Origin of the sequence: Janthinobacterium sp. DSP2-3-3, assembly GCF_049897325.1 — a bacterium.
Lineage (GTDB): Bacteria > Pseudomonadota > Gammaproteobacteria > Burkholderiales > Burkholderiaceae_D > Janthinobacterium.
In genome coordinates, this window is sequence record NZ_JAFCWA010000020.1 from 1 (window position 1) to 57,671 (window position 57,671).

The window sequence follows — 57,671 nt, forward strand, 5'->3', positions numbered from 1 at the left end:
TTCCGCACGACGGACGTGACTGGTTCGATCGAGTTGCCAGCAGACAAAGAAATGGTCATGCCAGGCGATAACGTGTCGATCACCGTCAAGCTGATCAACCCGATCGCGATGGAAGAAGGTCTGCGCTTCGCTATCCGTGAAGGCGGTCGTACCGTCGGCGCCGGCGTGGTTGCAAAAATCCTCGCATAAGGAAATGTTATGCTACCACTCGGGGCGTCCTGAGTGGTAGAATAGCACTCCTCGAAAGTTTTACGTAGGGACGTAGCTCAATTGGCAGAGCGTCGGTCTCCAAAACCGAAGGTTGGGGGTTCGATGCCCTCCGTCCCTGCCACCGTCAAGGTGCAGGGCACCGAAAGTAGAAAAATGTCAAATCAATCCGTGCAAACCGTTAGCACGTCGAGTGACAAGATAAAAGTCGCGCTGGCAATAGTAGCTGCGATTGCAGGAGTAGTCGGGTTTTATTACCTGGCAGGCCAACCAGCTCTGGTGCGTGCAAGCGCGCTTGTGGCTGGTTTGGTTATTGCTGTTGCGCTCTTGTATGTCTCGACGACCGGCCGTGAATTTCTCAATTTCGCCAAAGAAGCTGTGCGCGAAACCAAGAAAGTCGTTTGGCCTACCCGCAAAGAAGCCACGCAGATTACTGCGATCGTGTTTGCCTTTGTGCTGGTCATGGCGATTTTCCTGTGGGGCACGGATAAATTGCTCGAGTTTTTGTTGTATGACGTAATTCTGGGTTGGAAAAAATAATGAGCGAAAATGTGCATGATGAAGCGGCGGACGAGTCCGTTCCGGGCGACGCTCCGGTAGCGGATACTGGTGCAGCGCTGAGCGTGCCAGTGAGCAGCAAGCGCTGGTATGTCGTGCATGCTTATTCCGGCATGGAAAAAAGCGTCATGCGCGCACTGACCGAGCGCATCGAGCGCGCGGGCATGCAAGATCAGTTCGGCCAGATCCTGGTGCCGATTGAAGAAGTAGTCGAAGTCAAGAATGGTGTAAAGTCCGTCACCGAACGTCGTTTCTATCCTGGTTATGTGCTGGTTGAAATGGAAATGACGGACGAGAGCTGGCACTTGGTCAAAAACACCAGCAAGGTTACCGGTTTTATTGGTGGCAAGTCGAACAAGCCGACGCCGATCTCCGCGCGCGAAATCGACGGCATCATGAAGCAGATGCAAGAGGGTGTCGAGAAGCCCCGTCCAAAAACCTTGTACGAGGTGGGCGAGCAGGTGCGCATCAAAGACGGTCCGTTCACCGATTTCAACGGCAATGTCGAAGAAGTCAATTACGAGAAATCCAAAGTGCGCGTCTCGGTTACCATTTTTGGCCGCGCTACTCCGGTGGAACTCGAATTCGGCCAGGTCGAAAAAGTTTAAGTTGTATCAGCGCCACCAGGAGCGTCGCGGCAGTCTCAGCGAAATCCGGTCAGAGGAGCCCCGCCAGGGTAGGATCGGCGGGGCGCTACTACTCAATCCAAGATAGGAGCCATCATGGCAAAGAAAATCATTGGTTTTATCAAGCTGCAAGTACCAGCTGGTAAAGCAAACCCATCCCCACCAATCGGTCCAGCTCTGGGTCAACGTGGTCTGAACATCATGGAATTTTGCAAAGCCTTCAATGCACAGACCCAAGGTCTGGAGCCAGGCATGCCGATTCCAGTCGTGATCACCGCGTTTGCGGACAAGTCCTTCACGTTCGTGATGAAGACGCCTCCAGCAACCTACCTGATCAAAAAAGCTGCTGCGATCACCAAAGGTTCGCCGAAGCCACATACCGACAAAGTCGGTACGCTGACCCGCGCACAAGCTGAAGAAATCGCTAAATTGAAAACCCCTGATCTGACCGCTGCCGACATGGATGCTGCTGTACGCACCATCGCTGGTTCCGCTCGTTCGATTGGTATCACGGTGGAAGGTGTTGTATAATGGCTAAGTTATCCAAACGTATCAAGGCTTTGAAAGCCAAAGTCGACCGTACCAAAGTGTACGCTTTCGACAACGCTGTCGCTCTGATCAAAGAGTGCGCAACGGCCAAGTTCAATGAATCGATCGACGTATCGGTACAACTGGGTGTTGATCCTAAGAAATCTGACCAAGTGGTGCGCGGCTCCGTCGTGCTGCCAGCTGGTACCGGCAAAACCGTACGCGTGGCTGTCTTCGCGTCGGGCGAAAAAGCAGAAGCTGCTAAAGCAGCTGGCGCCGACATCGTTGGTATGGAAGACCTGGCTGAATCGATCAAAGCCGGTAACATGCCTTTCGATATCGTTATCGCTTCGCCAGATACCATGCGTATCGTTGGTACCCTGGGTCAGATCCTGGGCCCACGCGGCCTGATGCCTAACCCAAAAGTTGGCACTGTTACTGCTGACGTCGCTACCGCCGTGAAAAACGCGAAAGCCGGTCAAGTTCAGTACCGTACCGACAAATCCGGTATCATCCACGCTACCATCGGCCGTAAATCGTTCGCTGACGCAGATTTGAAATCGAATCTGGTCGCACTGATCGACGCACTGAACAAAGCCAAGCCAGCATCGAGCAAAGGCGTGTACCTGCGCAAAGTTTCGCTGTCGTCGACCATGGGCGCTGGCGTCCGTGTTGATCAGGCTAGCCTGGCAGCTTAAGTAAAGAATCAAGTCCCGTAGCGCCTTCGGGCGCTGCGGGCGCATCTTTGGGCTGTCTGCCCGGTGTTCGCACCAGGCAGGCAGACAATCAAAGACCGTTGGGCCGACTGTGATTGCACATGCAGAAGGTTAATAGGCTTGCCGGCAACGGCAAGTGCCCAACGCAGATGGTGTACCCGAACAAGTTTTGTAGTCCTCATGCTGCGTGAATTCATCCGCTCAGTTTAGTACTTCTTGACTTCGGACGCCGTGTTCGAACCGATGCAAGGCGCTCAACCACTCGGTTGTGATTGCCGAACATCATTTAAGGAGGTTGACCGTGAGTCTCAATCTGAATGACAAAAAGGCCGTCGTCGCCGAAGTTTCCGCACAAGTAGCAAATGCGCAAACGATCGTCGTGGCCGAATATCGTGGCATCCAGGTTGGTCACTTGACGCAACTGCGTGCTAAAGCGCGTGCCCAAGGCGTGTACCTGCGTGTGTTGAAAAACACTCTGGCTCGTCGCTCCGTTGAAGGTACCGCATTCGCCAGCCTGGCAGATGCCATGACCGGCCCGTTGATCTACTCGATCTCGGCCGATGCCGTTGCAGCAGCTAAAGTCATCGCTGACTTCGCTAAAACCAACGACAAACTGGTCATCAAAGCAGGTAACTACGCAGGCAAGCCGCTGGATACAGCTGCTGTCACCGCGTTGGCGAGCATTCCTAGCCGTGAAGTTCTCATTTCGCAGTTGTTGGGCGTTATGCTGGCTCCGGTTTCGGGCTTTGCACGTGGTCTGGCTGCCCTGGCAGCGAAAAAAGGCGAAGGCGCCGAAGCTCCTGCAGAAGCAGCAGCAGAAGAAGCCCCAGCAGCCGCTTAATTGCGCGCGCTTTTTTCTCTCAGTACCAATCTGATGTAACTAACGTAATAAATTTAGGAGTTTCAAAATGGCAATTAGCAAAGACGATATCCTGGAAGCAGTTAGCGCCATGTCCGTAATGGACCTGAACGACCTGGTTAAAGCATTCGAAGAAAAATTCGGCGTGTCCGCAGCAGCAATGGCTTCGGCCGGTCCTGCAGCAGGCCCAGCAGCAGCTGCTGAAGAACAAACCGAATTCAACGTCATCCTGGACAGCTTCGGCGCAAACAAAGTTGGCGTCATTAAAGCAGTTCGCGAAATCACCGGCCTGGGCTTGAAAGAAGCTAAAGACCTGGTCGATGGCGCACCAAAAACTGTGAAAGAAGCAGTGTCGAAAGCTGACGCTGAAGCAGCACAGAAGAAACTGGTAGAAGCCGGCGCAACCGCTTCGATCAAGTAATATCTGTACCGGCGGCAGTTAGCGCCCGAGTCAAAGTCTGAGGTTTCCCCTCGCAAGGGGGGAAATCCGACTTTGGCTCCTTTGTCGTCTGCATCGTATTTGTCATGTAGTTGTAGCAGCAGTTTTTATTCGATTCAAGCCGGAAAGCAGAGCCTTGAGGTTTCGTCTGTGTCACACGCAGCGGTGCAAACGAACACTTGCAAAACCTGAATTTTCTATCCTTTCTGTCACTCACGGAGTGTCCATGCACTACTCATTTACTGAGAAGAAACGCATTCGCAAATCATTCGCGAAGCGCGCCAACGTTCACCACGTTCCGTTCCTGCTGGCGACCCAGCTCGAGTCTTATCATAGCTTCTTGCAAGAGGACATAGCACCGTCCGGCCGCAAGAATGATGGCCTGCAGTCGGCTTTCACTTCGATTTTCCCTATCGTTTCGCACAATGGTTTTGCGCGTCTCGAATTCTTGTCGTACGTTCTGGGCGATCCTGCCTTTGACGTCAAAGAATGTCAACAACGTGGCCTGACGTTCGCGTCGCCGCTGCGCGCGAAAGTGCGCCTGGTGATCCTGGACAAGGAATCACCAACCAAGCCTGTCGTCAAGGAAATGAAAGAACAGGAAGTCTACATGGGCGAATTGCCGCTCATGACGACCACCGGTTCGTTCGTGATCAACGGCACGGAGCGGGTTATCGTTTCCCAGCTGCACCGTTCGCCTGGCGTGTTCTTCGAGCACGACCGCGGCAAGACTCACTCGTCCGGCAAACTGCTGTTCTCCGCGCGTATCATTCCTTACCGCGGTTCGTGGCTGGACTTCGAGTTCGACCCGAAAGACATCTTGTTCTTCCGCGTCGACCGCCGTCGCAAGATGCCAGTGACGATCCTGCTCAAAGCCATCGGCATGTCGCATGAGCAAATCCTGGCCAATTTCTTTGTCTTCGACAATTTCAACCTGCGCTCCGAAGGCGCGGAAATGGAATTCGTCGCCGAACGTCTGCGCGGCGAAGTGGCGCGCTTTGACATCGTCGACAAGTCGGGCAAGACCCTGGTGCTGAAAGACAAGCGTATCAACGCCAAGCACGTGCGTGATATCGAAGCTGCCGGCATCAAGCACATTTCCGTACCGGAAGACTACCTGCTGGGCCGCGTATTGGCGAAGAACATCGTCGATGGCGACACCGGTGAAGTCGTTGCCTCCGCGAACGATGAGCTGACGGAAGACTTGCTGGGCCGCTTGCGCGATGCCAGCATCAGCGAAATCCAGACCTTGTATACCAACGACCTGGATCAAGGCGCCTACATCTCGCAAACCCTGCGTATCGACGACACCGCCGACCAGATGGCTGCGAAAGTGGCGATCTACCGCATGATGCGTCCAGGCGAACCGCCAACGGAAGATTCCGTTGAAGCGCTGTTCAATGGCCTGTTCTACAACTCGGACCGCTACGACTTGTCGGCCGTGGGCCGCATGAAGTTCAATCGCCGCATTGGCCGCGATGAACTGACCGGCGCCATGACCCTGTCGAACGAAGACGTGCTGGCCGTGATCAAGATCCTGGTGGAACTGCGCAATGGTCGCGGCGAAGTCGACGATATCGATCACTTGGGTAACCGTCGCGTACGTTGCGTGGGCGAACTGGCCGAGAATCAATTCCGCGCCGGCCTGGTGCGTGTTGAGCGCGCTGTCAAGGAACGCCTCGGCCAAGCCGAAGCGGACAACCTGATGCCGCACGACCTGATCAACTCGAAGCCGATTTCGGCTGCGATTCGCGAGTTCTTCGGTTCGTCCCAGTTGTCGCAGTTTATGGACCAAACCAATCCTCTGTCGGAAATTACCCACAAGCGCCGCGTATCGGCTCTGGGACCCGGCGGTCTGACACGCGAACGTGCTGGCTTTGAAGTGCGCGACGTGCATCCGACCCACTACGGCCGCGTCTGCCCGATCGAGACACCGGAAGGTCCGAACATTGGTCTGATCAACTCGCTGGCTCTGTATGCCCGCCTGAATGAATACGGCTTCCTGGAAACCCCGTACCGCAAGGTCGAAGGCTCCAAGATCACCGACCAGATCGACTACCTGTCCGCCATCGAAGAAGGCCGCTACATCATCGCTCAGGCGAATGCGACCATCAGCGATGAAGGCACGCTGTCCGATGAACTGGTCTCGGCCCGTGAAGCCGGCGAAACCATTCTGGTCTCCCCGGAGCGCATCCAGTACATGGACGTGGCGCCGGGCCAGATCGTTTCCGTTGCTGCCTCGCTGATTCCGTTCCTCGAACACGATGATGCGAACCGTGCATTGATGGGCGCCAACATGCAACGCCAGGCTGTGCCTTGCTTGCGTCCTGAAAAAGCGCTGGTCGGTACCGGTATCGAACGCACCGTTGCGGTCGACTCGGGCACCACCGTGCAAGCCTTACGTGGCGGTATCGTCGATTACATCGATGCGGGCCGTGTCGTGATTCGCGTCAATGATGACGAAGCCACCGCTGGTGAAGTGGGCGTCGACATCTACAACCTGATCAAGTACACCCGTTCGAACCAGAACACCAACATCAACCAGCGTCCTATCGTGCAAGTGGGCGACCGTGTTGCCAAGCGCGACGTGATCGCCGATGGCGCATCGACCGACCTGGGTGAACTGGCGCTGGGCCAGAACATGACCGTGGCCTTCATGCCATGGAATGGTCTGAACTTCGAAGATTCGATCCTGATCTCGGAAAACGTCGTCAAGGACGACCGCTACACCTCGATTCACATCGAAGAATTGTCGGTCGTTGCGCGTGACACGAAACTGGGCGCGGAAGAAATTACACGCGACATCTCGAACCTGGCTGAAAATCAGCTGGCACGTCTGGATGAGTCCGGTATCGTCTACATCGGCGCTGAAGTACAAGCCGGCGACACCCTGGTCGGTAAAGTGACGCCTAAAGGCGAAACCCAGCTGACTCCGGAAGAGAAGCTGCTGCGCGCGATTTTCGGCGAAAAAGCTTCGGACGTAAAAGATACGTCGCTGCGCGTGCCTTCGGGCATGATCGGTACCGTGATCGACGTGCAAGTCTTCACCCGTGAAGGCATCGTGCGCGACAAGCGTGCCCAGCAAATTATCGATGACGAACTGAAACGCTTCCGTCTGGATTTGAATGACCAGATGCGTATCGTTGAAGGCGATGCCTTCCAGCGTCTGGAAAAAATGCTGATCGGCAAAGTTGTCAACGGCGGCCCTAAAAAGCTGGCCAAAGGCGCCAAGATCACCAAGGATTACCTGGCCGATCTGGACAAATACCACTGGTTCGACATCCGCCCTGCGGACGACGATGCAGCGGTAGCGCTGGAAGCGATCAAGGAATCGATCAACGAGAAGCGTCACCAGTTCGATCTGGCCTTCGAAGAGAAGCGCAAGAAACTGACGCAAGGCGATGAGCTGCAACCAGGCGTGCAAAAAATGGTCAAGGTGTACCTGGCCGTGAAACGCCGCCTGCAGTCGGGCGACAAGATGGCCGGTCGCCACGGTAACAAGGGTGTGGTTTCGCGTATTGTTCCTGTGGAAGACATGCCATACATGGCCGACGGCACGCCAGCCGACGTTGTGCTGAACCCGCTGGGCGTTCCTTCGCGGATGAACGTTGGTCAGATTCTCGAGACTCACTTGGGCTGGGCTGCCAAGGGTCTGGGTATCCGCATCGGCGAAATGCTGAAGGCGCAAACCAAGGTCGAACAAGTGCGCAAGTACCTGACGACGATCTACAACGACAATGGCCGCGCGGAAGATCTGGACAAGTTTGATGATGAAGAGATCATGAAACTGGCCGAAAACCTGAAAAAAGGTGTTCCATTCGCCACGCCAGTGTTTGACGGCGCGAACGAAGAAGAGATCCGCCGCATGCTGGACCTGGCGTATCCGGACGACATCGCCAAGAACCTGGGCATGACGGCTTCGAAAAACCAGGTGACCATGTATGACGGTCGCACCGGTGAAGCGTTCGAGCGCAAGGTCACTGTCGGCGTCATGCACATGCTGAAACTGCATCACTTGGTCGATGACAAGATGCATGCGCGTTCGACCGGTCCTTACTCGCTGGTAACGCAGCAGCCGCTGGGTGGTAAAGCCCAGTTCGGTGGTCAGCGTTTCGGTGAGATGGAAGTCTGGGCACTGGAAGCGTATGGCGCGTCGTATGTCTTGCAAGAGATGTTGACCGTCAAGTCCGATGACGTGAATGGCCGTACCAAAGTGTACGAAAACCTGGTCAAAGGTGACCACGTGATCGACGCCGGCATGCCTGAATCGTTCAACGTGCTGGTCAAGGAAATCCGTTCGCTGGGTATCGATATCGACCTCGAACGCAACTAAAAGACAGCCACCTGTCATTTGGTTTGGGAAACACAAAGCCCGGCTGGGAAACCATGCCGGGCAATGTAGTCTCAGGAATATAGAAATTTAATCACCTCTGGAGTGATACATGAAAGCACTGCTCGATCTATTCAAGCAAGTACAGACCAACGAGACCTTCGATGCAATCAAGATCGGTCTCGCTTCGCCTGAGAAAATCCGTTCGTGGTCCTACGGCGAAGTCAAGAAGCCGGAAACCATCAACTACCGTACCTTCAAGCCTGAGCGCGATGGCCTGTTCTGCGCCAAGATCTTTGGCCCGATCAAGGATTATGAATGCCTGTGCGGCAAGTACAAGCGCCTGAAACACCGCGGCGTGATCTGCGAAAAGTGCGGCGTCGAAGTCACCCTGGCCAAAGTGCGCCGTGAGCGCATGGGCCACATCGAGCTGGCTTCGCCGACCGCGCACATCTGGTTCCTGAAGTCCTTGCCGTCGCGTCTGGGCATGGTCCTGGACATGACCCTGCGGGACATCGAACGCGTGCTGTACTTTGAAGCATACGTCGTGACCGATCCAGGCATGACCCCGCTGAAGAAGTGCCAGATCATGTCGGAAGACGACTACGCCGCCAAGTACGAAGAGTACGGCGACGACTTCACCGCCTTCATGGGCGCCGAAGGTATCCGTGAACTGCTCCGCTCGATCGACATCCACCGCGATGCCGAAACCCTGCGCGTGGAACTGAAGGAATCGAAATCCGAAGCCAAGATCAAGAAATACGCCAAGCGCCTGAAAGTGCTGGAAGCGTTCCAACGTTCGGGCATCAAGCCTGACTGGATGATCATGGAAGTGCTGCCAGTGCTGCCGCCGGAACTGCGTCCGCTGGTACCGCTCGATGGCGGCCGTTTCGCGACCTCGGATCTGAACGATCTGTATCGCCGCGTCATCAACCGTAACAACCGTCTGAAACGCCTGATGGAGCTGCGCGCTCCAGAGATCATCACGCGCAACGAAAAGCGCATGCTGCAAGAAGCGGTCGATTCGCTGCTGGACAATGGCCGTCGCGGCAAAGCGATGACCGGCGCCAACAAGCGTCCGCTGAAGTCCTTGGCTGAAATGATCAAGGGCAAGGGCGGCCGTTTCCGTCAAAACTTGCTGGGCAAACGCGTCGATTACTCCGGTCGTTCGGTCATCGTCGTCGGCCCTCAGCTTAAGTTGCATCAGTGCGGCTTGCCGAAACTGATGGCGCTGGAATTGTTCAAACCCTTCATTTTCAATAAACTGGAACTGATGGGTCTGGCGACCACGATCAAGGCCGCTAAAAAGCTGGTCGAGATTCAAGAGCCGGTCGTGTGGGACATCCTGGAAGACGTGATTCGTGAACATCCGATCATGTTGAACCGCGCACCGACCTTGCACCGTCTGGGTATCCAGGCGTTCGAGCCAGTCCTGATTGAAGGCAAGGCCATCCAGTTGCATCCACTCGTCTGCGCGGCATTCAATGCCGACTTTGACGGTGACCAAATGGCGGTCCACGTTCCTCTGTCGATCGAAGCGCAGATGGAAGCACGCACCCTGATGCTGGCATCGAACAACATCCTGTTCCCATCGAACGGCGAACCGTCGATCGTGCCGTCGCAGGATATCGTGCTGGGTCTGTACTACGCGACCCGCGAAGCGATCAATGCGAAGAACGAAGGGATGATGTTCCCTGACGTCTCGGAAGTGATCCGCGCCTACGACAACAAGGAAGTCGAACTGACGACCCGCGTTACCGTGCGTATTACCGAATACCCGAAAAACGCCGAAACGGGCGAATTCGAGAAAACGGTCACGCGTTACGAAACGACGATCGGCCGTGCGATCCTGTCGGAGATTCTGCCTAAAGGCTTGCCGTTCTCCGTCCTGAACCGCGCTCTGAAAAAGAAAGAAATTTCCAAGCTGATCAACACGTCGTTCCGCAAGTGCGGCCTGCGCGCCACCGTGGTGTTCGCAGACAAACTGATGCAATCGGGTTTCCGCCTGGCGACACGCGCCGGTATCTCGATCTGCGTCGACGACATGCTGGTACCGCCGCAAAAAGTCACGCTGATCGCGGCCGCCGAATCGGAAGTCAAGCAGATCGAACAGCAATACGCCTCGGGTCTCGTGACCGCCGGCGAGCGTTACAACAAGGTAGTCGATATCTGGGGCAAAACCTCGGATGAAGTCGGCAAGGCCATGATGGACCAGCTCAAAGTCGAAGACGTGATCCGCCGCGACGGCACCAAGTCGACGCAAGAATCGTTCAACGCCATTTACATGATGGCCGACTCCGGCGCGCGCGGTTCCGCAGCCCAGATTCGTCAGTTGGCCGGTATGCGTGGTCTGATGGCGAAACCGGATGGCTCGATTATCGAAACGCCGATTACCGCGAACTTCCGCGAAGGTCTGAACGTTTTGCAGTACTTCATTTCGACCCACGGTGCGCGTAAAGGTCTGGCCGATACGGCGCTGAAAACGGCTAACTCCGGTTACCTGACGCGTCGTCTGGTCGACGTGACGCAAGATCTGGTCGTCATTGAGGACGATTGCGGCACCATGAACGGCGCGCTGATGAAGGCGCTGGTCGAAGGTGGTGAAGTCATCGAAGCGCTGCGCGACCGTATCCTGGGCCGCGTTACCGTGCACGATGTCGTCAATCCTGAAACCCAGGAAACGCTGTACGAAGCCGGTTCGTTGCTGGACGAAGACATGGTCGAAGAGATCGAACGTCTGTCCATCGATGAAGTCAAGGTGCGTACGCCACTGACTTGCGACACGCGCTTCGGCCTGTGCGCCAAGTGCTATGGCCGCGATCTGGGCCGCGGAATGCTGGTCAACGCCGGCGAAGCCGTCGGTGTGGTGGCAGCGCAGTCGATTGGTGAACCTGGTACCCAGCTGACCATGCGTACGTTCCACATTGGTGGTGCGGCATCGCGTGCGGCAGTGGCATCGTCGGTGGAAGCCAAGTCGAACGGTACCATCCGCTTCACGGCAACCATGCGTTACGTGACGAACGGCAAGGGCTCGCAGATTGTCATTTCCCGTTCCGGCGAAGTGCTGATCACCGACGACCATGGCCGTGAGCGTGAGCGTCATAAAGTGCCGTACGGCGCGACCCTGATCGTCAAGGACGGCATGGTAATCAAGGCCGGTACGGCCCTGGCAACGTGGGATCCGCTGACCCGTCCGATCATTACCGAATACGCCGGTCAAGTGCGTTTCGAGAACGTCGAAGAAGGCGTCACCGTAGCCCGCCAGGTCGACGAAGTGACTGGTCTGTCCACCCTGGTGGCGATCGATGCGAAACGTCGCGGTTCGCTGACCAAGACCCTGCGTCCGCAAGTCAAGCTGATCAACGACGCGAACGAAGAAGTCAAGATCGCCGGCACCGAACACTCGGTGGCGATCGGCTTCCAGGTCGGCGCGCTGATCATGGTGAAAGACGGTCAACAGGTATCGGTGGGTGAAGTGCTGGCACGTATTCCTACCGAATCGCAAAAAACGCGCGATATTACCGGTGGTCTGCCACGCGTTGCGGAACTGTTCGAAGCGCGCTCGCCGAAAGATGCCGGTATGCTGGCGGAAGTCACGGGTACGGTTGCGTTCGGTAAAGAAACCAAGGGCAAGCAGCGTCTGGAAATCACGGACATGGACGGCAACAAGCATGAGTTCTTGATTACCAAGGACAAACAAGTGCTGGTGCATGACGGCCAAGTCGTGAACAAGGGCGAGATGATCGTGGACGGCCCGGCCGATCCGCAAGACATCCTGCGCCTGCTGGGTATCGAAGCGCTGGCACGTTACATCGTTGACGAAGTGCAAGACGTGTACCGTCTGCAAGGCGTGAAGATCAATGACAAGCACATCGAAGTGATCGTGCGTCAGATGCTGCGCCGCGTACAGATCGTCAATGCCGGCGACACCAACTACATCGTTGGCGAGCAGGTAGAGCGTTCGGAACTGCTGGATCAGAACGACCTGATGGAAGCCGGAAACAAAATTCCTGCGACCTACGAAAACGTTCTGTTGGGTATTACCAAGGCTTCGTTGTCGACCGATTCGTTCATCTCGGCCGCATCGTTCCAGGAAACCACCCGCGTGCTGACCGAAGCGGCAATCATGGGCAAGCGCGATGGTCTGCGCGGCCTGAAAGAGAACGTCATCGTCGGCCGCCTGATTCCTGGCGGTACGGGTCTGGCCTTCCACCGCGCACGCAAAGAGAAAGAAGCGTGGGAAGTGGAAGAGCGTCAAGCACTGCTGCTGGCCGAGAAAGCCTCGATGGCTGGCGAAGCTGCCGAAGCGCTGCAAGATATCGAAACCCAGCAACACCACGGCGACGAAGCGTAATCTACGCTGCCAGCTGACAAGAACGGCACCTTCGGGTGCCGTTTTTTTATACCTGCACGATTAGATAAAACATGTGCAGGAATAGCGTGGTACGCGGCAAATCATGGTGGCTCATTTATAGTCGTTAAAGCGCTATTTATATGACGCATTAAAATATGGCTAGTATGGGTAAAGGGAAAGTGCCTGATGCAATGAAAGTCCTACTGTTATTAATAGCTGAGATTGTGAATAAAATCTATCTACCGGTAGTTATCCTGTTTGGCTTCTGAATAAATATGGCCGAGTTACTATTGCATCTGGCATGCCTGAATTGATGGACTAAACCCGCTGATGCGGTTGGCGCCAGACTGGCGCAGGCACGGCTTGGTATGTCGGGCCGCCATGCCCGCGTATCTGAAGTGAGCGCTCACAGAGCGATGTGGTTGCTGACCTTGTCACCCATTGCTGTGCCATCCCCACGTTGCTGCGCATGGGCCCACCCGATTGCCGGTGACGGCGCATCGCCGCGTTGTTGTGCTGTCACGCACTATTGCCGCCACCACGCCAGTTTCCAGTTTATTCATGCTAAGATTTGGCGCATGATTGCCCAAGCCCTGTTTACTCCAGCCCAGCAAAAACTGCTGGGCTTGCTCTTTGTCCGTGTGAATGAAGGTTTTCATTTGAACGAGATCATGCGTTTGACGGGGCTGGGCAGCGCTTCGGCGCAGCGGGAACTGCGGCGCCTGCATGAATCCGGCCTGATCACCTCGGAGCGGATCGGCAATGTACGGCGCTTCTGGCCCAACAAGGAAAGCCTCGTGTATCCCGAGTTGAGCGCACTGGTGCAGAAAACCTTCGGCATCGTCGGCGTGCTCAGCGCGACCCTGGCGCCCTTGCGTGCCCAACTGCACCTGGCATTCGTATCCGGTGCCACGGCGAAGGGACAGGATATGCCTGGCAGCGCCATCGATTTGCTGCTGGTGGGTGAGGAAGCCAATTATGGCGATCTGTTAACGGGATTGGCCCCGGCCGAGCGAACCTTGCGGCGTAAAATCAATCCCAACTTATATACGCTGGCCGATTATCGTCGGCGGCTGCGTGAAGGCCAGCCATTTCTGCTGCAGGTATTACAGCAGCCGAAGTTGTTTGTCATCGGCGATGAATCGCTATTGCATGCGCTGGCATTGCCAGATTCTTCCTTGCAAGTGAATGACACGCCATCTGTATTCTAAAGGCCGGGCCTGGCATTCAATTTCTGATGTATGAAGTGATTGGCTAGAAAAATATCTGAGGCGGATTGATCGTATGATGAATAAACTACAGGCTTTCGGTTTAATTGTTTCTCAGGCAGTGCGCGGAGAATTAATTTTCCCCACGAGTGTTAATTCTGCGCTGCAATTGCAATTGGCGTTGGCCGAACCTGACTGCCATATCGACCATGCGATCAAACTGGTATTGGCCGAACCCTTGCTGGCGGCGCGTACGGTCGCGCTGGCCAACTCGGCCGTGTACAGCCGCGGCGATGCGGCGCCCGTGACCAGTGTGCGCGCCGCCGTCATGCGCATGGGTTATCGCAATCTGTATGCGCTGGTGGCGGCCATGGTGGTGCGCCAGTTCGGCAGCAAGATCATCGATCCCGTCCTGCGCCAGAAGGCGACACAGCTGTGGGAGCATACGGCGCACGTGGCGGCGCTGGCGCATGTGCTTGCCCGCCGCGTGACGCATGTCGATGCCGATACGGCGCTGTTCGCCGGCATCGTGCATGAGGTGGGCGGTTTTTATTTGTTGTCGCGTGCCGATGAATTTCCTGGCCTGCTCGACGACGATGCGGATCACTGGATGGAGTCCGCCGAAGAAATCATTTCCCGCGAAGTCATGAAGAAGCTGCTGATCCCGCTGACCGTGAGTGTCGCCATCGAGGGCTTGCGCGATGGCTTGCTGTCGATCCCGCCCGACTCCCTGCTCGACACCTTATTGTTGGCCAAGCAACTATCGCCCGTGCCGTCGCCGTTGCAAGTGACGTACGTGGAAATGCTCACGCCCTCCGATTCCGTCATCGATTTCATTATCGATAACGAAACCCTGCAAAGCATCCTGGCCGAATCTGCCGAAGAAGTGCGGTCGATGAGTGCGGCGCTGCTGGTATAGCTGAAAACACTACCGGCGAAAAAAAACGGCAGCGCCATCGAGGTGCTGCCGTTTTGCCTTCAGGCGCTGCGTTTTACTGTTGCTGTGCGATCCACCGGTCGACCTTGGCTTCCAGCAGTTTCAGGGGCAGGGTACCGTCGCTGAGCACGACTTCATGGAATTTCGGCAGGCTGAACTTGTCACCCAGCGCCTGTTGCGCACGCTGGCGCAGTTCGACGATCTTCAGTGAACCGATCTTGTAGCCCAGCGCCTGGCCCGGCCAGGCCATGTAGCGTTCCGTTTCGCTTTTCGCCACGGCGTCATAGCCGAGGGTGTCGCGCATGTACTTGATCGTCTGCTCGCGCGTCCAGCCCTTGGTGTGCAGTCCCGTATCGACCACCAGGCGCACGGCGCGCAGCATCTCGTCGTTCAAGTGGCCGAAATACTGGGCCGTATCTTCGAACAGGCCCATTTCCGTGCCCAGCGTTTCCGCGTACAGGGCCCAACCTTCCGTGAAGGCATTATTGCCGCCGAAACGGCGGAAATTCGGCAAGTCCATCTCTTGCACCAGCGCCAGGTGGAAATGGTGGCCAGGCTTGCCTTCGTGCAGGAACAAGGTGGTCATGCCCGTGTCGCCATACAGTTTCGGATCGGTGACGACGGACCAGAATACACCCGGGCGCGAACCGTCCGCCGCCGGCGCCGTGTAGTGATCGGCGGCCGTGTCGCGGCTCAGTTCAGGCTCCAGGCGCAAGTCCAGCGGCGCCTTCGGCACCAGAGTGAACAGGGCAGGTAATTTACTGTCCAATAGCACGTTCAGCTTGCGGTAGACGTCGAGCACTTCCTGTTCCGTCTTGAACGGGCGGTATTTCGCCTGTTCCGAGACCCATACGGGCAAGCCGGCGGCCGGGCCGTTGTAGCCCATCTTCGGACCGACGATCGCGTATTGTTCCTGGATGCGCGCCACTTCCTTCAAGCCGATGGCGTGGATTTGCTCCGGCTTCAAGTCCGTGGTGGTGCTGCTGGCCACGCGCGCCTGGTACCAGGCAGCGCCATCGGGCAGGGCGCTCCAGCCGCTGCTGCTGCGGCCGGCCGGCAGGTAATCGTTTTCCAGGAAGGTGGCCAGGCGCTGCAGCGCGGGCATCAGCCTGGCCTGGATGGCGGCGGTGTACATTGCCGTCAGGCGCGCCTTGTCGGCCGCGGAAAAGCCTGCGGGCAAGTTCTTGATGGGTGTGTAATAAACGCTGTCTTGCGGCGTGGCGCTGACAAGTTTCTTGAATTGCGGCAGGGCCGACTCCGTCAGCGCTTTCGGCAACACAATGCCCTTTTGCATGCCGACTTTCATGTTGGCGATGGCTTGGTCTATCCAGCCCGGCAGCTGGCTGATACGGCTCAAGTAGGCGTCGTACTCCTTGACCGTGGTCAAAGGTTGCGATGCCTCGCCACCCGCATAATTGGCCAGGGTGACGGGCATGCTGTCCATCTGGTTCAGTGGCAGCAGGTAGTCGGGGAAGCGCTCGAAGCTCAGTGCCGTGCTCAGTTCATAGTCGAGAATATCGTAGTTGATCTGGTCCTGGCGCGACAGGTGTGCGCGGGCAATGCTGCGCAGGGTCTTTTGGTACTGGCGGTACAGGGCGAACTGTTTCGCGCGTGCGACCGGCACGATGGCTGAACCGAGCTGGTCGTCAAAACGGTTGTCGCCGCTCTCGGTGGCATTGATCGGCTCGAAACGGGCGAGCGCATCGTAGTATTGATCGGCCACGACCTGCAATCGCTGCTTGGCTTGCGGCGCGCTGACGGCCATGGTTTTGGCTGCGGGCTGGGCCGCTTGGGCCATAGGCGCATGGGCGAGTAACAGGGTGATAGCCAGGGTGATAGCCAGGGTGCCGAGGGTGCCGGCGGCAAAACGATGCTTCATGCGCGATGTCCTTTGTAAGGAGGGGAATGAACGGGGCCTAGCGAGGTCGGGGTGGCCGCTCGCGAAGGAACAGCCGGGGCGTAAGCATACGCCATTGCCCGGTGCGTTTGGATAAATTGTAGGGAGGAAATGTTGCTATTTCGCCGTAGGCGGCAGGGCCGCTTTCATCGTCTGCCAGTGCTTGCTGGCCAATGGGACGCAAGCGGGGCAAGGCGTGGTGGCGATCAGACTGCGGATTTTCTGGGCGCGCGCCGCCGTTTGCGGGTGCGAGGAGATCCAGCCCGGCGTCGCCCCTTTGTCCTTGTCATCAAGCTTCTGAAAAAAGCGCAGCATGCCGTCGGGACGGATGTGTGCGTGCTGCAAGGCAAGCAAACCGAGCCGGTCCGCTTCCTCTTCCATGTCGCGGCTGAAATACAGGGTGCCGGCCTGGTGCGCCAGCATGGCGGCCACGGCACTGATGTCGCCGATGGTCACGCCCACCAGGGCGCCCCAGCCCAGGCTGCTGATCATTTGCCGCAGCGAATGGCGCTGTTCCACATGCTGCACTTCATGCGCCAGCACGCCGGCCAGCTCGCCCGGGTCGCCCGCCTGGCGCAGCAAGCCCGTATGCACGACGATGATGCCGCCTGGCATGGCAAACGCGTTGACGGTGTCATCCTGCTTGACCAGCCAGCGGTACTGGTAGCGCGACCCGGCCGTCAGCCTGCGGCCGATCTCCTGCAGCGTCTGCTGCGCCACGCCGTGCTCGCTGATGCCGCCCTGCGCACGTACTTGCGACAGGGCCAGTTCACCCAGCTGCTTTTCGACGGACAAGGGAATGAAGCCCGCCAGTGCGCCGACGGCATTGCCGCCCTGCCACCACAGCAGGGCAGAGGCGACGACGGCCGCGCTCGTCAAACCGGCCAGCCAGCCCGACACTTGCCGCCGGTTGCGCTGGCGCTCACCCCACAGGTGCTGCAGTTGCGGCTGCAGCGCGGACGGCGCTTCCTTCAGGACGATGGCGATGTCGCCAGCTGTCAGCGGCTTGAGCGACGCTTGCCGGCCTTGTGCATCGAGCCAGTTCAGGAACAGTTCCGGTCCATCGATACCGCCCACGCTGACCACCAGTTGCGCCACATCGACGCTGGAAGCGGGCGCGTCGATGGCCAGCTGCGCGCCGAAGAAATGCGCGCTGACGGGCTTGCCGCCGGCGCCGCCCTCGGGGCCAGTCAGCAGTGCCTGGAATGGCGTCATGCGGCCGCCTCGGCAAAGCGGCTTTCATATAAGGCCGCCATCAGGTCGGACTGGCTGATGATGCCAGCCAGGCGCTCTTCATCGTCGAGGATGGGAATATGGTGATAGCCGGCGTCGGCCATCAGGGGCACGAGGTCGATGATGGGCGTGCCCAGGCGGGCCGTGTGTGGCGACGGCGTCATCAACTGGCCCACCACTTCCGGCTTGTCGCTGTGGCTGAAGCCGCTGCGCTGCAGCAGACCGCGCAGGCGCTGGCGCATGCCCTGGTAATCGTCGAGGCCGCCAAGGCGCAGGAAATCCGTCTGCGTGATGATGCCGATGACCCGGCGCGCCCGGTTGAGGACGGGCAGGGCGCCCACATCGTGCTCGCGCATGGTACGCCAGGCAACATCTAGCGGCGTGCCGAATTCCACGCTGAGCACATCCTTCGACATGATGTCGGCGCAAGTGACGACGCCGAAGCGGCGCTGGTAGGCGCGCATTTCCGTTTGCAGGAAGATCGCCTGCAAATCGTCACGGCTGATGTCGAGCACTTCGCTGTGCTGGCGCAAGACGGCATCGAGGTCATCCGGCGAAAATCCCAGGCGCGTGCTGGGGATGTCATCCTTCGTGGCGTGCGGATGCGGTGCGACCAGTTGCTGGGTGTGCGGGTAGCGGCGTCCCGTCAGGTTGTTGTACAGCACGGCGCAGGCGACCAGTACGGCTGAATTGAACAACACGGTGATGAAGACGAATTCAAAGCCGGCCGCATGCACGCTGGCGCCGCCGACCACGGTGGTCAAGGCGACGGCGCCGCCCGGCGGATGCAGACAGCGCAGGGCAAACATGGCGCCGATGGCCAGGCAGGCGGCCAGCGCCGCCACGCCCACGCTGGGGCCCAGCCATTTCACGCAAGCCATGCCCACCAGGCCGGAGACCACATTGCCGCCCACGACGGACCACGGTTGCGCCAGCGGGCTCGCTGGCAAGCAAAACAGCAGCACGGCCGAGGCGCCCATGGGCGCGATCAGGTAGACGCTGGCGCTATCGGGGGCCAGCAGGAAGTGGCAGATGAGACCCGTGAGCAGCAAACCGCAGATGGCGCCCGCACAGGCGCGCAATTGTTCGCGGCGGCTGCCATTGTTCGGTTGCGGCAGCCAGCGTGCCAGGAAAGAAGTCGTCATGGGGAGGGCGCGTTCGGGCCGCGTTGCTCAATGTGAGCCCGATATTATCCCATGCGTTCCATTTCGCTGCAGGCGGGCACTACGCGTCGTCTGTGCAGACGGCGCGCAAGCCATGCCATGCCGTGTCAGCAGCTTCTACTTGGTGATGCTTATACGTTTTCCGCATAAGCACAGTGCAATTAAATGGTGGATATTTCTCACAAGCAGGCATATTCTAGACAATCACGCCCGCTGGCAGTTGTTCAGCTGGCCTCACGATTTCTCTCAGGAGCCCCGCATGCGCCTTTCCCTTTGCGTTTCCCTTTTCTTTGCCAGCCTGCTGCTTGCCGGCACCGCCATTGCCGCCTCCCCGACGCCGGGCGCCCCTGTCGCCACGCCGCATTTGCCGTATAACGCGGCGGCCGACGCGAAGGCCGACGTGGCCCGCGCGCTGGCCGAGGCCAAGGCGGCGCACGTGCCCGTACTGCTGATCTTTGGTGCCAACTGGTGCGAGGATTGCCGCGCGCTCGACAAGGCTTTGAAGGAAGGCAAGAACGCCGAGCTGATGCAACAGCAGTTCAAGGTCGTCAAGGTCGACGTGGGCAACTTCGACCATAATTTGGACGTGGCGCAAGCCTATGGCAATCCGCTCAAGAAAGGCATCCCGGCTGCCGTGCTCGTATCGAGCGACAACAACCAGGTGCTGTATGCCACCAAGGGCGGCGAACTGGCGAATGCGCGCCGCATGAGCGAGAGTGGCATTTATGATTTCTTCAAGCAAGCAGCGAGCGTGAAAGCGCCGACGATTTAACTTCCTTCCAACGCCTCTTAAAACTCTTCCCACGCATCTCTGGCCAGTGCTTTCGGGCGGGATGGCGTGGGCAGCATGGGCTTGTGCGCCGCCGCATGAGCTGTTTCTTCCAGCTTGCTGCCCGCTTTTACCTTGCGGGCCGAGTCGCTGATCAAATCCCTGATTTCCTTGACAGCCGCCGCTGAGCGCTGCGCCGGCCTGTTGCTTGTCCAGCCTGAGGATCAGGCCCGCATCGCCCGGGTGGAAATGTTCAAGCAGGCAAGCCGTGCGCGATCAATTCCAGCGGTAATTCCGTGCTGCACTTGATTTGCTCCATGGAAAAGGCGGACGACACGCCTGTTAGTTGCACGGCCTTGATGAGCTTTTTATAGAAGGTATCGTAACCCTTGATGTCGGTGGTGACGACTTTCAACAGGTAGTCGACGTCGCCGCTCATACGGTGAAATTCCTGTACCTCGGGCAAGACAATGACGGCGGCGGCAAAGCGGCGCAGCCATTTTTCATCGTGCTGTCCCGTACGCACGCTGACAAAGACGGTCACGGGCAAGCCCACTTTTTGCCGGTTGACGATGGCCACGCGACTCTCAATATAGCCCTCCTCTTCCAGGCGCTTGACGCGCTTCCAGCAGGGCGTGCTGGACAAGCCGATCTTCTCGCTGAGGGCGGCGATCGACAGGGTGCCATCCTGCTGCAGGGCGGCGAGGATGGCACAGTCGAATTTGTCGAGCGATGTATTTGGTGAATTCATTTCGTTATTTTCTGTTTTGTGGCATAAATATGCTTCATATTAACGCGTTTGCAGTGTCTTTTGGTATATCTTTACGGCAGCGTGCCGCTAGACTATTCATATGTTCCAGCCGCCTGCGCTGCGTCCTTTTTAGCTGCGCCTTTTTATAGAATACTCAGACGGCCATCATGAAAGAAATCTACCTCGACAGCAATGCCACCACTTGCGTGCTGCCCGCCGCCGTTGGCGCCGCCCGGCAAGCGATGGAGCAGGGCTATGGCAATCCCAGCAGCACGCACGCCACGGGATTGCAGGCCAAGGCCATGATGGATGGCGTACGCCAGCGCGCCCGCCGCTTGCTGGGCGTGGGCGACGGCCGATTGATGTTCAATAGCGGCGCTACCGAAGGCATCCAGACGGCCGTGCTGTCGGCCTTGTGCGCGCTGCGCGAACGGCGCGCTGCAGGCAAGCGCATCGGCAGCCTGCTGCTGTATGGCGCGACCGAGCACAAGGCCGTGCCGGAAAGCCTGGCGCACTGGAACCGCCTGCTGGGCCTGAACCTGGAAGTGCGCAAGTTGCCCGTCGATGCGCAGGGGCGCCACGATCTGCAGGCACTCGACGCGCTGATCGGCGACACGGCCATGCTGTGCACGATGGCTGCCAACAATGAAACGGGCGTCATCAGCGACCTGTCCGCCATCGCGCAACTGCTGCAGGAACGCGGTGCAGACGCCTACTGGATGGTCGATTGCGTGCAGGCGCTGGGCAAGCTGAAACTGAACCTGGCCGCCACGCGCATCGATTACGCGCCGTTTTCCGGCCACAAGCTGTATGCGCCCAAGGGCATCGGCATGCTGTATGTGCGCGCCGGCGCCCCCTTTACGCCCTTGATGATGGGCGGCGGCCAGGAAGCGGGCCTGCGTTCCGGTACGGAGAACATGGCCGGCATCGCCGCCCTGGGCGCCGTGCTGGCCGCACTGGAGGATGGCAAGACCTTCCGCAGCGACGCCGACCTGGCCGCTTTCCGCGAACAGCTGGTGGCCAGCCTGGAGCGCGCTTTCCCCGGCATCGTTTTCAATATGCCGTTCGCGTTGTCGCTACCGACCACGCTCAATTTTTCCGTGCCCGGCCTGTCCTCGAAAGAGCTGCTGGACCTGTTCGATGCGGCGCGTGTGCGCGTCAGCTCGGGCAGCGCCTGTTCCGCCGCCAAGGCCCTGCCCAGCTATGTGCTGGAAGCCATGCACGTACCGCAATGGCGCGCCAGCTCGGCCATCCGTCTGTCGTTCGGTCCCCTGATTGACGCGGCGACGATAGCCGCCGCCTGCGCGCGCATCGAGCGTTGCGGCGAGGCCTTGCGCAGCAGCTGTTTGCTGCCGTCGGCGCTGGCGCCATCGCCGCAGGACGGCGCGCAGGACGGCATAATCCAGCTGAGCGTGGATGGCCAGTGCACCTGGCTGCTCAGCGACGCTGGCAGCGCCAGTTGTGTCGTCATCGATCCCGCCGCCGCGCTCGTGCCGCGCCTGGCCGCCTTCATCCGCTGCCAGCACCTGGCCTTGCGCGCCATCGTGCACACGACAGCGCCCGCCGATCATGGCGCGGCGCGCCTGGCGTTGCTGCAGGAACTCGCTATCGAACAGGTGGGTCGCGTCGATATCGACGGTGAGCTGGAGCTGGGCCAGCAGCGCTTGCGGCGGATCGAGTGCGGCCAAGATCATGCCACCCACGTGTACCTGCTGGGGCAGCATTTCGCCTTCACCGGTAGCCTGACGCCCGGGGCGCTGGCGCCCTTGCTGGATGCGGCGCTGGTGACGCCGGACACCGTGCTGTGCGCCGCATGCGACGACGGCAGCATCTGCAGCACGGTGCGCGCGGTGCAGGACGGCCTCGTGCCTGCCGCCGAACTGCAGCTCGATGCGGCCGGCCTGCCCGGCTTCCTGCGCCAGCATCCCGACGCCATCCTCGTCGACGTGCGCGAAGCGTATGAACACGCGGCTTGCGCCGGCACGGTGTTCGAGGGCTGCGCAGTGCACAGCGTACCGCTGAGCCGCCTGGCGGGACAGGTGGCCGCATGGCTGCAGCAGCCACAGCGCCCCCTGGTCTTTTTCTGCCGCAGCGGCAATCGCAGCGCGCGTGCCGCCGCCTGTCTGCGCCGCCTGGGCCATGCTGCTGCATGGCAACTCAATGGCGGCATGGCGATGGCGGAAGCGACGCGTCACCCGCTGGCCATCGCGGCTTGACGGGGCTGAAGTTTCTCCTCTGAAATACTGCATCGTGCCATCATTGGCACGGTGCTGGTCGTTGAGTTCCTCCTGTTCATTTCCCCCAAGCATTTTTCTTCCCTGCACGGGCTGATTTCTTTGCCTGCACGTCCCTAAAACCTCGGGTATGTACGCTAGCGCACGGTCTTGCGCGCAGGGCGCACCTACGATGAAGTTCAGAAAATCTCCCTACACCCTGAGATTCGTCGCAACGCTCCGGCGCTTCGCTTTCCGTCTTCGCCAGTGTCCGATCGTGTTCTTCCAGACTGGGCTGGCGTGACGGCGGCCGCTGGCTGCCTGCGCGCACCTAGCGAGGCCAAGTTGAAAGAGTACACCGCAGTAGTCACGCAGCAGATCAAGGAACAGATTTCCAAATTCAAGGAAATCTTCCGCGACCATCCCCTTGCACCGGACAGTTTCGACGCTGCGCGCGACGATGCCTTGCCCCTGCGCTCCGAGTTATTCAGCGCCATGCAGATGGCCGCCCACGGCAAGCATGTGGCCCTCGGCCATGCGGTGGGACGGCATCATGGCCGCGACCGCCTGCTGGCGCGCCTGGCCGACAATGCGGCGCTGATCACGGCCACCGTCAATGAATTGACGGCCACCGTCAAGAGCGGGCGCCAGGTGACGCCCGCCTCGGAATGGTTGCTGGATAATTTTTACCTGATCGAAGAGCAGATTCGCACCACGCGGCGCCACTTGCCGAAGAACTACAGCAAGGAGCTGCCACGGCTGACGTCGGGTGTGGACGCTGGCTGTCCGCGCGTGTATAAAATTGCGCTGGAAATCATCTCGCATGGCGATGGCCGGGTCGATCTGGAAAACCTGTGTCATTTCATCGAGGCCTACCAGGATGTCGCCACCCTGACCCTGGGCGAATTGTGGGCCGTGCCCATCATGCTGCGTCTGGCCCTGATCGAAAACCTGCGCCGCGTGGCCGTGCGCGTGGCCGATGACCGCATGCAGCGCGACTTGGCCAATACCTGGGCCGACCAGATGACGGACATCGCCGAGCGCAATCCCAGCGGCTTGATCCTGCTGGTAGCCGACATGGCGCGCTCGAATCCGCCGATGACCAGCGCCTTCGTAGCCGAATTGTCGCGCCGCCTGCAGGGACAAAGTTCGTCGCTGACCCTGGCCCTGTCGTGGCTGACGCACAAGCTGGCCGAATCGGGTCTCACCATCGAGCAGCAGATCCAATCCGAGATCGGGCAGCAGGCGGCCGACCAGGTATCGATCGCCAACAGCATCGGCAGCCTGCGTTTTCTGGGCACCATGGATTGGCAGGAATTTGTCGAGACCATGAGCGTCGTCGAGCAGACCTTGCGGCTGGACCCGGCCGGCACCTATGGCTTGATGGATTTCGCCACGCGCGACAGCTATCGCCACGTCATCGAGCGCATCGCCAGGCGCAGCGCGCGCAGCGAAGTGGACGTGGCCGAGATGGTGGTGCAACTGGCGCACACGCACGGCAACGGCAATGATGCGCGCCGTGGCCATATCGGCTTTTACCTGGTGGGGCGCGGCGTGCTGGTGCTGGAAAAGCAGGCCGGCGCGAAGCTGCCCTTCATCGAGGCGCTGCAGCATACGGCACGCGCCGCGCCGCTGGCCGTCTACCTCGGCGCGATCTGCTTCCTGAGCCTGGCGACGAGCGCGCTGCTGCTCGAGCGCGCCGTGCGCCATGGCGTGCAGGGTTGGTCACTGGTGGCGCTGGGTGCGCTGGCGTTGCTGGGCAGCAGCCAGCTGGCCGTGGCCGTGGTGAATTGGCTGGCGACCCTGATGACGTCGCCGCATCCGCTGCCGCGCATGGATTACCAGGCAGGCATTCCGTCGGACGGGCGCGGCATCGTGGTGGTGCCGACTCTGATCTACAGCGAGGAAAACGTGGCCGCCTTGTGCGAGGCGCTGGAAGTGCGCTACCTGGCCAACCGCGATCCGAACCTGCGTTTCTGCCTGCTGACCGATTTTGTCGACGCGGATGCACAAACGATGCCCGGCGACGAAGCTTTGCTGCGCCAGGCGCAGGACACCATCCGTGGCTTGAACGATAAGTACCGCGTGGAGGGCAGCGAGAGCAAGGAAAACGGCGACCCCGGCGAACCGGCCGAACGCGAAGAGCTGGGCCATATTGGGCCGTTCCTGCTGCTGCACCGCCCGCGCCTGTGGAATTCGCAGCAGAATGCCTGGATGGGGCAGGAGCGCAAGCGCGGTAAATTGTCCGACCTGCACGCCTTTCTGCGCGGCGGCGCGCGCGACAAATTCTCGCTGGTGGAAGGCGAGTTGCGCGGCCTGCGCACGATCAAATACGTCATCACGCTCGACACGGATACGCAGCTGCCGCGCGACGCGGCGCGCGAATTCATCGCCACCATGATGCACCCGCTGAACCGACCCGTGCTCGACGCGGCCGGCACGCGCGTGATAGCCGGCTACGGCATCTTGCAGCCGCGCGTGGCCGTGGCGTTGCCCAGCGCGAACGCTTCACGCTACGAGCTGCTGTGCGGCGGCGAACCGGGCATCGACCCCTACACGCGCACCGTCTCGGACCTGTACCAGGATGTATTTTACGAGGGCTCCTTCATCGGCAAGGGCATCTATGACCTCGACATGTTCGAACGCGTGCTGGGGCAGCGCCTGCCCGACAATAAAATCCTCAGCCACGACTTGCTGGAAGGCTGCTACCTGCGCGCCGGCTTGCTCAGCGACTCGCAACTGTATGAGGAATACCCCGCCCGTTACGACGCCGATGTCAGCCGGCGCCAGCGCTGGATACGCGGCGACTGGCAACTGATCGGCTGGTTGCTGGGCCGCGTGCCGGGCCGCGCCGGCAAGCGCGAACGCAATCCCCTATCGATGCTGTCGCGCTGGAAGCTGTTCGATAACCTGCGCCGCAGCATCGTGGCGCCGGCGACCACCTTGTCCCTGCTGCTGGTATGGGGCTTCCTGCCGCACGTGGTTTTCTGGAGCGTGGCGGTGCTGGCCATCATCTTCCTGCCGCCCGTCTTTTCCGCACTGTACGATCTGTTGCGCAAACCGCGCGACACCCTGTGGCGCCAGCATCTGGCCGCGTTCGAGCGGCGCTGCGGCGTGCAGTTTTCGCATGCCATGCTGACCCTCGTCTTCCTGCCCTATGAGGCCTGGATCAGCCTGGACGCCATAGCTCGCAGCCTGTGGCGCCTGGGCGTGTCGCACAAGCATTTGCTCGACTGGCGTGCCTCGAACCTGCACACGTCTTCCGGTTCGCAGACAGACAGCTGGCGCGCCATGTGGTGCTCGCCAGCGCTGGCGCTGGCCACCTTTGCTGCCTTGCTGCACTGGCGCCCGGCAGCGTTGCCGGCCGCCGCCGTGGTGCTGCTGCTATGGCTGGCCGCGCCCGCCATCGCCTGGTGGATCAGCCGCCCCATCGAACGGGCCGTGGCGCGCCTGTCGGCCGAGCAGGGGCGTTTCCTGCATGGCGTGGCGCGCAAGACCTGGGCGTATTTCGATACCTTCGTCGGACCGGACGATCACTGGCTGCCGCCCGATAACATGCAGGAGCATCCGAACCTGGTGGTTGCGCACCGCACCTCGCCGACGAATATCGGCCTGGCGCTGCTGGCCAACCTGACGGCCTACGACTTCGGCTATCTCACCCTGGGCCAGTTGATCGAGCGTAGCCGCGCCACCTTGCACAGCATGGGGGAGCTGGAGCGCTTCCAGGGCCATTTCTACAACTGGTACGACACGCAAACGCTCAAGGCGCTGCAGCCGATGTATATCTCGACGGTCGACAGCGGCAACCTGGCCGGCCATCTGCTGACCTTGCAGCCGGGACTGGTGGAACTGTATGACGCGCCCATCATCGGCGCGCAGGTGGTGCAGGGCATTCGCACGACGGCGCAGGTGCTGCAGGAATTCATCGCGGCCGAAGGCGAAGGCAAGGCCATGCGCGACAGCATGAGCCTGCTGCAGATGCCGGCCGCGCCAGCCAGCCTGCCGGAATGGCATGCCTACCTGAGTGCCGCGAATGGCGCGGCCGACGCGCTGCTCTCGCTGACCTTGCAAAGCGAAGATGGCGAGCTGTCCATGTGGAGCGGTGCGCTGGCGCGCCAGTGCCGCGCGGCGCTGGCCGAGTTGCTGCAACTGGTACCGTGGGCGGCGCAGGCGGACCTCGATGCGGCGTGGCTGCGCGTGCCGACCCTGCGCGAACTGGCCAACCTGGAAGCGCCGGAAGGCACCCCGCCGGAGCTGGAGGCCATGCTGGCGCAGGGCCGCGAACAGGCGGGCCGCCACATGCGCGACATCGCCCATGCGGCGGGCCAGGCGCGCGACTTCGCGCAGATCGAATACGGCTTCCTGTACAACCCGTCGACCAAACTGCTGGCCATCGGCTACAACGTCAGCGAACGGCGGCTCGACCCCAGCTACTACGACTTGCTCGCTTCCGAAGTGCGCCTGGCCAGCTTCATCGCCATCGCCCAGGGCCAACTGCCGCAGGAGCACTGGTTCGCGTTGGGCCGCCAGCTGTGCATGGTGGCCGGCCAGCCCGTGCTGCTGTCGTGGAGCGGCTCGATGTTCGAGTACCTGATGCCGCTGCTGGTGATGCCGAATTATCCCAACACCCTGCTCGACCAGACGTATCACTCCGTCATTGAGGCGCAGATCGATTATGGCCGCCAGCGCGATGTACCGTGGGGGATTTCCGAATCCGGCTACAACACAGTCGATGCCAGCCTGAATTACCAGTACCGCGCGTTTGGCGTGCCGGGGCTGGGCCTGAAGCGGGGCCTGGCCGACGACCTGGTGGTGGCGCCGTACGCCAGCATGATGGGCCTGATGGTGCAGCCGGAAGCGTCTTGCCAGAACCTGCAGCGCATGCAGGCGGCCGGCTACATGGGCCGCTATGGGTTTTTTGAGGCCATCGACTTCACTACGGCGCGCCTGCCGCGCGGGCAGGGTAGCGCCGTCATCCGCTCGTTCATGGTGCATCACCAGGGCATGGGCTTCCTGGCCCTCAGCTACCTGCTGCATGACCGCCCGATGCAGCGCCGTTTCGAGTCCGATCCGCTGCTGCAATCGGCCCTGCTGGTGTTGCAGGAACGCACGCCGCAGGCAGGTGCGTTTTACTCGAACACGGCCGAACTGGCAGTGCTGCGCAGCGGCGCGTCCGAACAGGCCATGCCGATGCGCATCCTCACGCAGGCCAACAGCGCCGTGCCCGAAACGCAGCTGCTGTCGAATGGCCGCTACCACGTCATGGTGAGCAATGCGGGCGGCAGCTACAGTCGCTGGAAAGACCTGTCCGTGACGCGCTGGCGCGAGGACAGCACGCGCGACAACTGGGGCAACTTCTGCTACCTGCGCGACCTCGACGACGGTGCCGTCTGGTCCACCACGTATCAGCCGACCTTGGCCGAACCGAACAAGTACGAGGTGATTTTTTCCGAGGGGCGCGCGGAATTTCGCCGTGCCGACCATGGCCTGGATCTGTACACGGAAATCGTCGTCTCGCCCGAGGACGATATCGAAATCCGGCGCACGCGCATCAGTAATAATTCGAACCGCCAGCGGCGCGTCGAGATCACCAGCTTTGCCGAAGTGGTGATGGCGCCGGCGGCGGCTGACGCGGCGCATCCCGCGTTCAGCAAGCTGTTCGTGCAGACGGAAATCCTGGCGCATGAAAATGCGATCCTGTGCACGCGCCGGCCCCGCTCGAAGGACGAGCAGATGCCGTGGCTGCTGCATGTGATGACCGTGCACGATATCGAGCACTATGCCGTGTCGTTCGAGACGGACCGCGCCCGTTTCATCGGCCGCGGCAACACGGCGCAGCTGCCGCAGGCGCTGCAGGAGAGTGGTCCGCTCGGTGGCGGCCACGGTTCCGTGCTCGACCCCATTGTGGCCATCCGCTACGTCATCACGCTCGAACCCGACCAGGCCGTGACGGTTGATAGCGTGACCGGGGTGGTGGAGCAGCGCGAGGCGGCGCTGCACCTGATCGACAAATACCAGGATCGCCACCTGGCCGACCGCGTCTTCGAACTGGCCTGGACGCACAGCCAGGTGGTGCTGCGCCAGTTGAATGCCAGCGAAGCCGATGCGCAGCTGTATGCGCGCCTGGCCAATGCCGTGATCTATCCGAATGCGGCCTTGCGCGCCGAGGCCGGCATCCTGATCAAGAACCAGCGCGGCCAGTCCGGCCTGTGGGCGTATGCCATCTCGGGCGACCTGCCCATCGTGCTGCTGCAGATACGCGACGCGGCCAATATCGAACTGGCGCGCCAGATGGTGCAGGCGCATGCCTACTGGCGCCTGAAAGGGCTGGTGGTGGACCTGGTGATCTGGTACGAGGAGCAGTCGGGCTACCGCCAGCTGCTGCACGACCAGATCATGGGCCTGATCGCTTCGGGCATCGATGCGCAGGCGATCGATCGCCCGGGCGGCATCTTCGTGCGCCTGGCCGAGCAGATCGCCAACGAAGACCGCATCTTGCTGCAATCGGTGGCGCGCGCCATCATCAGCGACTTGCGCGGCACCCTGGCCGAGCAGGTCAAGCGCCCGCCCAGCCCCATGCTGCGCATGCCGCCGCTGCTGCAGGACCCGGCACGCGAACATGGCGGTGGGCCGCACCGCGCGCCAAAGCGCGAACTGATCCTGGAAAATGGCCTGGGCGGCTTTACGCCCGACGGGTGCGAATACGTGATCACCACGGGCGAAGGTCAACAGACGCCGGCGCCCTGGTCGAACGTACTGGCCAATGCGCAATTCGGCACGGTGGTGTCGGAAGCCGGCCAGGCGTATACCTGGAGCGAGAATGCGCATGAATTCCGTTTGACGCCATGGCAGAACGACCCCGTGTCCGACTTGTCCGGCGAAGCGTTTTACGTGCGCGACGAGCAGAGTGGCCAGTTCTGGTCGCCCTCGGCCCTGCCGGCGCGCGGCAGTGGAGACTACGTGACGCGCCACGGCTTCGGCTACAGCATTTTTGAACACAGCGAGGGCGGCATCGTCACCGAATTGTGTACCTATGTGGCGCTGGATGCGGCCGTCAAATATTCGGTGATCAAGGTACGCAACGACAGCGGCGTGCCGCGCCGCCTGTCCGTCACGGGCTACGTGGAATGGGTGCTGGCCGACCTTCGCGCCAAGTCCGGCATGCACGTGGCGACCGAAGTCGACACGATCAGCGGCGCGCTGTTTGCGCGCAATAACTACAACACGGAGTTTTCGGGCCGGGTCGGCTTTTTCAACACCGATGCCAGCATTCGTTCCATCACCTGCGACCGCAATGAATTCATCGGCCGTAACGGCAGCCTGGCCCGGCCGGCGGCCTTGCGCCGCGTGCGCCTGTCCGGCAAGGCGGGCACGGGACTGGATCCGTGCGCAGCGATCCAGGTGCCGTTTGAACTGCAGCCGGGGCAGGAGCGCGAAATCGTCTTCCTCCTCGGCGTGGGCGGGCGCCGCAATGCCGATGCCAGTACCATGGTGCAGCGCCATGCGGGCAAGGACGCCGCCCGCATGGCGCTCGACGCGGTGCGCGCACACTGGGAACGCACCCTGGGTGCCGTGCGCATCGAAACACCCGACCCGTCTCTGGATGTGATCGCCAATGGCTGGCTGATGTACCAGACCATCGCCTGCCGGCTGTGGGCGCGCAGCGGCTATTACCAGTCGGGCGGCGCGTATGGTTTCCGCGACCAGCTGCAAGATGCGATGGCCATGATCCACACGGCGCCGCATCTGCTGCGCAGCCACTTGCTGCTGTGCGCGGCGCACCAGTTTGTCGAAGGCGACGTGCAACACTGGTGGCATCCGCCATCGGACCGGGGCGTGCGCACGCATTGCTCCGACGATTACCTGTGGCTGCCGCTGGCCGCTTGTCGCTATGTGATTGCCACGGGCGACGTCAACGTGCTGTCGGAAGTGGCCCCCTTCATCGAAGGGCGCGCCGTCAAGCCGGAGGAGGACTCGTATTACGACCTGCCCGTGCGCTCTGGCGAGTCGGCCGACCTGTACGAGCACTGCGTGCGCGCCATCCGCCATGGCTTGCGCCTGGGCGTGCATGGCTTGCCCCTGATGGGTTCCTGCGACTGGAATGACGGCATGGACAAGGTGGGCGAACACGGCAAGGGCGAGAGCGTGTGGCTCGCCTTCTTCCTGTACGAAGTGCTGCAGCGCTTCGCCGAGGTGGCCGTGCTGCGCGGCGATGCGGCGTTCGCCCAATTCTGCCGCGACGCAGCCGTCAAGCTGGCGGCCAACGTCGAGGAGCATGCATGGGATGGCGAGTGGTACCGGCGCGCCTACTTCGACGACGGCACACCCTTGGGTTCGCACACGAACGAGGAATGTCAGATCGATTCGATTTCGCAAAGCTGGGGTGTGCTGTCGGGCGCGGCCAACAAGGAGCGCGTCGCCGGCGCCATGCGCCAGGTCGATGCGCGCCTGGTGCGCCGTGATTCAGGCGTGATCCAGCTGCTCGATCCGCCGTTCGACAAAGCCGACCTCAATCCCGGCTACATCCGCGGCTATGTGCCCGGCGTGCGCGAGAACGGCGGTCAGTACACGCATGCGGCCATCTGGACGGCGATGGCGTTTGCCCATATGGGCGATGGCGAAAAGGCGTGGGAACTGCTGCGCATGATCAACCCCGTGCGCCATGGCGTTGATGCGCAAGCGGTGGCACGCTACAAGGTGGAACCGTATGTGGTGACGGCCGATGTGTATGCAGTGGCGCCGCACGTGGGACGCGGCGGCTGGAGCTGGTACACGGGATCGTCGGGCTGGTTGTACCGGCTGATCGTCGAATCCCTGCTCGGCTTGACGCGCGAAGCGAACATGCTGCGCCTGCTGCCGACCATGCCGGCCGAATGGGACCGCTTCAAGCTGCATTACCGCTTCGGTGCCAGCAGCTATGCCATCACGGTGGAAAAGGCACAGGGGCGGCCTGCAGGACTCTCGCTCGATGGCGTGGCGCAGGATGGCAACAGCATCGCCCTGCGTGACGAGGGCCGTGAGTATGCGGTGCTACTGCTGGTCTAGTCTTGCCACGCGCTTACTTGCCACGTATCGTGTTCGGGCCGGCGCCGGCCAGCCAGCAGGATCAAGCCGGCGCCGAGCAGCAGCAAGTCGCGTGTGCGTACCTCGGGCGCGGACTGCGTTGCCGTCTGGTGGTGGTAGTTCAAGGGTGCCGCCATGGTGGCGGGTAACTGGCTTGCGCAGGCGGCCAGGCACAGCGCCGCCATCTTTCCATTCAAATGCATACATTCCTCAAGAAAGCGCGCTGACCGTTCGGGATCAGCGCGCCGGTATTCATGTCGTTGATATTGTAATTATGAGCATGAATATTGTAAATGAGAAATTCTCTGGGGCTGCTCCAGTGTGATGCATCAGAAGCCGAGGGCTGCGCCCGCGCCCAGCAGGGTGGCCACGCCCAGCACGGCAAACACCAGCGCCGCGATGCCGTGCACCAGGCGCAGCGAGACGCGGTTGGCGATCTTGTCACCCAGGTACACGGCCGGCACGTTGGCCAGCATCATGCCGAAGGTGGTGCCCAGCACGACGGAAACAATGTCGTGGTAGCGCGCTGCCAGCGCCACGGTTGCCACCTGCGTCTTGTCGCCCATTTCCGCCATGAAGAAGGCGATCAGGGTGGTCAGGAAGACGCCGTACTTGGCCAGCTTCGTCTCGTCTTCATCGAGCTTGTCGGGGATCAGGGTCCAGGCGGCCATGGCCAAAAACGAGACGCCGAGTACCCAGCGCAGCACGTCAGGTCCCAGCATGCTGGTGATCCAAGCGCCGACGGCGGCGGCAAACGCATGGTTGGCGATGGTGGCGACGAAAATGGCCAGCACGATGGGCAGGGGCTTGCGGAATTTGGCCGCCAGCAAAAAGGCCAGGAGTTGGGTTTTGTCGCCGATTTCAGCGAGACCGACGATGCCGGTGGAGATGAGGAATGCTTCCATGAGATTGCAAGAGGTACGCGGGCCGGACGAATTAACCAATGATCCATGGGCGACTCCGGCCCATGCGGCCGCCCTGGATCAATGGTCTCGTCAAGTTCTGCAACCACCTGTACCATGGCCTGCGGGCCAATTATGTTGATACAGGTTCCCGCGGCACGACCGCGGGACGACTACTCCCCAATGTTCGAGGCGCATCATACGCCAATGGCCGCGCCGGCGCCAGTGCCGCCGCAGCGCGGGGCGGCCTGGTGTGTGGGACTTCGACAACAATGAGCGATTTGCAAACAGACTCGACTTAGAATGCAGTCTGTCCACGACTCCCAGATGGAATGCGCCATGCCGGTCCTTGTCCGCTTGCTTGCCTTGTGTTTGACCTTGTTTGCTCCCTTGCCCGGCCTGTGCGCCGCCGCGCCCTTCGACGACAAGTTCCGCCAGCTCGAAGAACTGCTACCCACGCCGAACAGCTACCGCACGGCATCGGGCGCGCCGGGCCACGGCTATTGGCAGCAGCGCGCCGACTACTTGATCCGCGCCACGCTGGACGAAGCGCGCCGCGAAATCACGGCCAGTGAACAGGTTACCTACCACAACCGCTCGCCCGACAGCCTCGCGTATTTGTGGCTGCAGCTGGACCAGAATGGCTTGCGCCAGGATGCCGACCAACGTCGCGTCCTGAGCGCGCCCTCGCGCCAGGCCTGGCTGAGTGGCAACGAGGAGGAAGCGTTGAAATTCGAGGATTTGCGTGCCATCCATGCTGGCCGCGAATTCGACGGCGGCTTCAAGCTCACCGCCGTGAAAGCGGCCAGCGGCAAGCCGCTGCCGTATGTTGTCAACCAGACGATGCTGCGCATCGATTTGCCGGTGGCGCTGGCGCCCGGCCAGAGCATCACGTTCCACATCGACTGGTCGTATCAAATCAATGACCAGAAGGTGCTGGTCGAGCGCTCCGGCTATGAATATTTTGAAGACGACAAGAACACGATTTTCCAGATCGCGCAGTGGTTCCCGCGCATGGCCGCGTACTACGACGCCGTCGGCTGGCAGCACAAGCAGTTTCTCGGCTCCGGTGAATTCACGCTGGAGTTTGGCGACTACGAGTTGTACCTGACGGTGCCGGGCGATCATGTGGTGGCTGCCACGGGCGAACTGCAAAATCCTGCCAGCGTGCTGAGCGCGGCGCAGCGCGAACGCCTGGCGCGGGCGAAAAACAGCAATACGCCGCTGCTGGTGATCACGCCCGCCGAAGCGCTGGCGGCGGAAAAGGGCCGGGCGGCCGGGATGAAAACCTGGCACTTCAAGGCGGCCAATGTGCGCGACGTGGCGTGGGCGTCGAGCCGCAAGTTCATCTGGGATGCGCAGGGTTTGAATAGCGGTGGCAAGCGCGTGATGGCCATGTCTTACTATCCGAACGAGGGTAATCCGCTGTGGCAGCAGTACAGCACGCGCGCCGTCGTGCATGCCATTGAGCAGTACAACAAGTACAGTTTCGACTATCCGTATCCGAACGCGATTTCCGTCAATGGCGCCGTGGGCGGCATGGAGTATCCGATGATCTCGTTCAATGGCGGGCGTCCCGTGAAGGACAAGAAGACGGGCGAGCTGACATATTCGAAGACGACGAAGTATGACCTGATCGGCGTGATCATCCATGAAGTGGGCCACAATTATTTCCCCATGATCGTCAACTCGGACGAGCGCCAGTGGACGTGGATGGACGAGGGCCTCAATTCCTTCCTGCAGTACCTGGCCGAGCAAGCATGGGAAGAGCATTTCCCCTCCTGGAATGGCGAGCCGCGCAAGATCGCCGACTATATGCGCAGCCAGAACCAGGTGCCCATCATGACCAATTCCGAGTCCTTGCTGCAGTTCACGGCGAATGCCTACGACAAGCCGGCCACGGCCCTCAACATCCTGCGCGAGACGATACTCGGGCGCGAGCTGTTCGACTTCGCCTTCAAGCAGTACGCCTTGCGCTGGAAGTTCAAGCGCCCGACTCCCGCCGACTTCTTCCGCACCATGGAAGACGCTTCCGGCACCGACCTGGACTGGTTCTGGCGCGGCTGGTTTTATACCACCGATGCGGTTGACATCAGCATTGACGGCATCAGCGAATATGGTGTGAGCACGAAAAATCCAGAAACGGAAAAGGCGTGGAAGAAGGCGCAGAAGGCCGCGCAGCCCATCTCGATCTCGGACCAGCGCAATCAGGCGCTGCCGAAGAAGGTTGATCTGGACCCCGCACTGAAGGACTTCTATAACCGGCACGATGAATTCACGGTCACCAACAAGGACCGCAACAGCTATGCGGAAGAGCAGGAAACGCTGGAGCCGTGGGAGCGGAAACTGCTGGAACAGCATAACCTGGGCAAGCATCTGTACCTGGTCGACTTTTCGAATCTCGGCGGCCTGGTGATGCCGCTGATCCTGGAAATCGAACTGAAAAGCGGCAAGAAGATCATTGAGCGGGTGCCGGCCGAAGTATGGCGTTACGCGCCGCACAAGATCAGCAAGGTCATCATCACGGATGAGCCGATGGTGGGGCTGGTGCAAGACCCGTACTGGGAGACTGCGGATATCGACACCAGCAACAACGCCTGGCCGCGAAAAATCACCCCATCGCGCCTGGAGTTGTTCAAACTGGACCGCGACAAGAATAACCTGATGAAGGATGTTAATACGCCGCTGAAAGCGTCCGAGGCCAAGGCCGAGACCAAGCCCGAAGCCCGACCGGAGAAGAAACAGTGAAACAGCGCCGGCCAGTCCGGCGCTTTTTTTCTGCCGGCCTGCGCCGGAAGTGCTATTCTGCGCGACGCCTCGGCGCACACGGACCGGGGCTTTCGCAAATCATTCAAAAGACGACCATGCAAACTTTGACCTTCTTGCGCGCCCTGGGCTGTGCGCTACTTTGCCAGGTAACCCTGGCTGCGCACGCCGATCCCCTCAGCTACGCGCGCTACGACCAGGTGCGCACGCGCGACCTGCAGCTGGACCTGAAAGCCGATTTCAAGCAAAAGACGCTCTCCGGCTATGCCGAGCTGTCCTTGAACTGGATCGACCCGGCGGCGCGCACCCTGGTGCTCGATACGCGCGATTTGTCGATCGCGAAAGTGCAGATACAGGACAAGCGCGGCGCATGGCAGATGGCGCCGTATCAGCTGGACAAGGCCGACCCGGAAAAGGGCCAGGCGCTGCGCATCACCACCACGGGCCAGCCGGGCAAAGTGCGCGTCTACTATCACACGGCCCCGAACGCCATCGCGCTGCAGTGGCTCACACCGCAGCAAACCATGTCGGGCAAGCTGCCTTTCATGTTCAGCCAGTCGCAAAGCATCAACGCCCGCTCGTGGGTGCCGTCGCAGGATACGCCGGCCGTGCGTTTCACCTATGGCGCGCGCATCGAGGCGCCGAGCGGCATGCGCGTCGTAATGAGCGCCGAGAATGACGAAAAGGCGACGGGCAAGGGCGGCTGGAAATTCAGGATGCCGCAGCCGATTCCTTCGTACCTGCTGGCCATTGCCATCGGCGAATTGGAAGTGCGCAAACTCGGCCCCCGTTCGGCCGTGTATGCGGAACCGCCGCGCATCAAGGCCGCCGAATACGAGCTGGCCGACACGGAAAAGATGATCCAGGCAGCCGAGGCGCTGTACGGTCCGTATGGCTGGGGACGCTACGACATGATCGTGCTGCCGCCATCGTTCCCCTACGGCGGCATGGAAAACCCGCGCCTGACTTTCCTCACGCCGACCATGATCGCGGGCGACCGCAGCCTGGTCGACCTGATCGCGCATGAACTGGCCCACTCGTGGTCGGGCAACCTGGTCACCAACGCGTCGTGGAAGCACATGTGGCTCAACGAAGGCTTTACCACCTACGTCACCACGCGCATCGTCGAGCAGCTGTATGGCAGCGAAGTGGCGCAAATGGGCGTGCAAGTCGATCAGGAAGAACTGGCCGCCTCGATCAAGGCATTGCCGGCGGCGAAAACGGCGCTGATCACGCGCGATGCGGATGTCAATCCGGCGGAAACATATACGGACGACGGCATCATCTACCCGAAAGGCGCCTGGTTCCTGGCCACCATGGAGCGCCGTGCCGGCCGTGCCGTGTTCGATCCGTTCCTGCGCGGCTGGTTCGACCAGCATGCGTTTCAGAGCGTGACGACGGAGCAGTTCATCGCCTACCTGCGCAAGAACCTGCTGGCGCAGCATCCGGACGTGATGCCGGAAGCGGAACTCGATGAATGGCTGTATGGCACCGGCGTGCCGGCCAGCGCGCAGCGCGTTGTCTCGCCGCGCCTGGCGCTGCTCGACCAGCACCGCGACGCCTGGCTGAAGGGTGAGCTGGCGACGAAAGAGCTGGGCATGGACAAGTGGATCGCCATCGAATCGATGCACTTCCTGAACGACATCAACAACAAGGCCAGCGCGGCGCAATTGCGTGAGCTGGATCAGGTCTACGGCGTGGGCAAGAGCGGCAACAATGAAGTGGCCTACCGCTTCTATCTGGCATCCGTGAATGCCGGCTACGACGTGCAGCAGCCCTTGCAGGCATTCATGATGAGTGTGGGCCGCCAGAAGTTCGTTGTGCCCCTGTACAGCGCGCTGATGAAGACGCCGCAAGGCCATGCCTGGGCCAAGGACGTGTATGCGCAGGCGCGCGCACGCTACCACCCGGTGACGCAGGAAAGCGTCGATAAATTGATGGCCGCGCAAGCGCATTGAATCTTCTTTGGATATCTTGACCATGCATACCATGAACCGTCTCGCCGCCGCCTTCGTGCTGGCGTTTTCCAGCATCACCATGCCGGCGCTTGCCGCCGATGCCATCCCCGTCGTTGCTGCTGCTTTGGTCCCCGCGCCGGCCTTCGATCTTGAGCGTGACGTGGCCACCGCCCTGAAGGTTTTCGACGTGCCGGGCATGGCGATCGCCATCGTCAAGGATGGCAAGGTCATCACCGCCAAGGGCTTTGGCGTACGCAAGCTGGGCGAACCGGCATCCGTCGATGCCAAGACGCTGTTCGAAGTGGCATCGAACTCGAAAGGCTTCACGGCCGCCGCGTTGGCCATGCTGGTCGACGATGGCAAGCTGGCCTGGGACGATCCCGTCACGAAGCACTTGCCCGGCTTCCAGATGCACGATTCCTACGTGACGGGCGCCATGACCATCCGCGATTTGCTGACGCACCGCAGTGGCCTGGGCCTGGGCGCCGGCGACTTGCTGTGGTGGCCCACCACCACGTTCAGCACCGACGAGATCATCGAGAAGCTGCGCTACATCCGTCCGGCCACGAGTTTTCGCAACAGCTATGCCTACGATAACCTGCTGTACATCGTGGCCGGCAAGATCATCGCCGACAAGGCGGGGAAAAGCTGGGGCGAGGCCATGCATGAGCGCATCCTGGCGCCGCTGGGCATGACGGGCACCACCACCAGCCTGGCCGAGAACGTTGGTAATCCCGACGTCGCCAGTGCGCACAGCAAGATCGACGGCAAGATCGCCGCCGTCAAATCGATGCCGGTACCGAACGCCGTGGGCGCCGTCGGCATCAACACGAATGCGGAAGATATCGGCAAGTGGATGATGGTGCTGCTCGATGAAGGCAAGATCGCCGGCGTGACGGACAAGGACGGCAAACCTGCGCGCCTGTTCAGCGAAAAGCAGGGCCGCGAGATGTGGGCGGCGCAAACGCCGATCAAGATTGCCGAGCCGAAGCCGGCGCTGGCGGCGACCAAGCCGAATTTCAGCGCGTATGGCCTGGGCTTCCAATTGCGCGATTACAAGGGCATGAAAGTGGCCATGCACGGCGGCGCGCTGCAGGGCTTTTATTCGCGCGTGGTGATGGTGCCGCAAGCAAAGCTGGGCGTGGCCATTCTCACCAATGCGGAAAATGGCGGTTCCATGACGGCGCTGCAATGGCGCATCCTCGACCATTACCTGCAGGCGGCACCGTCGGACTGGCTGGCACTGGTGGCCAAGGTAGAGCAAGACCAGCATGCCGAAGAAGTGAAAAAGCAGGGCAAGGCGTCGAGCGCGCGCGCGGCCAAATCGCAGCCATCGCTGCCGCTGGCGGCGTACGACGGCGAGTATGAAGACGCCTGGTATGGCAAGGTCGTGATCAAGCCGGAGGGGAGAAAACACATCCTCAGCTTCACGCGCACGCCGGACCTGACGGGCGAGCTGGAACACTGGCAGCACGACACCTTCATCGTGCGCTGGAAAGAGCGCAATTTCAACGCCGACGCCTACGTGACGTTCTCGCTCAATCCCGATGGCAGCATCGACCGTGTGAAGATGGTGCCCGTGTCGGCCGAAACGGATTTCAGCTACGACTTCCAGGACCTGAGCCTGGTGCCGATGAAGCAGAAAGAGGGCAAGAAGTAAAACAGGAATCAAAAGGCCACCGCGAGGTGGCCTTTTTCACACTATGGCTTGACGAACTTCAAAGTCATGCGGTCGCTCTCGCCGATGGCCGTGTATTTGGCCCGCTCCACATCCTTGTTGGCGTAGGTCGGCGGTAGTGCCCAGACGCCGCCCTGGTGGTCGGCCGTGTCTTTCGGATTGGCGTTGATGTCGGACTTGGCCGCCAATTTGAAACCTGCGCCTTCGGCCAGCTTGATCACATACGCTTCGTGCATGTAGCCGCTGCTGGCCGTGCCATCCTGCGCCTTGTTCGCTGGCAGGCGATGCTCGACGACGCCGAACACGCCGCCCGGTTTCAGGCTGTCATACACTTCCTTGAACAGGGTCTGCATGCCTGCTTCGCCGATGGGGATCCAGTTGTGGATATTGCGGAAGGTGAGCACCATGTCGGCCGTGCCCTTGGGCGCGATGCGGTAGGTGTTGGGCGGGGCGAAGGCGCCGAGTTCCACCTTGCCGAAGGCGGCCGGATTGGCGTCGAGTTTTTGCTGAAAGCGCGCCGCGCCACGGCGTGCGCCTTCGCTGCTTGACTGCGGGTCGTTGCCGGCCGCGATCAACTTGCCGTTGTCGCGCAGATAGGGCGCCAGGATCTCCGTGTACCAGCCGCCGCCGGGCGCCAGTTCGACCACCGTCATGCCCGGCTTGATGCCGAAGAACGTCAGCGTTTCATACGGGTGGCGGGCGCTGTCGCGTAGCGCGTTGGCCGGCGTGCGCGCACTGCCGGCGATGGCCGCCTTCAGGGCCGCGTCGCCCGTATCGGCGGCCAGGGCTGCACCGCTGCCGCCACAGGCCAGCATGACCGTCAGGGCCGCGGCCAGGGATACTCGCTTCATCATCATTTGCTCCATGCGTGATTGGATCGGTTGGTGAGTTGGTGGCGATCGCCATCAATACCGATCATCGGGCAAGCACGCCGGCCGGTCAAGCGGATTCCGTACCCCATGCGACGGCATACGCGGGCATCTCGCAGGTGTTTTGCGCATCGGCGATGGCCGCGCCACGGCCATGCGTGAAGGGCAGTTCGCCCGTCCAGACGGCGTGCGCCATGTCGCCCGCGTCGTCGAGGGGGCCGCCTCTGCGCTGCTTGACGGCGCATTCGTCGAGCGCGATGCGCAGCACGGTAGTGGCCGCGTACTCCTTGGTGCTGCCGCCGCGCACGTGCGCCAGGCGTCCAGGCGCCAGCTTTTCCATCAGCGCATCCATGGCCGCATGCTGCTGGCCAATATCGCTTACTTTTTCAAACTGCCCGTACACCATCGCCGAGCGGTAGTTCATGGTGTGATTGAAGGCCGAGCGCGCCAGTACCAGACCGTCGAGATGAGTGATGGTCACGCACACGTCGGTGTCGTTGACGAGTTGCTTGAGCATGCGGCTGCCGTTCGAGCCATGGATGTACAGGTGGCCATCGATGCGCCAGCAGGCGGTCGGGATGCAATGGCTGCCCTTGTCGTCGCGGAAGGCGATATGGCACAGGAAGGCGGCGTCGAGGATGGCATACAGGGTGGCTGGCTCGTAGCTGGCCAGTTCGGCGACGCGGCGCACGCGGGTACGGGGGCTGGGAGGCAGGGCGGTAGTGGTCATGGTGGCAGTCCGGTTGGTTGAAGAAGCAGGCCGCACTATAATCGGCATCTGGCCCTGAAAAAAGATCCAGAACTGATAAATAATTTGGAGCCACTAGGGAGGCGCATGGATTTTGCTTTGCTGCTCGATGCATTCGAGCGCACGCACCGCGAGCGGGGCTGGCCGCGCCAGCGTCTGCTGCATGAATGCCTGCGCGCGGCGATCCGTGGCGGCCAGCTGGCGCCCGGCACGCGGCTGGCCGCCACGCGCGTGCTGGCCGCTGAACTGGGACTGGCGCGCAATACCGTGCTGTACGCCTACGAGCAATTGGCCAGCGAAGGGTTTGTGTTGCCGGACCGGCGCGGCACCGTCGTCGCAGGCAGCGCCGGCATGCCGGAACCCGTGCCGGCGACCGGCAGCAAGGATGGCCTGTCGCGCCGTGCCCGGCATTTGCGCGGCGTGGCAGGACAAGATGTGAATGCGGCGGTGGTGTTTCCCGCCGACGCCATGGGCGCGTTCGCGCCTGGCGTGCCGGCGCTCGATGAATTTCCGCTGGCGCAGTGGCGGCGCATGCTGGACCGCGCGTGGCGCGCGCTGACGCCGCGCCAGCTCAATTACGGCGACCCCGCCGGCGAGCCGCAGCTGCGCATGGCCATCGCTGAGCATTTGCGCGCCGCGCGCGGCGTCGTCTGCGATGCGGGCCAGGTGTTCATCACGGACGGCACGCAGAGCAGCCTGGATGTCTGCCTGCGCGCCTTTGCCGACCAGGGCGATACCTTATGGATCGAGCATCCCGGATATGGCGGCGCGCTGGCGGCGGGCCGTGGCGCCGGCCTGCAGGTGACGGGTATTGCGGTAGACATGGATGGCATCGCCCCGACAGACGACGACTGGAACGCGGCGCCGCCGCGCCTGATCTACACGACGCCGTCGCACCAGTATCCGACCGGCAGCGTGCTCAGTCCCGCGCGCCGCATGGCGCTGCTCGAACGCGCGCGTGCCGCAGGCGCCCTGATCATCGAAGACGATTACGACAGCGAATTTCGCCATGGTGGCCCGCCCCTGGCGGCCATGCAGGGACTGGTGGCCGATGCGCCCGTCGTGTACCTGGGTACCTTCAGCAAGACCATGTTTCCCGCCTTGCGCATCGCCTTTATCGTCGTGCCGGCCGCGCTGGCCGGGGGCTTCGCGCAGATGCAGGCGCAGGGCGCCGCGCGGGGGCGCGTGGCCGAACAGCTGGCGCTGGCCGACTTCCTGCGCAGCGGCCTGTTTGCGCGCCATGTGCGGCGCATGCGCAGGCTGTATCGCCAGCGCCGTGACGCCTTGACCGAGGCCGTGCAGCGACATGCATGTGGCGGCGCGGCCATCCATGGCGGCACGGCCGGCATGCACCTGGCGCTGCGTTTTCACGATGGCGCATGGGATGACCTGGCGCTGAGCCGGCGCGCCGCGCAGGAGGGCATCGTGGCGCTGGCGTTGTCGGCGCATGGCACGGGCGACAGGGTGGGCGAAGGCGCAGGCTGGAACGGTTTCCTGCTCGGTTATGCGCAAGTGCCGGCCGAGAACATGGATGGCCTGGCGCGCCGCCTGGGCGCGCTGCTTGTGCAAGCTGGCGCGGCTGGACAGGCGAAGCGGGCACAATAGGCCTTTGCCTGGCCGAGGAAGAGGATTGCCCATGATACTGAGCTGGAAAGCCCCTGTTGATTACCATGACAAACTGACCGGTTCCTACGACAAGCAGCATGGCGCGTATGAGACGGCACAATCGAACTTCGACTACCTGGCGCTGCTGCAGGGGACAGCTTATCCGTCCGACATGGACAGGCCGCCCGTGTATTTCATCTGCACCAGGGAAAAGCTCCTGAAGCATGACTGCCTGTGGCTGCTGGGGGACGTGCCGCTGGTCTCGGCCCGCCTGGCCGGGTTTCTCGCCGACGCCACCGGGCAGGATATCGAGCTGATGCCCCCCGCATGCATCATGGCCGGTGGGCAGTTGCTGGACCAGCCGTTTTACATATTGAACGCGGCTCACCAGGTGCAGGTGGTCGACCTGCTGCGTTCAACAGCGGAAACCGATGATGCGGGCAACGTCATCTACTTCACGCGGACGTTTTTGCGCGATGAGGAACTGGCGCCCAGGCATATCGCGAGAGATGCGCAGTCGGGCGACCTGCTGATCTCCAGCGAGTTGGCTGGCCTCATGAAGGCCGCGCGCTTCAACGGCGGCAAGAGCCTGGGGTTTTATCGCGCCGCAGGATATTGGCAGCCTGTCCTGGAGTGAGATCGCATGGCTTCTTACTGCTGCTCCAGCATCCACTGCTTCAAACCGTTAACCCAGTTCTTGGCGGGCAGGTTGAACTGCTTCTTGATGGTGGCGGCGCGTTCGTACAAGTCGCTGAAGTCGAGCGATGGCGATTTTTTGAAGGCCAGCACGACGATGTTTTCATCTTCCATTTCCGCTACCCAGACGACGGCGTCGAAGACCAGTTCCATCGCCTGCAAATTCTTGTCGTAGTTGGGAAAGTCGCCGAAGACATTCGTGCACATGATGCCGTCGTCTGCCAGGCAGTCGAAACAGGCCTGGTAGAACTCGGGCGTGTCGAGCACGGGGCCGCGCGCGTCCTGGTCGTACAGGTCAACTTGCAGCGCGTCGACCGTGCCATGGTTGGCCGGGTCGAGCACGAAGTCGAGCGCATTCATTTCACGCACGTCGAGGCGCGCGTCGTTCGGCGGCAGCGCGAACTGGGCGCCGCAGATGGCGATCACGTTCGGATTGAGTTCGATGGCCGTGACCGTGGCGTCGGGGAAGCGGCGGTAGCTGAATTTGGTCAGTGCGGCGCTGCCCAGGCCCAGTTGCACGATGCGTTTGGGCTGCGTCTTGAACAGCATCCACATCATCATCATTTGCACGTATTCGAGCTCGATGGCGTCGGGCTTGTCCAGGCGCATAGCGCCCTGTACCCACTTGGTGCCCAGGTGCAGATAGCGGATGCCGCGGTGTTCGGTGGTGGTGGCCGGCGGGTGGCCAGGATGGCTGAAGGCGGTGTTGCTGGTGGAGATAAAATCGGTCGTCATGGCGCCAGTGTAGCAGCCACATGAAAAAAGACGCCGCAGCGTCTTTTTGGTGGGGAGCTCAAGACTGCTTGCGGCGGCGCGCCAGGAATCCCAGGATACCCAGGCCGGCCAGCAGCATGCCATACGTTTCCGGTTCAGGAACGGGTGCCAGATTCAAGTTGAAGGTGCCGCCGTAGCTGCCGCCATTGCTGCTGCCCATGACCGTGAGGACCATCGGGCCGTTGAACAGCAGGGTGGTTGGTGCCAGCACTTCGCCCTGGGCGTAACCGAAGACGGTGGGGCCGCCAAAACCGGTCAGCGAGATACTGTTCAGATTGGCGCTGGTGAAGTTGATGGAAGCTGGGTCGCTGCCCGTGACCGACAGGTTGGCAAGGAAGGCTTGCGCGGTCGAACCGAAGGTTGCATCCGGGGTAAAGGTGAACGTATCGGTAAAGGGGCCTAGGGGACTGGGGGTGGCGTTGAAGCCTCCCGTCCACAGGTTGCCGGTGGTGTTGGTCAGGTTGATAGTGTACGACGCAGCATATGCGCTGCCGATGGTTGCAGCGCCCAGTACCGCTGCTGCGATGAGTGATTTCAGTTTCATATTTATCCCCGCGAAAAAACGATTGATGTTTCAAAAAAACCGTGCCGCTCAGATAAATTATCGCCAAGACATTTCATTGTCAATGAGCTATTTTTATATCATTATGCAAACTTAAATAGTTTATTTCTAACATACGGGCATGGCGCTCATCTTGTTGCATTATTAAAAACTATAATTATCAATATTTTACTGAAAAATAATCGCGCGGAATGTGATCTAAAAATCGTTACATCGGGAACTAATTTCTGTCTAGCAAGGGAAGAATCAAAGTCACTGCCAGACCGCCGTCCTCGCGGTTGGCCAGGGTGATGCGCCCGCCATGCGCTTCGGCGATTTCGCGCGCCAGCGCCAGGCCCAGTCCAGTGCCACTGCGTTTGGTGGAATAAAACGGCACCAGTGCATTTTCCAGCACGGCGCCGCTCATGCCCGGCCCCCGGTCGCGCACTTCGATGCGCAGCTGCCCATGCGCCTGGTTGACGTGCAGGCCGATATGCTCTTCCCGTGAACCCGATTCCAGCGCATTTTTGAGCAGGTTGAGCAGCGCTTGCTGCATTTGCGCCGCATCGAACATGGCCGCCTGCGCGGGCGGCGTGCCGTCGAGCGTGAAGGCCGCTTGCGAGGCCAGGCTGTCGAGGAAGGGTTGCCACTCGCACGGCGCCAGGCGCGGTGCGGGCAGCTTGGCAAAGCGCGCATAGCCGAGGATGAAGGTTTCCAGGTGACGCGTGCGCTCCTCGATGGTGGCGAGAATTTGCGGCAGGCGTTCGGTCTGGCCGCGGCGCACCAGCTCGGCGCCGGAATGGGCCAGCGAGGCCAGTGGCGCCAGTGAGTTGTTGAGCTCATGGCTGATGACGCGAATGACTTTTTTCCAGGTCTGCACCTCCTGGCGCCGCAGTTCCAGGGTCAGCTGGCGGAGCAGCAGCAGTTCGTGCTTGCGCCCGTTCAGGCTGAAGCTGCGCCGCGCCAGGTGATACACCTCTTCCTGTTCCCCTTCGCCGCTGGTAAACAGGCCGTCGTTGCGACGCGCCAGCGCTTCGGCCAGGGCCGGCGCCGCTTCGCGCACGATGTCGGCCAGGTGGTGTCCTTCGAGCCGGCGGCCGTGGTGCAGCAACTGGCGCGCGGCCAGGTTGGCGTACACGATGGCGCTGCCTTCGGCCACCAGCAGCATGGCCACCGGCGTGTTTTGCACCATGGTGTCGAGCAGCAGTTCGCGCTGCACCAGGTCCAGGCGCTGCTTGCGCAGCACATCGCCCAGCGCATTGTGGGCCGCTACCAGGTCGGCCAGTTCATCGTTCTGCGGCCAGCGCAAGCTGAAGCCGAAATCGCCGTCCTGGTAGCTGGCGACCGTGCCGCTCAAGGCGCGAAACAGCGACAGCATCGCTTGCAGCTGCGCGCGGATGGTAATGATGGCCACCGGCAGCACGCACAGCAGGGTACCCGCCAGCACTAGCAGCGGCTGGCCAGGCAGGAGATGCGCCAGCAGCAGGGCGATGACTATGCCCAGCACCAGCAAGGTGACGATCAGCGCCGTCCAGCGCGTGAGCAGGGAGAGGCGCATGGGGCGGGATGCCATCAGCCGCGCGCGATGCCAAGGCGTTCCATGCGCCGGTATAGCGCCTGGCGTGACAGCCCCAGTTCCTGCGCTGCCTGCGCCACCACGCCATGCGCGCGCGCCAGGGCGGCGGCGACGCTGTCGCGGTCCGGCTCCGTCGTGGCGGCATCCTGCGGTGCGCGCAGCGATGCTAGTGCCGCCAGTGGCAAGCCCGTTTCCTGCGCCTGGATTACCGGTCCTGCCGTCAGCAGGCTGGCGCGCTGCATGACGTTTTTCAGTTCGCGCACATTGCCCGGCCAGCCGTGCGCCAGCAGGGTGGCCTGCGCCTGCGTATCCAGCGTTTTTTCGCTGCCCAGGAAATGCCGCGCCAGTACCAGGATGTCAAGCGGGCGCTGGGCCAGCGGCGGCAGGCGCAGTTCGATCACGTTCAAGCGGTAGAACAGGTCTTCGCGAAACGTGCCCGCCTTGATCATCGCCGGTAGGTCGGCGTTGCTGGCGCTGATGACGCGCACTTTCACTTGCCGCTCGCGGTTTGAGCCGAGGCGCTCGAAGCGTCCCGTTTCCAGTACGCGCAGCAGTTTCATTTGCCCGGCCAGCGGCAGGTTGCCGATTTCGTCGAGGAACAGCGTACCGCCGTCGGCCGCGTCGAACTTGCCATCGCGTGCGCGGGTGATGCCGGTGTAGGCGCCCGCCTCGGCACCGAACAGTTCCGCCTCGATCAGCTCGACCGGCACGGCGCCGCAATTGAGCACGACGAAGGGACCGTTGGCGACCTGCGAATTGGCTTGCACAATGGCGGCGATGCGTTCCTTGCCGCTGCCGTTTGGGCCTGAAATGAGCACGGGAACGTCGGCGCGCGCCACCTGGCACGCCAGGTGCACCACGCGTTCGGTGGCCGGGTCTTGCCACACCATGCCGCGCAAGTCGAAGTCGTGTTCCAGGGCGTGGCGCTGGCGCTGCTCGGCCACCACGCGCTGGCGCAGCGCGCGGTTGGCCTGCCCCAGTTCCAGCAGGTTCTGCACGCTGGCGATCAGGCGCCGGTCATCCCATGGCTTGGCCAGGTAGTCGGCCGCGCCGGACTTGATCAGGTCGACGGCCGCGTCGAGCTGGGTCCATGCCGTCAGCAGGATCACGGGCAGGTCGGGGTAGCGCGCGCGGATGGCGTGGAACAGCGCACTGCCTTCCTCGCCCGAGGTGGTGTCGGCCGTGAAGTTCATGTCCTGCACCACCAGGTCGATGGCGTGGCGTTCGAGCAGATGCAGGCCTTCCTCGGGCGAGGCGGCGCGCACGGCGTCGATCTCGTGCAGGGAGAACAGCACGTCCAGCGCGATGGCCACGGCGGCATTGTCGTCAATAATCAGTACGGTAGGCATGCGCGCAGCATATCACTCAGGTGCGGGCTCAGGTACTGCGGGTGGCAGTGGCCGGCGAAATGCTGGCCGCGCGCCATGCCGGGCCGTACACCGCGCCCAGGCCCAGCAGCCAGAACACCAGCGCACCGGCCAGCAGATAGCCGGGCGGCAGGCGCGCCATTTCCAGCTGGCTTACCAGCAACTGATTCAAGCCCAGCGCCAGCAGCACGCCGCACACTACGCCGACGCTGGTGATCATGAAGTTCTCCATCAGGAAGTAGCGCAGGATGTCGATGCGGCGGGCACCCAGCGCGCGTCGCACGCCGATTTGCTTCCTGCGCTGCGTCACCCACAGACTGGCAATGCCGACGATGCCGCTGGCCGTCACCAGCAGCAGCAGGGTCGATACGGCGATCAGCATCCAGGACAGGCCGCGGTCGGCCCGGTAGCGCCACTGGCGGTGCTGTTCCAGGGTATCGGTGCGCACCAGCAGGCGGTCGCTGCTGGCGCTGCGGATGGCCTGTTCCGCCTCCTTGATCAGGCGGTCGCGCTGGCCCGGCTCGGCGCGCACCGCATACAGCAGCGAATCGCGCCCGCCCGTCAGGCGCACTGGCATCAGGATTGAGTATTCGCCTTCGGCCTTCACCTGGCCGACCTGCGTTTGCAGGCGCTCGACGACGCCGATCACGTGCAGCTCGGGATCGTCGGCGCCCGTACCCATGTACAGCGTCTTGCCGACAAAGCTGGTTTCGCCGGGCCAGATTTTTTGCGCCGCCGCGCGCGTCACGATGGCCACCTTGGGGGAGCTGTCGTCGACATCTTCGTCGACCTCGGGAACTTCGTCGGGCCGGAAGTCGCGCCCCTCGACCAATTGCAAGCCATAGGTCTTGACCAGCGAATCGGGGGTGTAGTAGGTCGATATGTTGGCGCTGGACGTGACCTGGCTGCGTTTCGCCGCCACGCCGCTGGAGTGACCGGAGCGCGACAGCACCGCCTGCGAGGTTTGCGCCACCGACAGCACGCCCGGCAACGCGCGCAGCAGGGCTGCCTGGCGCTTCTGCTCGGACAGCTGGCGCTGGTGGCTGCCGCGATCCATGTTCTGGATATTGACATAAAAAATGTCGTTTTCAGCGGCCACGCCGGTGGGCCGCGCGGCCACGGCCTGGCGCAGGTTGACGATGTGCAGGGCATTGGCCAGGATGGCCAGGCTGATCGCGATTTGCACGGCCACCAGAATGGCGCCGGTTTTGCTGCGCATCAGCGCCGACAGGATGGGACGAATTTCCATGCTGGACCTCATAGTCTATAAGTGGGGGTGGTCGGCTTCATTGGGACTTGAGCTGGATTGCCGGCGTGACTTGGCAGGCGCGCCAGGTGGGCAGGAGGCCAGCAAGTATGGCCGCCAGCACCGATATGGCAAACGTCAGCAGCAGCATCGGTATATCCATGTGCGCCACGGTGCCCAGTTCCTTCGACTGCTGGCTGACCACGGCCAGTGCGCCAAATGCCAGCAGCAGGCCGATCACGCCGCCGGCCAGGCCGATCACGCCGCTTTCGATCAGGAACTGGCGAAAGATGTCGCGCTGGGTGGCGCCCAGTGCGCGGCGTATGCCCACCTCACTGGCGCGCACGGAAAACTTCGCCAGCAAAAGCCCGATGGTGTTGACCAGGCACAGCAACAGAAAGCCGAAGGCCAGCCAGGCCGCCAGTTTGTTGTCGTTCTCGACCACCTTGAGGAAGGCCATCCATTCGTTCAGGTCGTACAGCTTGTTGGGCGCATTGCGCTTCATGCGTCCCAGCTTGCGCTGCTCGCCCGCATAGGCGTCCAGATACTGCTGCAACTGGCCACGCTCGCCGCTGCTGGCCATTTCGAACCAGAATTGCAGCCAGGTGCAGCCGGAAACGAGCCGGCCCTGGAAGCCGGGGGCGTTCTGGTCGCCATTGCAGCTCATGCCGCCGTCGTGCTCCGTCTCGTGGCGAATTGCGCTGGCAAACGGGATGAAGAATTCGTCTTCCGCGCCAAATGCCCCCTTGCTGCCGATGATGCGGTGCGGCCGTGGCACCACGTCCCAGGTCGCCAGCACGCCCGTCACCATATAGGGCCGGCCCAGCACTGTGACGCGCTGGCCAACCGGGTTGTTCGTGCCCACCAGTTTTTCGGCCAGTGCGCGGCTCAGGACGATTACGTCGGCGCCGCTGGCGTCATCGGCTTCGCTCCACGGCTGGCCGTACAGGAAGGGGGCGTCGAACATGCTGAAAAAATCGCGCGTGGGCGCCATGCCCTGGGAGTTGAAAGACCCGATATCCTTGCGTGCCGGTTCGACCGGCCCGGCCACGCCGTACATGACGGTGCGGCGCACGCCCATCTTGCTGGCCATGAAATTGCGTGCATCGATATAGCTCATCTGGGCTTGCGCGAAACCGGGCTTCTCGCCGGGCACGTAGCCTTTCACGGGCAGGACGTCGATCATCGGCACGAACATGCGGTCGCTCTTGCGCGGCAGCGGATCGCCGGACATGGCGTGCAGGATGGTGACGGTGGAGACGCTGGCGGCGACGCCGACAGCCAGCGTCAGTATCATCAGTGCAGTCAGGGCGCGGTTGCGGCGCAGGCTGCGCAGGCCCAGCGTGAAATAGTAGCGGAACATGTTCTCTCCTTACGCGGTCACGGCGTGCTGCGGCCTGGCCGACAACGTGGCGCCGTGCTGCACCAGGTCCGACACCTGGCCGTCGATGATGTGCACATTGCGCTGGCTGCGCAGCGCCAGTTCCGGATCGTGCGTGACCATCAGGATGGTGGTGCCTTGCGCATTGATTTCTTCCAGCAGCTCCATCACGCCGCGCGCCATCTGCGTGTCCAGGTTGCCCGTCGGTTCATCTGCCAGCAGCAGCTTGGGCGAGCCGGCCAGCGCGCGCGCGATCGCCACGCGCTGCTGCTGGCCGCCTGACAATTCGGCCGGATAGTGTTTCATGCGCGACGCCAGGCCGACCTTGGCCAGCGCCTCCTCGATGCGTTCCTTGCGTTCGGCGCGATTGAAGCCCCGGTAGCGCAACGGCACGTCGACGTTGTCGAACAGCGACAGGTCGGGAATCAGGTTGAAGCCCTGGAAGATGAAGCCGAGTTTTTCATTGCGCAGGCGCGAGCGGGCATTGTCGTCCATGCCCCTGACGTTGACGCCGTCGAGTATGTATTCACCGTCGGTGAATTCCTCGAGCAGGCCGGCGATGTTCAGAAAGCTCGTCTTTCCCGAGCCGGAAGGCCCGGTGACGGTGACGAATTCGCCTTGTTGCACATGGATGTCGAAGCCGCGCAGCGCGTGCGTTTCGATCATGTGGGTACGGTAGACTTTGCTCAGGTTTTGCATGCGCAGCATGGAGGGGCCTCTTGTAGAGTGAAATGAAGGAAATTCAGTTGAGCGACACGCGTGCGGCGTTCGCGAAGTTTTCCGTGCCGGCGACCACCACCTTGTCGCCCAGTTTCAAGCCGTCGAGGATTTCCACGGCCGAGACACTGGTCGCGCCCAGTTTGATCGGCGTGCGGATGGCCACGCCGTCGCGCACGACGTAGGCGAAACGGCCACCTTCGGCTTCGACGAAGGAGCCGCGCGCCAGCATCAGCACATTCGGTTTTTCATCGATCAGCAGGCGCGCCGCCACGCGCTGGTTTTGGCGCAGGCCGGCCGGCTGCGCGCCATCGAAACGCACGCGCGCCAGCACCTGGTTTTTCACCACTTCGGGCGACAGCGCCGACAACTTGCCGCTCGCCTTGATGACGCCCGTTTCGATCTCGGCGCGCATGCCCAGGCCCATGTCGGCGACATAGGTTTCAGGCACCTCGAGCTCGACTTCCAGCTGCGACAGGTCGACCAGGGTCATCAGGGCCGTGTTGGCTTGCACCACGCTGCGGTTGGCCACCGACAGGGTGCCGATAAAGCCGTTGACGGGCGCGCGCACGGTCAATTCATCCACCCTGCGCTGGGCGTTGTCGCGCACCAGGCGCTGGCGTTCAAGTTCATTGCTTTTCGTTTTCAGGGCCAGGGTCACGTCTTCCCCCTCCAGTCCTGCCGCCTGGGAAGCGTGCTTGCTGCGGATGTCGGCCGAATTCAAGGCATCCTTGGCCTTCTGGTAATCGATCTTGGCGATGATGCCGACCTGCGCCACGCTTTCATAGCGTTCCAGCGTGCGCTGTGCCGACAGGCGCTCGATTTCGGCCGTATCGGCTTCACGCCGCGCCAGCAGTTTTTGCTTCTTGGCCAGGATCTGCTGGCGCGCCACTTCCGCCTCCAACTGCTGCACGCTCGATTGTTCGCGCTTGAGGGCGTCGGACAGGTCCGGCGACTCCAGCACGGCCAGGATGTCGCCTTTCTTCACGGTGTCGCCCGCTTTTGCTTTCAGCGTGACAGTGGCCACCGTGGTCGAATACAGCGTCGGGCTGATCGAGGCGACCACGCGGCCAGTGACGGCGGCGTCGCGGATCAGGGTGCCGCGCGTGACGTCGGCGATGCGCAGGCGGCTGCTGTTGACGGAATGCTCGCTGTTGCGCCAGCCGGCAACGACAGCGATGGCGGCGCCGATGACGATGACGGCGCCGGCCAGCACCAGGGCGCGTTGCTTGTGGCGCTGGCCCGGCGGGGCGGACAGTACGGCGTCTTGGGAGGAAGTATCGCGGATCATGGTCAGGTCTCGTGAAGGATGCCTTTTCCAATGCATGATCCGTGCCAGTTATTAAGTCGTTGATTTGACTGGAAAAAAATTCGGGCGTCCGCTTGTCCGCCGTGTCCGCGCCGTCCAGCATGTCCGTTCGCGCAGGTTGCACTTGATAAATTGGCAATCGCCTGCATCTGCTGTGACGACTCTTTTTTGACTCCCCCCAGGCGCCATGCATCCATTTCTCCAGCATCTTTTCCCTGCCCGTGCCTCTGCGCCGCCGCTCGATTACCCTTTCTCACGCGGCGACGTGGCGATGCTGCAGCGGCTGACGGGCGAGGCGCCATCGCTCGATGGCCAGACCTGGAACGAGCTGCTGCTCGACCAGTATGCGGCGCAGCTGGCGCGCGAGACCAGCATCTTCGGCCAGCAGGAGCTGCATCGGCGCTTGAGCGGTGGTCAGGCCGATCCTGCCTCCATTGCGCGCGTCCGGCGATTGCTGGACGATCCGGCCCGGGCGATCAGCTTGCAGCGCGCCTGCCTGCCCTTGCGTCAGGCCGATACGGAAGTGAGCGAGACCCTGTTCGGTGCGGCGCTGGTATCGGCACCCTGGTGGAGTGCCTGGCTATGGCTGGTGCCGCTGGCCCTGTTGCTGGCCATCGCCGCCAGCTGGCTGGTGGGTTGGCCAGCGCTGTTTGGCGTGCTGGCTGCCTGTGTTGCGCTGATGACCGTGCAGGTGCGTTTTTACGAAAGTGCCAAGCTATGGGAACGTACGCTCGATACCTTGCGTCACCTGTTGAAAACCCGTGCCGCGCTGGCGCGGCTCGATGTGCCGGCAGCCTTGCCATTGGCTGCCGGCGGCGCGCAAACGGCCAAGCTGACGCGCGCCATCGAGCGCTCGCTGCTGCGTTACCTGCCCTTCGTCGATATGCTGCTGGTCGAGTATGGCGACTGGCTCCTGCTGAAAAACGTCAAGCGCTACTTCCGCACGCGCCAGCTGGTGGCGCAGCAGCTGCCCTTTCTGCGCGACAGCTTTATCCAGGTGGCCCAGCTGGAAGCGGACCTGGCGCTGGCGCGGCAGCTGCGTGCGGCGCCCGTGTTTTGCTGGGCCGGCACTGCGGCGCCGCGCGCGCTGGCCTTGCAGGGCATGCTGCATCCCTTGCTGGAGAACGCCGCGCCGTTGTCGTTCGGCGTGCAAGGCAAGGGGGGCTTCATCTCCGGCCAGAACGGTATCGGCAAGAGCACCTTGCTGCGTTGCATAGGCTTGAACCTGATCTGCGCGCGGGCCTTTGGCTTTTGTCATGCGGACAGCGCTGATGTGCCGCGCCTGGCCGTGTATGCGAGCATGCAGAATGAAGACTCTCTCGATGGCGGCGAAAGTTTATATATCGCCGAATTGCGGCGCGCGCGCGAATTGCTGGCGCTGGCCGAGGGCGGCGCACCGGCGCTGTTCCTGATCGACGAGATTTTCCGCGGCACGAACCACCTCGAATCGGTGGCGGTGGCCGCCGCCGTGCTGCATTCCCTGGCCGCGCGCCATTTGGTCATCGTCTCGTCGCACAACCTGGTGCTGGGGCCGCTGCTGGAAGACTGCCTGGCGCCATGGTGCGTGCGCCGCGATGACGCCGGCCTGCTGCTGCTGGCGCCCGGCGTGCTGCAGGCCACGAATGGCATCGCCCTGCTGGCGCAGCGCGGTTTTGACGCCGCTATTGCGGACAAAGCCGGGCGCGTCTTCGACTGGCTCAGCACGCACATGGCGCAACCGGCCGATTGCGGCGGCGTGCTCGAACGGGCTTGATGACCGCGCGCTATTTTTCTTGCTTTTCCGGCGTGCTCTTGTCGATCACTTCGCGGCAATCGCCACGAATGATGGCGTTGTCGTAATTGGTCCAGCCGTAGCTGTCGACATAGCGCTTGTGCTGCTTGAAGCGGGGGCTGGCGATGCTCCATTCGGGCTGTTCGCCGGCAAAACGGATGTCGCCCAAGTCGAGCAGGGTGTGGAACATGTTTTCCGTCGACAGGCGTGCCTTTTGATGGCGCTGCAGCTGCGTCACCTTGTCCGGATAGCGCTGCTGGAATTGCGGCGAGTACCAGACGAAGGCGGGCACGTGGAATTCGTACTGCGTGTTATGTCCATGGAAGGCCAGGCGGCAGGTGCCGTCGTACAGAGTCTGGCCATGGTCGGCCACGTAGACGAGCGAGCTGCGCAGGGCAGTGCGCTGGCCATCGTCCTTCAGCATGCCGATCACGTTCGACAGGAACCAGTCTGTGTACAGGATGGAACTGTCGTAGCTGTTGTTCAGCTGCGGCTTGATGGCCGTGTCCGTGTAGACGGGCTTGTCGACGCCGAACAGCGACGGCTGCCACTTGTCGAATTGCTTGGGGTAGCGCTGGCTGTAGTTCCAGTGGCTGCCCAGCGTGTGCAGCACGATGAGTTTTTTCGGTGCCGGGTCGGCCAGCGCGTTCTTGAACGGATCGAACAGGATCTGGTCGAAATTCGAATTGTTGGTAAAGCCGCCCAAGTTCAGGAATTGCACCACGTCCGCTTCCTTGGCAAACACGGACACGGGCGTGTCGAACTGGCCGAACGAGATCTGGTTCGACAGCCAATAGGTCTTGAAGCCCGCTTCCTTGTAGGCGGTGAGGAAGGATTTTTCCGAGAACCCATCCTTGAGGCTTTGCGTGGCCGGCTTGCGCGAGATGATGACGGGCACCGACAGGCGCGTAGCGGAAACGGCCGTGATGACATCGGCCAGCGGCACCAGGTTGCTTTCCTGTTTCAGCAGGGGATTGGTGTCGCGCTCGTAACCGTTCAGGCTCCAGCGGTCGTAGCGCGACGATTCGCCGATCACCATGACCACCACTTCCGGATGGGGATCGGGATGTTGCTGGTGCGCGCCGAAACGGAAGCTGCTGCTTTTCTGTCCCAGCTCGGCCAGGTATTTGCGCTCCTTGTAGAAATCGAAGCCGCGCGCGGCCAGGCCGAAGGGCCAGGAATTGCTGACGGTGTCGAAGGCGTAGGGCAGGCGCGCCCAGTGGGGCAGGCTGGGCCAGCCCAGGCCCGTTTCATCGGCGCCGGCGATGCTGGCGTTCTCCGGCTTGCTGCTCTCGTCGTCTTCCTCTGTCGCCTCGTCGTCGGCCGAGCTGGCATCGCCGAAGCCGAAGGCGCCCGCCTTGGCGCTGGCCGCCGGCGTGCTGGCTTTGGCCGGCGCGCCGGCGCGATGCAGGGCCTTGGCGTCGAAACCGAATTCGTAGCCATACCACCAGAAGCCACCCAGCAGGACCAGCAGCAGGAAGGCGGCCGGGCGCGTCTTGCCAGTCCAGTTCAGGTCGCGCGTGCGCGTGGCCGCCAACCAGCTGACAGCACACCAGGCGATCACGCCCAGCATGACAGCGCCCATCAGCCACACTTTTTGTCCCAGGAATTCCATCGCTTCCTTGGGGCTGGTTTCGAAGATGATGCCCAGGTGGTGCGTGGAAATGCCCTGGCCATAGAAGATGAACAGGTAGATTTCCGTCGGCAGGGCCAGGAAGGCGGGCACCAGCAGCCAGTGGAAATACGCGGGGCGCTGGAACACGCTCCAGACGGTCAGCCAGGCCAGCAGCTCGAAGGTGAGCATCTGCCAGGGATGTTCGAGTGCACGCCCCAGCAGCGTGGGAACGAAGGGCACGGCCGTCAGCAAGGCATACGTCAGGAGCAGGAACAGATTGGCGGGGCGAAGCAAAGTGCGCATAAAGGAGGGCAGCGAAAAATGTCCGCTATTATCAATCCTTTTCTTGTCTTGCGGTCATACAAGAATACGCGCGTCCGATACTTGGCCACAGGGAAAGAATGCCAAATCATCAATCGCTCCGGCACGCCGGCGCCCGCGCTCTGCGGCCAAAGATTATTCAAAATGCCACAAAAATGCCGTTTTTTTGCCTTTTTTTATAGCAAAAAGCGGTAAACTGATTGACCCCCTGTAACACAAGGTCTAGACTAGCGAGTTCTCGATTTTATTCTGCTCATCGTTTACGTATTGCTTGGCACTTTTTGGCCGCTCCTGATCGAGTGGCTGCGGGCGCCTCCGGTGCGCAGTAGATGAAAGCGGGACGAGGTTTTAGTCGCCGGGCATCTTGCCCGGGTTATTAATCGTAGTTTTTTGTTGGATTTATAACGATGCCAACCATCAATCAATTGATTCGCAATCCACGTGTCGCTTTGACCGTGAAGAGCAAATCGCCGGCGCTGGAAAACAGCCCGCAAAAACGTGGCGTCTGCACACGTGTTTACACCACGACTCCAAAGAAGCCTAACTCGGCTCTGCGTAAAGTCGCTAAAGTTCGCCTGACCAATGGTTTCGAAGTCATTTCGTACATTGGCGGTGAAGGCCATAACCTGCAAGAGCATAGTGTTGTGCTGTTGCGCGGCGGTCGCGTCAAGGATTTGCCGGGTGTGCGTTACCACATGGTTCGCGGTGCCCTGGATACCCAAGGCGTTAAAGACCGTAAGCAATCGCGTTCGAAGTACGGTACCAAGCGCGCTAAAGCAGGCAAGAAGTAATAAGTTGTACGCAGCAAACCCAAGTTTCGCTCAGTGGCAACTAGCTAAGTGAATGTAGTCGACCGCATCTGGTCGAGTAAGTGGAAGACTATGATGGTCGTCCGCGAGTGTGCGAAGAACGCGCGCTCAACTGAAGATTGAAAGGAATTGATATGCCACGTCGTCGTGAAGTACCCAAGCGCGAAATTTTGCCAGATCCAAAATTCGGCAACACTGATGTCGCTAAATTTGTAAACGTGCTGATGCTGTCCGGTAAGAAATCGGTTGCAGAAAACATCATCTACGGTGCTTTCGAGCACATCGCAGCAAAATCGGGCAAAGATCCGCTCGAAGTTTTTGCTACCGCAATCAACAACGCCAAGCCGCTGGTTGAGGTGAAATCCCGTCGCGTCGGTGGTGCAAACTACCAGGTGCCGGTCGAAGTTCGCCCAGTCCGTCGTATGGCGCTGTCCATGCGTTGGTTGCGTGAAGCTGCTAACAAGCGCAGCGAAAAATCGATGCCACAACGCCTCGGCGGTGAGCTGATGGAAGCGGCTGAAAGCCGCGGCGGCGCGATGAAAAAACGCGACGAAGTCCATCGTATGGCTGAAGCGAACAAAGCGTTCTCGCATTTCCGCTTCTAATATAAAGCCAGCTACCGCAAGGTGGCTGTCAAGCATCTGTTGTTCGAGGCCGGGCTCATTTTTGCAAAAAAATGCTGCTCGGTTTTGTCCATTCATTTAGGATTAATTATGGCCCGCAAGACCCCCATTGAGCGCTACCGCAATATCGGTATCTCCGCTCACATCGATGCAGGTAAGACGACCACCACCGAGCGCGTTCTGTTCTACACGGGCGTGAACCACAAGCTGGGCGAAGTCCATGATGGCGCTGCCACCACCGACTGGATGGCGCAAGAGCAAGAGCGCGGCATCACGATTACCTCGGCTGCTGTTACGTGCTTCTGGAAGGGCATGGCAAACAATTTCCCTCCACATCACATCAACATCATCGACACCCCAGGTCACGTCGACTTCACCATTGAAGTAGAACGTTCGATGCGCGTGTTGGATGGCGCCTGCATGGTTTACTGTGCAGTCGGCGGCGTGCAGCCACAATCGGAAACGGTTTGGCGTCAGGCTAACAAGTACAAAGTGCCACGTCTGGCCTTCGTGAACAAGATGGACCGTACCGGCGCCAACTTCTTCAA

General features: G+C 61.4%; 40 protein-coding genes, 1 tRNA gene, 1 pseudogene and 1 riboswitch (1 of these 43 running past the window's edge). Of the genes and pseudogenes, 24 read left to right on the forward strand and 18 right to left on the reverse strand.

Features of this window, described 5'->3' with window-relative positions; genetic code table 11:
• The 12 genes and pseudogenes from ACP7DE_RS26700 to ACP7DE_RS26755 all read left to right on the forward strand — a co-directional run.
• Nucleotides 1-189: pseudogene (locus tag ACP7DE_RS26700) on the forward strand (elongation factor Tu); the annotation flags it as partial.
• A 66-nt stretch (nucleotides 190-255) separates the two neighbouring features.
• Nucleotides 256-331, forward strand: a tRNA-Trp gene (locus ACP7DE_RS26705).
• A 32-nt stretch (nucleotides 332-363) separates the two neighbouring features.
• Entirely contained in the window at nucleotides 364-747 is a 384-nt protein-coding gene (gene secE / locus ACP7DE_RS26710; RefSeq protein WP_010394308.1) for a preprotein translocase subunit SecE, read from the forward strand.
• The gene (gene nusG, locus ACP7DE_RS26715; protein WP_034753130.1) at nucleotides 747-1,373 is read left to right on the forward strand and encodes a transcription termination/antitermination protein NusG; all 627 of its coding nucleotides are present in this window, start codon (nucleotides 747-749) and stop codon (nucleotides 1,371-1,373) included. The genes secE and nusG overlap by 1 nt, the downstream gene beginning before the upstream one ends.
• Before the next feature lie 114 nt (nucleotides 1,374-1,487).
• The gene (gene rplK, locus ACP7DE_RS26720) at nucleotides 1,488-1,922 is read left to right on the forward strand and encodes a 50S ribosomal protein L11 (RefSeq protein ID WP_034753131.1); all 435 of its coding nucleotides are present in this window, start codon (nucleotides 1,488-1,490) and stop codon (nucleotides 1,920-1,922) included.
• The gene (rplA, locus tag ACP7DE_RS26725) at nucleotides 1,922-2,617 is read left to right on the forward strand and encodes a 50S ribosomal protein L1 (protein WP_426074938.1); all 696 of its coding nucleotides are present in this window, start codon (nucleotides 1,922-1,924) and stop codon (nucleotides 2,615-2,617) included. The genes rplK and rplA overlap by 1 nt, the downstream gene beginning before the upstream one ends.
• 319 nt (nucleotides 2,618-2,936) lie before the next feature.
• Nucleotides 2,937-3,476: a 50S ribosomal protein L10 gene (gene rplJ / locus ACP7DE_RS26730; RefSeq protein ID WP_034753621.1), complete on the forward strand. Its 540-nt coding sequence runs from the start codon at nucleotides 2,937-2,939 to the stop codon at nucleotides 3,474-3,476.
• A 67-nt stretch (nucleotides 3,477-3,543) separates the two neighbouring features.
• Nucleotides 3,544-3,915 carry a 50S ribosomal protein L7/L12 gene (gene rplL, locus ACP7DE_RS26735; RefSeq protein WP_010394320.1) on the forward strand — a complete coding sequence of 124 codons (372 nt, stop codon included), beginning with the start codon at nucleotides 3,544-3,546 and terminating at the stop codon, nucleotides 3,913-3,915.
• A gap of 244 nt (nucleotides 3,916-4,159) precedes the next feature.
• Nucleotides 4,160-8,266, forward strand: coding sequence for a DNA-directed RNA polymerase subunit beta (gene rpoB / locus ACP7DE_RS26740; protein WP_426074939.1), 4,107 nt, complete (start codon nucleotides 4,160-4,162; stop codon nucleotides 8,264-8,266).
• Nucleotides 8,267-8,375: 109 nt separating this feature from the next.
• A complete protein-coding gene (gene rpoC, locus ACP7DE_RS26745) occupies nucleotides 8,376-12,617 on the forward strand; it encodes a DNA-directed RNA polymerase subunit beta' (RefSeq protein ID WP_426074940.1) in 4,242 nt (1,413 codons plus the stop codon).
• 368 nt (nucleotides 12,618-12,985) lie between these two features.
• Nucleotides 12,986-13,828 carry an ArsR family transcriptional regulator gene (locus ACP7DE_RS26750; RefSeq protein ID WP_426074941.1) on the forward strand — a complete coding sequence of 281 codons (843 nt, stop codon included), beginning with the start codon at nucleotides 12,986-12,988 and terminating at the stop codon, nucleotides 13,826-13,828.
• 76 nt (nucleotides 13,829-13,904) lie between these two features.
• On the forward strand, nucleotides 13,905-14,744 hold the full coding sequence (locus ACP7DE_RS26755) for an HDOD domain-containing protein (protein WP_426074969.1): 840 nt from the start codon (nucleotides 13,905-13,907) through the stop codon (nucleotides 14,742-14,744).
• A 73-nt stretch (nucleotides 14,745-14,817) separates the two neighbouring features.
• On the opposite strand, the gene ACP7DE_RS26760 is transcribed toward ACP7DE_RS26755, so the two are convergent.
• The 3 genes from ACP7DE_RS26760 to ACP7DE_RS26770 form a co-directional block, all read right to left on the reverse strand.
• Nucleotides 14,818-16,641, reverse strand: a complete 1,824-nt coding sequence (locus tag ACP7DE_RS26760) for a DUF885 domain-containing protein (RefSeq protein ID WP_426074942.1) — start codon at nucleotides 16,639-16,641, stop codon at nucleotides 14,818-14,820.
• A 135-nt stretch (nucleotides 16,642-16,776) separates the two neighbouring features.
• Nucleotides 16,777-17,874, reverse strand: a complete 1,098-nt coding sequence (locus ACP7DE_RS26765) for a M48 family metallopeptidase (RefSeq protein ID WP_426074943.1) — start codon at nucleotides 17,872-17,874, stop codon at nucleotides 16,777-16,779.
• Nucleotides 17,871-19,037 (reverse strand): HPP family protein, encoded by a 1,167-nt coding sequence (locus ACP7DE_RS26770; protein WP_426074944.1) that lies wholly within the window; start codon nucleotides 19,035-19,037, stop codon nucleotides 17,871-17,873. The genes ACP7DE_RS26765 and ACP7DE_RS26770 overlap by 4 nt, the downstream gene beginning before the upstream one ends.
• Before the next feature lie 277 nt (nucleotides 19,038-19,314).
• On the opposite strand from ACP7DE_RS26770, the gene ACP7DE_RS26775 reads away from it, so the two are divergent.
• Nucleotides 19,315-19,827 (forward strand): thioredoxin family protein, encoded by a 513-nt coding sequence (locus tag ACP7DE_RS26775; RefSeq protein ID WP_426074945.1) that lies wholly within the window; start codon nucleotides 19,315-19,317, stop codon nucleotides 19,825-19,827.
• Nucleotides 19,828-19,844: 17 nt separating this feature from the next.
• Here the strand turns inward: ACP7DE_RS26775 and ACP7DE_RS26780 are convergent, their stop codons facing one another.
• Both ACP7DE_RS26780 and ACP7DE_RS26785 read right to left on the reverse strand, forming a co-directional pair.
• A complete protein-coding gene (locus ACP7DE_RS26780) occupies nucleotides 19,845-19,982 on the reverse strand; it encodes a hypothetical protein (protein ID WP_426074946.1) in 138 nt (45 codons plus the stop codon).
• 95 nt (nucleotides 19,983-20,077) lie between these two features.
• Entirely contained in the window at nucleotides 20,078-20,575 is a 498-nt protein-coding gene (locus ACP7DE_RS26785) for an Lrp/AsnC family transcriptional regulator (protein WP_426074947.1), read from the reverse strand.
• A 167-nt stretch (nucleotides 20,576-20,742) separates the two neighbouring features.
• On the opposite strand from ACP7DE_RS26785, the gene ACP7DE_RS26790 reads away from it, so the two are divergent.
• On the forward strand, nucleotides 20,743-22,791 hold the full coding sequence (locus tag ACP7DE_RS26790; protein WP_426074948.1) for an aminotransferase class V-fold PLP-dependent enzyme: 2,049 nt from the start codon (nucleotides 20,743-20,745) through the stop codon (nucleotides 22,789-22,791).
• 492 nt (nucleotides 22,792-23,283) lie between these two features.
• Nucleotides 23,284-31,833, forward strand: a complete 8,550-nt coding sequence (locus ACP7DE_RS26795) for a GH36-type glycosyl hydrolase domain-containing protein (protein WP_426074970.1) — start codon at nucleotides 23,284-23,286, stop codon at nucleotides 31,831-31,833.
• Here the strand turns inward: ACP7DE_RS26795 and ACP7DE_RS26800 are convergent.
• Nucleotides 31,830-32,054, reverse strand: coding sequence for a hypothetical protein (locus tag ACP7DE_RS26800; RefSeq protein ID WP_426074949.1), 225 nt, complete (start codon nucleotides 32,052-32,054; stop codon nucleotides 31,830-31,832). The two genes, ACP7DE_RS26795 and ACP7DE_RS26800, sit on opposite strands and share 4 nt — an antisense overlap.
• 126 nt (nucleotides 32,055-32,180) lie before the next feature.
• Entirely contained in the window at nucleotides 32,181-32,756 is a 576-nt protein-coding gene (locus ACP7DE_RS26805) for a TMEM165/GDT1 family protein (RefSeq protein WP_100875287.1), read from the reverse strand.
• Nucleotides 32,757-32,777: 21 nt separating this feature from the next.
• Nucleotides 32,778-32,947, reverse strand: a riboswitch (yybP-ykoY riboswitch).
• 145 nt (nucleotides 32,948-33,092) lie between these two features.
• Here ACP7DE_RS26805 and ACP7DE_RS26810 point away from each other — a divergent pair.
• The 3 genes from ACP7DE_RS26810 (at nucleotide 33,093) to ACP7DE_RS26820 (ending at nucleotide 39,137) form a co-directional block, all read left to right on the forward strand.
• Entirely contained in the window at nucleotides 33,093-35,501 is a 2,409-nt protein-coding gene (locus ACP7DE_RS26810; RefSeq protein ID WP_426074950.1) for a M1 family aminopeptidase, read from the forward strand.
• Nucleotides 35,502-35,617: 116 nt separating this feature from the next.
• The gene (locus ACP7DE_RS26815; RefSeq protein ID WP_426074951.1) at nucleotides 35,618-37,477 is read left to right on the forward strand and encodes a M1 family metallopeptidase; all 1,860 of its coding nucleotides are present in this window, start codon (nucleotides 35,618-35,620) and stop codon (nucleotides 37,475-37,477) included.
• Between the two features lie 22 nt (nucleotides 37,478-37,499).
• On the forward strand, nucleotides 37,500-39,137 hold the full coding sequence (locus ACP7DE_RS26820) for a serine hydrolase (RefSeq protein ID WP_426074952.1): 1,638 nt from the start codon (nucleotides 37,500-37,502) through the stop codon (nucleotides 39,135-39,137).
• A gap of 41 nt (nucleotides 39,138-39,178) precedes the next feature.
• Here the strand turns inward: ACP7DE_RS26820 and ACP7DE_RS26825 are convergent, their stop codons facing one another.
• Together ACP7DE_RS26825 and ACP7DE_RS26830 are read right to left on the reverse strand one after the other, a co-directional pair.
• Nucleotides 39,179-40,009, reverse strand: a complete 831-nt coding sequence (locus tag ACP7DE_RS26825; protein WP_426074971.1) for a class I SAM-dependent methyltransferase — start codon at nucleotides 40,007-40,009, stop codon at nucleotides 39,179-39,181.
• 85 nt (nucleotides 40,010-40,094) lie between these two features.
• Nucleotides 40,095-40,754 (reverse strand): pyridoxamine 5'-phosphate oxidase family protein, encoded by a 660-nt coding sequence (locus tag ACP7DE_RS26830; RefSeq protein WP_426074953.1) that lies wholly within the window; start codon nucleotides 40,752-40,754, stop codon nucleotides 40,095-40,097.
• A 105-nt stretch (nucleotides 40,755-40,859) separates the two neighbouring features.
• Here ACP7DE_RS26830 and ACP7DE_RS26835 point away from each other — a divergent pair, with 105 nt between their 5' ends.
• Both ACP7DE_RS26835 and ACP7DE_RS26840 read left to right on the forward strand, forming a co-directional pair.
• Nucleotides 40,860-42,377 (forward strand): PLP-dependent aminotransferase family protein, encoded by a 1,518-nt coding sequence (locus ACP7DE_RS26835; protein ID WP_426074954.1) that lies wholly within the window; start codon nucleotides 40,860-40,862, stop codon nucleotides 42,375-42,377.
• A gap of 31 nt (nucleotides 42,378-42,408) precedes the next feature.
• A complete protein-coding gene (locus tag ACP7DE_RS26840; protein WP_426074955.1) occupies nucleotides 42,409-43,014 on the forward strand; it encodes an imm11 family protein in 606 nt (201 codons plus the stop codon).
• A 14-nt stretch (nucleotides 43,015-43,028) separates the two neighbouring features.
• On the opposite strand, the gene ACP7DE_RS26845 is transcribed toward ACP7DE_RS26840, so the two are convergent.
• The 8 genes from ACP7DE_RS26845 to ACP7DE_RS26880 form a co-directional block, all read right to left on the reverse strand.
• The gene (locus ACP7DE_RS26845) at nucleotides 43,029-43,808 is read right to left on the reverse strand and encodes a spermidine synthase (protein ID WP_426074957.1); all 780 of its coding nucleotides are present in this window, start codon (nucleotides 43,806-43,808) and stop codon (nucleotides 43,029-43,031) included.
• 58 nt (nucleotides 43,809-43,866) lie between these two features.
• The gene (locus ACP7DE_RS26850) at nucleotides 43,867-44,391 is read right to left on the reverse strand and encodes an FxDxF family PEP-CTERM protein (RefSeq protein WP_426074959.1); all 525 of its coding nucleotides are present in this window, start codon (nucleotides 44,389-44,391) and stop codon (nucleotides 43,867-43,869) included.
• A 238-nt stretch (nucleotides 44,392-44,629) separates the two neighbouring features.
• Nucleotides 44,630-45,961: a sensor histidine kinase gene (locus ACP7DE_RS26855; RefSeq protein WP_426074960.1), complete on the reverse strand. Its 1,332-nt coding sequence runs from the start codon at nucleotides 45,959-45,961 to the stop codon at nucleotides 44,630-44,632.
• The gene (locus tag ACP7DE_RS26860; RefSeq protein ID WP_426074961.1) at nucleotides 45,961-47,313 is read right to left on the reverse strand and encodes a sigma-54-dependent transcriptional regulator; all 1,353 of its coding nucleotides are present in this window, start codon (nucleotides 47,311-47,313) and stop codon (nucleotides 45,961-45,963) included. Before ACP7DE_RS26860 ends, ACP7DE_RS26855 begins: the two co-directional genes overlap by 1 nt.
• A gap of 28 nt (nucleotides 47,314-47,341) precedes the next feature.
• The gene (locus ACP7DE_RS26865) at nucleotides 47,342-48,580 is read right to left on the reverse strand and encodes an ABC transporter permease (RefSeq protein ID WP_426074962.1); all 1,239 of its coding nucleotides are present in this window, start codon (nucleotides 48,578-48,580) and stop codon (nucleotides 47,342-47,344) included.
• A gap of 37 nt (nucleotides 48,581-48,617) precedes the next feature.
• Nucleotides 48,618-49,940, reverse strand: coding sequence for an ABC transporter permease (locus ACP7DE_RS26870; protein ID WP_426074963.1), 1,323 nt, complete (start codon nucleotides 49,938-49,940; stop codon nucleotides 48,618-48,620).
• Between the two features lie 9 nt (nucleotides 49,941-49,949).
• Nucleotides 49,950-50,666 (reverse strand): ABC transporter ATP-binding protein, encoded by a 717-nt coding sequence (locus ACP7DE_RS26875; RefSeq protein ID WP_426074964.1) that lies wholly within the window; start codon nucleotides 50,664-50,666, stop codon nucleotides 49,950-49,952.
• A gap of 34 nt (nucleotides 50,667-50,700) precedes the next feature.
• Entirely contained in the window at nucleotides 50,701-51,966 is a 1,266-nt protein-coding gene (locus ACP7DE_RS26880; RefSeq protein WP_426074965.1) for an efflux RND transporter periplasmic adaptor subunit, read from the reverse strand.
• Nucleotides 51,967-52,171: 205 nt separating this feature from the next.
• Between ACP7DE_RS26880 and ACP7DE_RS26885 the strand changes: the two genes are divergently transcribed.
• On the forward strand, nucleotides 52,172-53,737 hold the full coding sequence (locus tag ACP7DE_RS26885) for a MutS-related protein (protein WP_426074966.1): 1,566 nt from the start codon (nucleotides 52,172-52,174) through the stop codon (nucleotides 53,735-53,737).
• Between the two features lie 10 nt (nucleotides 53,738-53,747).
• Here the strand turns inward: ACP7DE_RS26885 and ACP7DE_RS26890 are convergent, their stop codons facing one another.
• Entirely contained in the window at nucleotides 53,748-55,673 is a 1,926-nt protein-coding gene (locus ACP7DE_RS26890; RefSeq protein ID WP_426074967.1) for a phosphoethanolamine transferase, read from the reverse strand.
• A 425-nt stretch (nucleotides 55,674-56,098) separates the two neighbouring features.
• On the opposite strand from ACP7DE_RS26890, the gene rpsL reads away from it, so the two are divergent.
• The 3 genes from rpsL to fusA form a co-directional block, all read left to right on the forward strand.
• On the forward strand, nucleotides 56,099-56,482 hold the full coding sequence (gene rpsL / locus ACP7DE_RS26895; RefSeq protein WP_010394376.1) for a 30S ribosomal protein S12: 384 nt from the start codon (nucleotides 56,099-56,101) through the stop codon (nucleotides 56,480-56,482).
• A 152-nt stretch (nucleotides 56,483-56,634) separates the two neighbouring features.
• Complete coding sequence (rpsG, locus tag ACP7DE_RS26900; protein ID WP_010394377.1) at nucleotides 56,635-57,105, forward strand: 30S ribosomal protein S7; 471 nt, start codon at nucleotides 56,635-56,637, stop codon at nucleotides 57,103-57,105.
• 108 nt (nucleotides 57,106-57,213) lie between these two features.
• Nucleotides 57,214-57,671, forward strand: the 5' portion of a protein-coding gene (gene fusA, locus ACP7DE_RS26905) for an elongation factor G (RefSeq protein ID WP_426074968.1). It continues 1,648 nt past the right edge of the window; the window shows 458 of its 2,106 coding nt (coding positions 1-458); the start codon lies at nucleotides 57,214-57,216; its stop codon lies off the right edge, out of view.

Excerpts from the sequence above, each read along its gene's own strand:
- secE (WP_010394308.1), top strand. The coding sequence starts at position 364 with ATGTCAAATCAATCCGTGCAAACCGTTAGCACGTCGAGTGACAAGATA.
- nusG (WP_034753130.1), top strand. The coding sequence starts at position 747 with ATGAGCGAAAATGTGCATGATGAAGCGGCGGACGAGTCCGTTCCGGGC.
- rplK (WP_034753131.1), top strand. The coding sequence starts at position 1,488 with ATGGCAAAGAAAATCATTGGTTTTATCAAGCTGCAAGTACCAGCTGGT.
- rplA (WP_426074938.1), top strand. The coding sequence starts at position 1,922 with ATGGCTAAGTTATCCAAACGTATCAAGGCTTTGAAAGCCAAAGTCGAC.
- rplL (WP_010394320.1), top strand. The coding sequence starts at position 3,544 with ATGGCAATTAGCAAAGACGATATCCTGGAAGCAGTTAGCGCCATGTCC.
- rpoB (WP_426074939.1), top strand. The coding sequence starts at position 4,160 with ATGCACTACTCATTTACTGAGAAGAAACGCATTCGCAAATCATTCGCG.
- rpoC (WP_426074940.1), top strand. The coding sequence starts at position 8,376 with ATGAAAGCACTGCTCGATCTATTCAAGCAAGTACAGACCAACGAGACC.
- ACP7DE_RS26750 (WP_426074941.1), top strand. The coding sequence starts at position 12,986 with ATGTCGGGCCGCCATGCCCGCGTATCTGAAGTGAGCGCTCACAGAGCG.
- ACP7DE_RS26755 (WP_426074969.1), top strand. The coding sequence starts at position 13,905 with ATGAATAAACTACAGGCTTTCGGTTTAATTGTTTCTCAGGCAGTGCGC.
- ACP7DE_RS26760 (WP_426074942.1), bottom strand. The coding sequence starts at position 16,641 with ATGAAGCATCGTTTTGCCGCCGGCACCCTCGGCACCCTGGCTATCACC.
- ACP7DE_RS26765 (WP_426074943.1), bottom strand. The coding sequence starts at position 17,874 with ATGACGCCATTCCAGGCACTGCTGACTGGCCCCGAGGGCGGCGCCGGC.
- ACP7DE_RS26770 (WP_426074944.1), bottom strand. The coding sequence starts at position 19,037 with ATGACGACTTCTTTCCTGGCACGCTGGCTGCCGCAACCGAACAATGGC.
- ACP7DE_RS26775 (WP_426074945.1), top strand. The coding sequence starts at position 19,315 with ATGCGCCTTTCCCTTTGCGTTTCCCTTTTCTTTGCCAGCCTGCTGCTT.
- ACP7DE_RS26785 (WP_426074947.1), bottom strand. The coding sequence starts at position 20,575 with ATGAATTCACCAAATACATCGCTCGACAAATTCGACTGTGCCATCCTC.
- ACP7DE_RS26790 (WP_426074948.1), top strand. The coding sequence starts at position 20,743 with ATGAAAGAAATCTACCTCGACAGCAATGCCACCACTTGCGTGCTGCCC.
- ACP7DE_RS26795 (WP_426074970.1), top strand. The coding sequence starts at position 23,284 with ATGCAGATGGCCGCCCACGGCAAGCATGTGGCCCTCGGCCATGCGGTG.
- ACP7DE_RS26800 (WP_426074949.1), bottom strand. The coding sequence starts at position 32,054 with ATGCATTTGAATGGAAAGATGGCGGCGCTGTGCCTGGCCGCCTGCGCA.
- ACP7DE_RS26805 (WP_100875287.1), bottom strand. The coding sequence starts at position 32,756 with ATGGAAGCATTCCTCATCTCCACCGGCATCGTCGGTCTCGCTGAAATC.
- ACP7DE_RS26810 (WP_426074950.1), top strand. The coding sequence starts at position 33,093 with ATGCCGGTCCTTGTCCGCTTGCTTGCCTTGTGTTTGACCTTGTTTGCT.
- ACP7DE_RS26815 (WP_426074951.1), top strand. The coding sequence starts at position 35,618 with ATGCAAACTTTGACCTTCTTGCGCGCCCTGGGCTGTGCGCTACTTTGC.
- ACP7DE_RS26820 (WP_426074952.1), top strand. The coding sequence starts at position 37,500 with ATGCATACCATGAACCGTCTCGCCGCCGCCTTCGTGCTGGCGTTTTCC.
- ACP7DE_RS26825 (WP_426074971.1), bottom strand. The coding sequence starts at position 40,009 with ATGATGAAGCGAGTATCCCTGGCCGCGGCCCTGACGGTCATGCTGGCC.
- ACP7DE_RS26830 (WP_426074953.1), bottom strand. The coding sequence starts at position 40,754 with ATGACCACTACCGCCCTGCCTCCCAGCCCCCGTACCCGCGTGCGCCGC.
- ACP7DE_RS26835 (WP_426074954.1), top strand. The coding sequence starts at position 40,860 with ATGGATTTTGCTTTGCTGCTCGATGCATTCGAGCGCACGCACCGCGAG.
- ACP7DE_RS26840 (WP_426074955.1), top strand. The coding sequence starts at position 42,409 with ATGATACTGAGCTGGAAAGCCCCTGTTGATTACCATGACAAACTGACC.
- ACP7DE_RS26845 (WP_426074957.1), bottom strand. The coding sequence starts at position 43,808 with ATGACGACCGATTTTATCTCCACCAGCAACACCGCCTTCAGCCATCCT.
- ACP7DE_RS26850 (WP_426074959.1), bottom strand. The coding sequence starts at position 44,391 with ATGAAACTGAAATCACTCATCGCAGCAGCGGTACTGGGCGCTGCAACC.
- ACP7DE_RS26855 (WP_426074960.1), bottom strand. The coding sequence starts at position 45,961 with ATGGCATCCCGCCCCATGCGCCTCTCCCTGCTCACGCGCTGGACGGCG.
- ACP7DE_RS26860 (WP_426074961.1), bottom strand. The coding sequence starts at position 47,313 with ATGCCTACCGTACTGATTATTGACGACAATGCCGCCGTGGCCATCGCG.
- ACP7DE_RS26865 (WP_426074962.1), bottom strand. The coding sequence starts at position 48,580 with ATGGAAATTCGTCCCATCCTGTCGGCGCTGATGCGCAGCAAAACCGGC.
- ACP7DE_RS26870 (WP_426074963.1), bottom strand. The coding sequence starts at position 49,940 with ATGTTCCGCTACTATTTCACGCTGGGCCTGCGCAGCCTGCGCCGCAAC.
- ACP7DE_RS26875 (WP_426074964.1), bottom strand. The coding sequence starts at position 50,666 with ATGCTGCGCATGCAAAACCTGAGCAAAGTCTACCGTACCCACATGATC.
- ACP7DE_RS26880 (WP_426074965.1), bottom strand. The coding sequence starts at position 51,966 with ATGATCCGCGATACTTCCTCCCAAGACGCCGTACTGTCCGCCCCGCCG.
- ACP7DE_RS26885 (WP_426074966.1), top strand. The coding sequence starts at position 52,172 with ATGCATCCATTTCTCCAGCATCTTTTCCCTGCCCGTGCCTCTGCGCCG.
- ACP7DE_RS26890 (WP_426074967.1), bottom strand. The coding sequence starts at position 55,673 with ATGCGCACTTTGCTTCGCCCCGCCAATCTGTTCCTGCTCCTGACGTAT.
- rpsL (WP_010394376.1), top strand. The coding sequence starts at position 56,099 with ATGCCAACCATCAATCAATTGATTCGCAATCCACGTGTCGCTTTGACC.
- rpsG (WP_010394377.1), top strand. The coding sequence starts at position 56,635 with ATGCCACGTCGTCGTGAAGTACCCAAGCGCGAAATTTTGCCAGATCCA.